The sequence below is a fragment of the Acinetobacter puyangensis genome (genome assembly GCF_900096995.1).
GTDB lineage: Bacteria > Pseudomonadota > Gammaproteobacteria > Pseudomonadales > Moraxellaceae > Acinetobacter > Acinetobacter puyangensis.
In genome coordinates, this window is sequence record NZ_OANT01000008.1 from 1 (window position 1) to 57,671 (window position 57,671).

Below are 57,671 nucleotides of genomic sequence, written 5' to 3' on the forward strand. Positions count from 1 at the left end.
AGACTATAATCTCGCTGTGTTCGTTTAAGTGGTGTAGTCATAACACTCTCCATAATTTAAGAATGAAAAGTGTCAACTTTATTTAGGATGGGACAGTCTGCTGATTAAAGGATGCAAATTTATTTTGTGTCCTTTTTTATTTCTCTACTTGCATTAAGATATATCTTAATATATCTTAAGTGGTATAAAGAAATCAAATAGAGAAAACATAATGAAAGCTAATCATCAACATTCCTTTGTTGAAGATAAAGACAACCAGCATCGTGGCGGACGACGTAGTCGTTTATTTGAGGCAGGTCGAATCAAATTGCTGGTCTTGTATTTGATTCAGCAACAACCTAAACATGGTTATGAAGTAATTAAAGCAATCAGTGATCTGGTTGGCGGTGGTTATACACCCAGTGCAGGTACCATATACCCGACATTAAATACATTGGAAGAAGCGGGACTGATTATCACGCCTGATGCCGAAGCAGAACCCAAGCAATATCAAATTACTGAAGCAGGGCAACTTCATTTGCAGCAACAGCAAGACTTACTCGATAAACTGCTGGAAAAATTGCAAATGAAACGTAGCTTGCAGGAAAATGATCAATATCGGGATATTTACCGCGCAATGGAAAATTTAAAAACAGCATTACGTTTGCAACTTGCCGCAACAGACATTGAGCAAGAGAAAATTTATAGTATTGCTGAAAAAATAGATCAGGTAGCCGTTGCAATTGGCCGTTTATAGATGAGTAAGATGATGATGACGCAAGCTCAACAGCGTTTAAAAAAAGCTGGATTAAAAGTTACACAGACTCGGATTGCGGTGTTGACTTTGCTAGAAAATCAAACAGAAATATTTACAGTAAAGCAAGTTTATCAAAAATTATATAAAAATTTCAATAAATTAAGTCTAGCTACAGTATATCGTGTAATTAAGGATCTGGAAGCGGCGGGCTTAATTGTCCAACAGCAGTTTTATCGGGGTGACGCAAGATATTCGGCAGTAGATGTTGCCGAATCTCAGGTCTTGCAGATTAAATGTGTGATGGAGGACCATTTAAACCAGGCACAGTTTATTGACTCCTTGCAGGATTTATTGCAAACATTCAATATTCATTTGCTTGAGATTGAATTTAATACAGGGAATGATCCGAAATTACAAACACTTGGAATATAGAAGGAAAAGCCATGAAACAACATCAATATCATATTACGGTACAGCATGTGGCGGATGCCAAAGGTCAGCCTTCCACATATCAGGAAGATTTGAGCTTTGATGCGGCAAATCATGATGATATTTTTGCAATTGTGGAAAAATTGAAAAAATTAAATTTATTTGAGGATCCACAAACAGTCACATCTTTTGCGGTGGGATTAAAGCTTTTTAGTGAAGTGATGTTGGAGAATAAAAATCATCCATTATTTAAAGATTTTTCACCGCATTTTGGTCAATTTATGAAAAAACTAAAACAATCTAATGCCGAGGCATCATTTAAAGAGCTGCATAAATAGAAAAAGCGAGCAATAAATTGCTCGCTCAAAGATATCCTGAAATTATTCAACTGTTACTTTTACAGGTGTACTAAAGATACTGTAATTGTAGGTACTATCAATATCATAACGATAACCTGGTAAAACATATGCTGTCCCTTTAGCCTTAAATGTAAGGTTACGACCATTGACTGTATAGCTTGGTGCACCTGCCAAGATCACAAACTGGTTAGCATCGGCATTAGATTTAACGCCGTCCTGCGTTGTTAATTGGGCATTAATATTTAGTGCCTGTCCTACTTTGGCGCTCGCCGTTGCAGCTGTTTTAAGATCAACAACATATTTAGATGCATATTGAGCATAGTTGGTGGTTAAACCATAAGTACCTGCAACATAAAGTTTTTTAAATACAGTTTCATCATTTACTGTCCATGGCCAGAAGGTAATCCCGCGATGTTTTAGCGCTTCCATTAATGCTGATGTGACATTGCCATAAGATGGGTTAAATGTGGAAGTATAGCTTTGGCTCGATTGCATCACTGTCCGTGCATCTTTTAATACATTGCCGGAATTAGGTGCATTTGTCAGAAATCCGGTAGAAACGCCTGATAAAATGGTTTTCATGCGATTAATCTGGTCGGGAATAAAAGAAATTGTGACGATCTGATCATCCACACCATATTCTTCTATTTCTTTTTTCAACTGAGCGACAATTTTTTCATTACTGCTTTTTAATTCAACAAAGTGCATGACATCTTTATTGTTTTTTAGCTCGACAAAAAATTCACCCAACGTTGGAATTTTATAGCCTTTTGGTTTAGTGACCAGTTGTTTGACTTGTGCCAAAGACATTTCTTCGATTTTACCTTGACCCGTTGTGGTTCGGTCAACGGTGTCATCATGCATAATCACCAAATGATTGTCTGTGGTAATGTAAATATCATTTTCTACAGCATCTGCACCTAGACGAACAGATTCTTTTAAACCTTCTAATGTATTTTCATCTTCTAAACTTGGTACACCACGGTGGGCAACAATAAGTGGTTTACGTAAAAGTGTATAACGTGGAAGTTGTCTTAATACACTGTTAAATACATCACTGTTGGATGCCATAATACCATTGGCACCGGAAACAATGATATTGGCTGCATCACTTACTGTCGCAGCAGAGGAATCTACCCATACTGTGACCAGTAATTTCTGAATATAACTCAGATTCTCTTTTGTGGCCAAGCTGGCTGGCAGAATAACAATACGTGCAGCTGCTTGATTGGTTTGCCTAGCAATAGAGAGCAATTCTGCACGGCTATTACCCAGTGTGGTACTACGTAAATCCAAAGCAGTACGAATAGCTGGCAGGAGGCGATGTGCAGTACGTAATAAATCCGGATTGCTGGAGCTTAAAGTGATGTCTTCAAGATCGATTGATTGTGAAATATTTTTAAGCGATGCGAGGGTGGCTTCATCGTTAATTTGTAATACAGGAATGGTGCGATGTGTACTATCCGCCAGATACTCTTTTAAAGTAGTTACTTTTTTACCATTCAAATCATTGAGATTAAGACTTTTATCCAGTTGGTAAAATACTTGGCTGGCATTCGGTAGAGAATCACTGGCGGTCTGAACTTTTTGAATGATGGTTGGTGCTAAAGAAGCATAGGTCCCTGATTCCTGTACATCTGTTGCACTGCTATTGATGTTGGGTAAAGATTCCCACTGTTCGGTCACTTTAATGCTGTTTACTTTCATGACCAGACCGGCAGTAGATAAGCCAATTGCACCCTTGATCTGATCAGAAGGAAGTTCTACATCTTCCATTAACTGCTCATTCAGATATTGTCTGACGCGATTACCATGCACAATCACTGTGGCTTTATATACTTTTTGCGGATCAATGGCTTCGGTAAATGCCTTGCTACTCTGGACATTCCATTTGCTATCTTGTCTTAAGGCGAATTCCGTACCGTTACTGGCGGTTGCATTGGAGCGAATCGCAAACTGATAGTAGGGTTCCGGATTAGATGCTGTGCCGGTAGCGCGATAAACCACACTTCCCCAGCGCCCGCTATTGTTTGGATTTTCAAAGGTAAATTCGACATCAACCCGATAATCAGTATAGTTTTGTGTGGCTTCTGGCAGCATGACAGTGGTCATATTGGTATCATGCTTACGACCATCAATGTACAGATGGCCATCTTGAACGGCCACACTACCTGTATTCGCACTTACTGTTGTCCAGCCAGCCGGCAAGCTATTTTGTTCGGCAAAATTGACTTCATATAAAACTTTGGCTTCAGGTAAAGGTTCGGTCACTGAACCATCATCTGGATTTTCCGGTGTTTCTACTTCCGGTGGCGTGTCGCTATGATCATCGCTGCCACAACCGCTAAGCGAAAATGCCAGTAATATGGAGAGGGCAAGTGCGGATATCTTCATAATTTCTTCATCATTGTCTTGAAAGAGTTAAGAAGACTAGGGGGGAGTTATGACATTATTATTTAAAATTCTTTACAGTTTACTTAAGTTTTATTTAAAAAAATCGACTATTTCACAGAATGAATAAATAAGAAATATCCATAGACATCTCCTTTGAAATTGGTTTTGATAGATATTGGAACATGGAAAACGATTTAAAAGGAATAACATAAATATGCTTACACTTCATCACCTGCAACACTCGCGTTCAATGCGAATCCTTTGGGCACTTGAGGAGCTAGGGTTAGATTATCAACTGAAATATTATCAACGTCTGCCAAATATGTCGGCACCACCTGAGCTTAAACAGATCCATCCGCTGGGTAAAGCACCGATTTTAACCGATGACGACAAAGTGATTGCCGAATCTGCGGTGATTCTGGATTATTTACAAGCCAACTTTGATCCTTTACAGCAATTTAAGCCACTATCTGGTGAAGCACTGAATCAGTATCAGTATTGGATGCATTATGCCGAAGGTTCGCTAATGCCTTATTTGGTGTTTACTTTGGTGCTGGAGCAGCTTGGCGGAAAATCGGTCCCATTACTTGCCCGTCCTTTGACGAAAATGGTCGGACAACAGGTGCAAAACCAGTTTTCCAAGCCCAGATTAAAAGAACATATCGCTTTTTTGGAGCAACATCTGGCGAAACACCTGTATTTCACCGGAGAACAGTTTAGTTTTGCCGATATTCAGATGAGCTTTCCTCTTCAGGCTTTGGTGATGGCACAAAAGGGCAAACCATTACCAAATATTCAGGCATATCTGGCACGCATCGAACAACGTCCGGCATTGCAAACAGCTCGGCAAAAAAGTCCTGATAAAGGGCAGGTGCTTTAGATTGTGCTGACTTATTCCTATACCGATGTTGCCCGAATCGGCTAAGGATATTTTACCAATCAGCAACATTATTATTTCTTTTATAAAACTTGGCATTAATCACCCGAAACTTATGATGAACTGACCCGTCACAGAAATGGTATGCAATATGCATAAACTCATCCATAACATTTGTGAACTGCGAGGCGTATATGGCACATTCAGAATCTGAGATCGGATCAGGCATTGCAACAGAAGAAGATTATTTTGCCAAACGACAATTAAAGCAGGGAGCCGTGGGCTGGGTGCTGCTGGTCGGTTTAGGTGTTGCTTATGTGATTTCCGGAGATTTTGCTGGCTGGAATTTTGGTCTTGCACAGGGTGGCTGGGGCGGCATGTTTATTGCCACCGTGGTCGTGGCATTGATGTATTTATGCATGTGTCTGTCGATGTCGGAAATGGCGACCATGTTACCTACAGCAGGTGGAGGATATAGTTTTGCCCGTGCAGCATTTGGTCCGTTGGGTGGTTATTTAACCGGAACAGCCATTTTAATCGAATATGCGATTGCGCCTGCTGCGATTGCCGTCTTTATCGGTGCATATTGTGAGTCGTTATTTGGTATAGGTGGCTGGTTTATTTATCTGCTGTGCTACCTGATTTTTATGGGATTGCATTTAAAAGGTGCTGGAGAAGCACTAAAAATCATGTTTGTGATTACTGCAATTGCTAGTGTGGCATTGGTGGTATTTATTTTTGCCATGATTCCACATTTTAACAGTAATAATCTTTTTAATATTGCCCCTGGTGGAAATGTGGGAGCAAGTACTTTTCTGCCGTTTGGCTATATTGGTATCTGGGCTGCTGTACCCTATGCCATCTGGTTCTTTCTGGCAGTAGAAGGTGTGCCTTTGGCTGCCGAGGAAGCCAAAGATCCTGCAAAATCCTTACCAAGGGGGTTGATTGGTGCCATGTTAATTCTGGCTGCTTTTGCATTGTTGATCTTGTTTTTAGGTGCCGGTGCTGCCGGTGCCGATGCCTTAAAAGCCTCCGGCGCGCCGCTGGTTGATGCACTGGTCGCAGTGTATGGTCAAAATACATGGTTGGCCAGCTTTGTGAATTTTGTTGGATTGGCGGGTTTGATTGCGAGCTTTTTCTCGATTATTTATGCCTATTCACGGCAAATTTTTGCCTTGTCACGTGCGGGCTATTTACCGAAAAACCTATCTCTCACCAATAAAAATAAAGCACCTTTTCTGGCGATTCTGATTCCGGGCATTATTGGGTTCTTGTTGTCATTAACAGGTGAAGGCGACTTATTAATTTTGATGGCAGTATTTGGTGCCACCATTTCTTATGTATTAATGATGTTGTCTCACATTAAATTACGTTTATCCCGTCCAGATTTGAAACGTCCCTATAAAACACCCGGTGGTATTATTACGTCAAGTATTGCATTGGTACTGGCGGCAATTGCTGTTGTTGCCGGGCTGATGGTTGATCCCAAAGTATGGTTTATGGCGGCAGCAATTTATGTGGCATTTATTGCATACTTTATGTTTTATAGTCGTCATCATTTGGTCAGTGGTACACCAGAAGAGGAGTTTGCCCAACTTATAGCCGCGGAAGAAGAGTTAAACTAGGCAGGATAAGGGAGATCAAGCAATGCGTTATTATCAGGATGTCGGTCAGACACGCTATCATTTTAATGACCTGAAAAGTCTGTTGGCCAAAGCAACACCATTACGTTCGGGAGATGAGCTTGCCGGTATTGCTGCGCTGGATTCAACCGAGCGTGTTGCGGCCCAGATGGCTTTGGCTGATTTACCCCTGACGGTATTTCTAAATGAAGTGGTCATTCCCTATGAAGAGGATGAGGTGACACGCCTGATTATTGATCGGCATGATGCACAAGCTTTTGCGGAAATTGCCCATTTTACGGTGGGTGATTTACGTGATTGGCTGCTGGGTGAAGAAGCAACCACAGAAAAATTACAGCAATTACAGTTTGCATTTACACCGGAGATGGTGGCAGCGGTGAGTAAAATCATGCGTGTGCAGGATTTGATTTTGGTGGCAAAGAAATGTCGGGTCGTCACTAGATTTCGTAACACCATTGGTCTGGAAGGTTGCTTGTCTACCCGTTTACAACCTAATCATCCTACTGATGATCTACTTGGTATTTCGGCCAGTATTGTCGATGGTTTGATGTATGGTAATGGTGATGCTGTGATAGGCATTAATCCAGCAACAGATAATATTCAGAATTTATCCGATTTATTAAAATTATTGGATCAGATTATTCAGGAATATCAGATTCCGACACAATCTTGTGTGTTAACCCATATCAGTTCGGCAATACAGCTGGTGGAGAAAAATGTACCGGTTGATTTGGTCTTTCAGTCGATCGCAGGAACAGAAAAAGCCAATGAAAGTTTTGGTATTAGCTTACAACTCTTGCAAGAAGGTTATGAGGCTGGACTGAGTCTGAATCGGGGCACAGTCGGACAAAATGTCATGTATTTTGAGACTGGGCAAGGCAGTGCGTTATCTAGTAATACGCATTTTAATGTCGATCAACAAACCATTGAAGCACGTGCCTATGCGGTTGCACGGGAATTTAAACCATTACTGGTGAATACCGTTGTAGGCTTTATTGGTCCAGAATATCTTTATAACGGTAAGCAGATTATCCGGGCAGGACTGGAAGACCATTTTTGTGGAAAATTGCTGGGTGTGCCGATGGGCTGTGATATTTGTTATACCAATCATGCAGATGCCGATCAGGATGATATGGATATGTTATTGACTATGCTGGCAACCGCAGGAATTAATTTTATTATGGGAATTCCCGGTTCAGATGATGTGATGTTGAATTATCAGACGACATCTTTTCATGATGCCTTATATATCCGTCAATTACTGGGTTTGCAACCGGCACCGGAATTTTCGGCATGGCTTGCACAGCAGGGGATTTTCCAGCAACAACAGCATCATATTGAATGGGCGAAACAGTTACCACCGAATTTTGCACGTATTCTGGCATCTTAAGACAGGACATTAACGATGAAAAGTCATGAGCATTCTCCGGTGCATCAGGATATCTGGCAAAAACTGAAACAATATACCGATGCCAGAATTGCACTGGGTCGAGCAGGTTGTAGTGTACCGACCAAGCCTTTGCTGAGTTTTCAATATGACCATGCACAGGCAAAAGATGCAGTATTGCAGACTTTAGCTGTCGAACAACTACAACAACAGCTGACACATTTAAATCTGGATGTAGTGAGCGTAGATAGTCAGGCAACCGATAAAGCCCTTTATCTAAAACGTCCGGATCTTGGTCGGGTGTTGAGCGAGCAATCGGCAGAGATGCTGGCCACACTAGGGCAGGATGCGAGCTATGATGTCGTCATTGTGATGGGTGATGGCCTTTCTGCACGCGCAATTGAAGAAAATGCACCAAAATTGGTCGCTGAATTGGTAGATTTATTCAGACAAAAGCACTGGTCCGTTGCACCGCTTGTCATTGCAACGGGAAGTCGGGTTGCGCTGGGTGATCAAGTGGCAGAACGCCTGCATGCCAAAATGCTGGTGATGCTGATTGGTGAACGTCCTGGATTAAGTTCACCGGATAGTCTTGGGATTTATTATACCTGGCAAGCCAGAACGGGTTGTCATGATGCCATGCGTAACTGTATTTCCAATGTGCGATCTGCGGGATTACCAATTTTGGTTGCAGCACAGCGATTATTGGCATTGATGTCACAATCGTTAAAATTACAATTTTCCGGTGTTCACCTTAAAGATCAACATGAAATTCCTATGGTTGAAAATACGCAGGCACAACCGAAGTTATTTTTATTAAAGCAAGAGTCGGTTGATTAAATGAGAGAATAAGGGCTTGTTAACATTTCGTCTATGATTGCGAAAGTGGCCGTTTTTTAGACGATACTAGGCATGAATAGTGAAATTTAGTCATTCTAAATGAACTATTCATAACGATGTAGCGTCAAAAAACGACCCTGTCCCGAAGGGTTGTGGCTAAAATTCCCCCATACGTCGTTATGAAACTTGCTAATGGAACCGCCATTACCTGCGTTTCATGCCTAGTCTGAAGAAATTTTAGCCGACAACGCAATCCATTTATGAAGTGTCAACAAGCCCTAACAAAATAATGCCAAAGTAAGATATGAATTTTGCGCAAATATTTCTAATATAGTCAGATAAATATATTTTGGAAATTTTATGGCTGGGATCGTTCAGTCCTTATTGGATACAGATTTATATAAATTCACCATGTTACAGGTGGTGTTGCATCAATTTCCCCAAGCACATAGTGTTTATTTATTTCGTTGTCGAAATTCCACAGAAGCCGTTTATCCCTTAAGAGAAATCAAGGATGAACTGGATCGAGAAATTAATGATTTATGTCAGTTAAAATTTAAGGAACAAGAGCTGCAATATTTGCGTAACCTGCGTTTTATTAAGAGTGATTTTGTTGATTATCTGGAGCTTTTTCAACTCAAGCGACGTTTTATCGAAACCATTATTGATGACAATGGTGAATTGGTGATTCGGATTGAAGGTCCCATGGTTCAGGCCTTGTTTTTTGAGATTTTTGTGCTGGCGATTGTCAATGAGCTGTATTTTAGGCGTCTGGATGTTGAAGAAGCATTGATGGAAGGCGAGCGACGATTACAGGCCAAAGCCGCATTACTACGAGAATATGCGGAATTACAGGTCAAGGGTGAGCCGCCATTTTTGGTGTCTGACTTTGGTACACGACGTCGTTATAGTTATACATGGCAACGACATGTGGTCGAGACACTGAAATCAGCAGCACCTAATGTATTTCGGGGTACCAGTAATGTCTATCTTGCCATGCAATTGGGGATTACGCCGATTGGTACCATGGCACATGAGTTTTTACAGGCATTTCAGGCACTCGATGTCCGTTTAAGAGATTTTCAGAAAGCCGCACTGGAAGCTTGGGTACAGGAATATCGTGGTGATTTGGGAATTGCTTTAACCGATGTGGTTGGTATGGATGCATTCCTGCGTGATTTCGATTTATATTTTGCCAAGCTATTTGATGGCTTGCGTCATGATAGTGGCGATCCCTATGTCTGGGGGGATAAGGCCTACGCACATTATAAAAAACTAAAAATTGATAGTCGTACCAAAATGCTGACCTTCAGTGACAGTCTGGATTTACCCAAGGCATGGCAACTTTATCAATATTTTAAAGATCGTTTTCAGGTTAGTTTTGGTATTGGCACCAATCTGACCAATGATATGGGACAAACAGCATTAAACATCGTCCTGAAACTGGTTGAATGTAATGGTCAATCGGTGGCCAAAATCTCCGACAGTCCGGGGAAAACCATGACAGATAATGATACCTTTTTGGCTTATTTGCGTCAGGTATTCCAGATTGAAAACGAAGTTGGTGTGTAGTTTGCTTGAATATTGGAGAAATCAAGGCGGTTTGCATCATTTTGAAAAAGGATAGTGCTAATCCTGCAAATGCAGATCTAAATTGATGTGATAACATGCATACACCCACGATCGATGAGATAAAAGGCATTATGAATCCTGTTGCACCTTTAGGTTTATTGGTTGAGCCAGAACAATTTGCGCCATTTTTACATGATGACAATATTGTGATTGTTGATCTCAGCCGGGAATCGGTGTTTGAACAATTACATTTGCCTGGCGCGGTCTCAGTTCGGCCCAAAGAAATTGTTGAACAACATGAATTTGCATCGGGACTGTTACCGGATAATGCAAAATTACAAGCATTGATTGATCGTCTGGGGATCACTGTGAACCATCAGGTCATTGCCTATGATGATGAAGGCGGGGCTTGGGCCGGACGTTTTATCTGGAATTTACATTGTGCAGGTTTTTATCATACCAGTTTGCTTAATGGCGGTATTCATGCATGGTTAGCCGCAGGTCTTGCAACGACAACGGATATTGAGACAATCACGACAGTGGCTGATACATTTCAGGTAGATACAACGGGTCAGGATCAATTCCGCATTAGTTATGATGAATTAGCACAGCGTGTTGAGCAAAAAAATATTCAATTATGGGATTGTCGTACTGAGCAGGAATATACCGGTGTTCGGTTGGCGGCACGACGCGGTGGTCACATTGCCGGTGCAAAATGGTATGAATGGAGTACTGCCATTAATCGTAAAGATCATTTAAAATTACATTCTTTAAATCGTATACAACAGCAATTCGAACAACGAGGCTTTAACCTATCAGAACCTGTCGTGGTGTATTGTCAATCACATCATCGCTCAGGACTTGCTTATATTATCGGACGATTACTCAACTGGGAAATTCGTACCTATGATGGCGCATGGAGTGAATGGGGTAATCGCTTGGATAGTGCTGTCGTCACCGGAGAACAACCCTTTTGAGTACCAATAAATCGCTTTTTAATCAACTCTTCATCCGTACCCAGAAGCTATTGCCACAACATCAATTGAGTCGGTTGGTGGGAAAAGTTGCTGCAAGCGAACAACCTCTGTTAAAAACTGCTGTGATTTACGCTTTCAAACAAAAATATGGTATAGATTTATCCATTGCTGAGGCAGAAGAAATCAGCAAATATTCATCCTTTAATGCGTTCTTTACACGTGCATTAAAACCGGGGATTCGTGTGATTGATGAGGATCCAACCCATATTGTCAGTCCTGCTGATGGGGCAATTTCACAGCTGGGCAAGATTACTGCGGGTGAGATTTTTCAGGCCAAAGGTCAAAGTTTTTCAGTTGATCAATTGATTGCAGATCCGCAATTGGCCAAGCCTTTTCAGGATGGTGAGTTTGTTACAGTCTATTTGTCACCCAAGGATTATCACCGGGTACATATGCCGTTTTCAGGCCGATTGACAGAAACGCTTTATGTGCCAGGCGAGTTGTATTCTGTCAATCAGGTCACAGCAGAAAATATCCCAGGATTATTTGCACGTAATGAACGCATGGTCTGTTTATTTGATACCGAGATCGGGCGCATGGCTGTGGTGCTGGTCGGTGCGATGATTGTGGCAGGGATCGAAACCGTAGTAACAGGTAAAGTCAAGCCGAATGGTCGTATCGAAGTGCAGCAGCATGATGTGCAACTGGCGAAAGGTGATGAACTGGGACGTTTTTATCTGGGGTCAACCGCAATCGTATTGTTTGAAAAAGACAAAGTACAATGGGAACAACAGTTTAAGGCCAATGATACGGTATTGATGGGTAGCCAGATTGGTACACTATCAAAGGCTATTACCGTTGGGGAAGATAGCGTATCAATATGATATGGTGGATTGTAATTATTTTACTGGCAACATGGTTTTGGGGCATTTTTGGGCTATTTTTATCAGTATCTGCGTACGTATGTAGTTTAGCTATATCGCCTAGAAAAAAATAAATATAGCAAAATTCGATTTATGGGCTACATATCATCTCGTCATACTTGCCTTGCGAGATACATCTCTCAACGTATCCAGAGCAAAGTTCTTGAGGCCTAGCTTTTAGAGTTTGATTTAGGATCCGTTCACTCTGGATGCCGGATCAAGCCCTGCATGACACAAATGTAGCTTACTTTTTGAATTTTGCGATAGATGCAGAATTTTTTATAAAGTCAGATATTTAGTTAGAGCGATCAAGGCGTTGTAATGATTTAGATAATATTGCGAATACATGAGGTATAGCAAATTATTCCGTATCAACAAAATTTTCTTCGCTTTCAGGTCGATGCAAGCGATGTTTGGGGAATACTGCTTTAAAGGTTGAACCCAGCTGTTCTTTGGATTCGATTTCCAGATGACCATCATGCTGTGCCAGCACATGTTTGACAATGGCTAGTCCCAGACCTGTGCCCCCAGTTTCACGGCTACGTCCGCTATCTACACGATAGAAGCGTTCAGTTAAGCGGGGTAAATGTGTCGGATTAATGCCAATACCAGTGTCCTGTACCGAAAATACCGCTTCATCGCCACGATCCTGCCAGGCAATGGTGATGGTCCCTTGCGACGGGGTATATTTGATGGCATTGGTAATTAAATTACCAAATGCACTGGCAAGCTCCATATCGGAGCCGATTAAATCATTGTGGCTTTCCAGATTTAGATTAAGCGTATGACCATATTCGGTATTGTAGCCTTGTGCATCATCAAATAATTGATTCATCAATTCGGCCATATCAATGATTTGATTTTTGGCCTGTAGCGATTCATTTTCCAGACGGGACAGCAGTAATAAATCGTTCACTAATGCATTCATACGCCGGGTTTGTTGCTGCATTTGATCGAATGCACGTTTCCAGCGCTGTGGCATCTCTTCATTTTCGGATAAGGTTTCCAGATAGCCGCTGAGTACTGTTAATGGTGTACGTAGTTCGTGCGAGACATTATCAACAAAATCCTTGCGCATTTGTTCGAGTTTATGAATCCGTGTCACATCATAGGCGACCAGTAAGCGGCTTTCATAACCAAAACGGGTGAGTTTGATCTGCGTATAGCGTCCATCATGAAATGAGGATTCCACAACGATGCCATCGGGAAAGTCGTTGACGTGATTAAAATATTGAATGAAATCGGGATGACGAATAATGGTGAGTACTTGCCGTTTATGATCGCCAAATTTGAGGCTTAGTAGTCGTTCTGCCGCAGGATTCCACCATTCTATACAATGTTGTTCATCAATCAGTACGACTGCCTCTTCAAGTGCCATCAGTGAGGATTGTGCACGGTCAATTAAACCGACCATTTCCGCCTGCATCATTCTTTCCCGGCGCTGCGCGCGATACACGTTGAATAATAGTGCGCCCCAAACACCCGATAAATCGGGTGGCGGTTCTTGGGAATGTTGGCTAATCCATTGATTGACAATATAAAGGGAACGGAATTGCAGGGCAAAAAATAAAATCAGCCCTAGTGTAATACAGAGTAAAAAGTGATGGACACCAAGACCGATAAAACCGGCAATGATCAAAATAAGTGCCAGTCTACGAATATCTTCGGAAATATAACTTTTAAGTGAGCTATAACGCTCGGTAGATTGTTCGTCTTTTAAATCGTCGGGTAAAAAAGAAGAATCACTCATGCAACATTTAACCTACCGCAACATCGGTACGTGTAGAAAAGCGGTAGCCTGTACCACGAACGGTTTGTACATAACGGTCAGCAGCAAAAGGTTCCAGAACTTTGCGTAAGCGACGGATATGTACATCAATGGTGCGGTCTTCAATATAGACATTGCCGCCCCAGACCTGATCGAGTAATTGTGCACGGGTATAGGCACGTTCCGGATGCGTCATAAAAAATGCCAAAAGACGATATTCAGTTGGACCCATTTCCAGACCTGTACCTTCGAAACTGACACGCTGGCTGACAGGATCAAGGGTTAAGCCATTTACGTCAATGGCTTTTTCACCCTTTAATGCATTGGAGCGCCGCAATACGGCTTTAATACGTGAAACCAGTTCCCGAGTTGAGAAGGGTTTGGTCATATAGTCATCTGCACCGGCATCTAGTCCTTGAACTTTATGATCTTCTTCACCACGGGCAGTGAGCATAATCACGGGAATTTCTGACAATGTTTCATCACGTTTTAAACGTCGGCATAAATCGATACCGCTGACGCCATTTGGTAACATCCAATCAAGTAAGATTAGTGCAGGGCGCTGATCTACGATCATTTGATGCGCCTGTTTTGCATCACCTGCCTGTTGACATTGAAAGCCAGCCATATCCAGTGAGGTATGGATCATTTCCCGAATGGGTAACTCATCATCGACGATGAGAATATATTCATCTTTCACAGTAAGAACCCTATTTATAGTTTGGCTTTCGCCTTTTTGTTTATGACAGGTCTATTACAAAGGTAGAATATGACAATATTATTGCAGTGTCATAGATTTGTGGCAGATTTTGACAGAATTATGTAATCAAACAATTCTCATTGCCCATTTTTGTGACAGCGGGTTTATTTCTTATTGTTTAAAAAAGATAAAATTCCTCGATAAGCCAGACAACTTGCCGATAGCACTTCTACAAAGGGCTGTTTAAACCCCCCGACTACCCAGCGCATGGCAATTTGTGTAACATAACCATTTAATCCGGTCGCAATGAGCGAGGCTTCGGATTTATTTTTAAGCTGTTCGGGGAAAATCAGAGTAATAATATTAAAAATGGTTTGGTCAAATCGGGTAAAGGATTCATAGATGGTGTCGCCATGTAATTCCTGTACCAGTACAGCATCAATAAATAAAATTCGGGCAATACGCGGATCATCTTTAAGGGTTTTAAGCAAAACGGTTAATCCGGCTTCAATCATTTGTTCATGATCGGGTGCCGCCTGCATCACTGCCTGCACAATATTTTTTTGCAAATCGCTAATCAGTTGTAGATAAACGACTTTAAACAATTCTTCACTACGTTTAAATGACTCATAAAAATAACGTTCAGTCAGTTTAGCCTCATGGCAGATGTCCTTAATGGTGACAGAAAAAAAGCCATGCGTGCCATAGGACTGTAAACCTGCTTCAATAAATTTTTCACGGCGAATTTGTTTACGTTGTTCTAATGTGAGTCCCTTGAATTGGCGTGAAGCAGTTTTGGTCTTGCTTGTACTTACCGTCATCGACACGATTACCTAAAAAATTAAATGTATGTTCAATTATGCAATTATATAAGAATAAACTGCCGATAATGAATAATATATTGACAATATGTATTGTCAAAAATATAGTACAACTGTGAATATGGAAAACAACAATTCCTCATCCAGAATATCGAATGGACAGTTTATTAAAAGGTGGATCAATGAAAAGTTTTAAGCAAAAAGTTGCAGCCATTACAGGTGCAGGTTCCGGTATTGGACAGCAACTTGCGATTGCACTGGCAAAACAGGGCTGTCATCTTTCATTAAGTGATGTAAATGAAAAAGGTCTGGCAGATACAGTAGAGCAGACCAAATCCTATGGCGTGCGTGTCACCAGTAAAAAAGTTGATGTCGCAGATCGTGAACAAGTGAAAACATGGGCCGTAGAAACTGCACAAAACCACGGCAGTATCAATTTAATTTTTAATAATGCAGGTGTTGCACTGGGCGCAACCGTGGAAGGGGAAACCTACGACGAACTGGAATGGATCATGAACATCAATTTCTGGGGAGTGGTCTATGGCACAAAAGAATTTTTACCCTACCTTAAACAAAGCAAGGATGGTCATATTATTAATATTTCCAGTCTATTTGGTCTGATTTCACAACCTACTCAGTCTGCCTACAATGCCAGTAAGTTTGCTGTACGTGGTTTTACCGAGTCCTTACGTCAGGAACTGGATTTGGAGAATTCCGGTGTCAGTGCGACTTGTGTGCATCCTGGTGGTATCCGTACCAATATTGCCAAGGCTGCCAAGATGAGTGATAGCCTAAAGTCTTTGGGTATGGATCCGAGCAAATCAATTCAATCTTTTGACAAATTATTGCGTACTCCGCCAGAAGACGCAGCACAGGTAATCTTAAATGCGGTCAAAGCAAATAAGCCTCGTGTTCTCATTGGGAATGATGCCAAAGTACTTGATGGTTTACAGCGAATTCTACCAACAGGCTATCAGACCCTTTCTCGTTTCGCTGCAAAGTTGACACAGAAGCTCTAATGCTTGCATGTTGTTGACCGGGCAAAAGCCCGGTTTTTTATGACAATGATTTAAATAAAAGTTTTCAATGATCAATCATTCAAGCAGATATTAAGATGCTGGCTGTTTAACAATAATGGAATCAATGCCGCCATTTTGTAGTGTTTGCTGTGCAATACGGGCAGATTCCTGACTGTCATACGGTCCGGAGATCACGCGATACCAGACTTTATTGCCTTCATTGGTCATGATAACTTCGGCCGATAAACCATTGAGTACGATTTCTGCACGGCGGGCATCAGCAAAGTCGGGATCTTCATAACTACGTACCTGCAAAATGTAGCGAGGAGGCACTGGAATTTTGGCAGCTTGAAAACTTTCATCAAAAGGATCATTGACCTGTGAACTGTTGCTGGTTGTTTTCGCTGCTGGTGCTTCCACCACAACCACAGGTTGTTGGTTCTGGTGTTCTGGTACGGCCTGATCGGGAATTGGTGTTACCTGTTGTTGAGGTAAAAGATCATAAAATTTATAATCTTTATTGGTGTCCTGATCCACCTTTGCCACGGGTTGACCGGGTGTAGGGGTTGTTACAGGTCGCCATGGATTCCATAATGACAAGAAGATAGCCACACATAAACCTGCCAAAACAAAAACAATAAGCCATAGCCATGAAGGGATGGCTCTTGATGCTGTTACTGTTTTTGGGCGTTCTGAAACACCTCTAGGCGCTCTGCCAAACACGAGTATTCCTCTTTTCTTTTGACCATTATGGTTTTATATCGTCAATTTGTTCATTACGCTGTATGTCGCAACTGCAAAAGGGCATTTATCGGCCAAAACCTTTATCCGCCATACAGTGATGCAAAACAGTGTGCCTGAGTTTTACATCTATTCACCTTAAACACAGTTTAAGGTCTTGCGGCCATACAAAACATTGTTTTGCTTACATGGCCACCTTAAGCATGGCTTGCGGTCTTGCGACGATGTGTGAAGCAATGCTTTGTTTAACATGTTCCACCTTAAACACAGTTTAAGGTCTTGCGGCCATGCAAAACAATGTTTTGCTTACATGGCCTCAGGAGCGGACACACCAAGCAGGGTCAAACCATTGTGAATCACCTGTTTGACATTGGCTGCTAATAATAAGCGTGCCTGTGTCAGTTCCACTTCATCACTGAATACTTTGTTGTCGTTATACCAACCGTGGAACAATGCTGCAAGTTCTTTTAGGTAATTTCCAACTTGATGCGGTTCATAGGCATTGGCGGCACGAATAATGATTTCCGGATAGGCTGCTAGTTTTGCCAAGAGTTCGGTTTCTGCATCCAACACCAAGCGACCAGCAAACTGACGGGCCTGTGCCGGATCAAATTGATGATTGGCATGGGCTTTTTCCAGCATACGACAAATACGTGCGTGTGCATATTGAATATAGTACACGGCATTATCTTTGCTTTGTGAAACAGCCAGATCCAGATCAAAATCGATATGTTGTTCAGATTTACGCATCACATAATAAAAACGTGCAGCATCGTTGCCAACTTCATGACGTAATTCACGTAAGGTTACAAATTGGCCTGAACGAGAGGACATTTGAATCATCTCTCCGCCACGCCACAAGGAAACAAATTGCACCAGCAATACGGTAAGTTTTGATGAATCGTAGCCCATGGCATCAATAGCCGCTTTTACCCGTGCGATATAGCCATGGTGATCCGAGCCCCAAATGTCAACAATATGGGTATAACCCCGTTGTAATTTGTCGAGGTGATAGGCAATATCGGAGGCAAAATAGGTGGTTTGACCGTTACGACGTTTAACTACACGGTCTTTTTCATCGCCAAATTCTGTTGATTTAAACCAGATATTACCGTCTTGTTCATAGAGGTAACCACGATCTTGCAGCGTGTTTAAAGCTTCATCAATTTTTTGAGTTAATGAAGCTTCGCTAAACCATTGATTAAAGGTCACACCAAATTCGGCAAGGTCATCTTTAATATCATCGAGAATAGCGTTTAAAGCAGCTTGATGGAAAACACGATACCCTTCACCCAGCAATTGCTGTGCATTGGCAATCAAACCATCAATATGTTTTTCCTTATCACCGGATAAAATGACTTTATCACCATTGGCATCCGGTTCGGCAGCATATTGCACATCTTCGGGAACATTATGATAGACATCTGTCACCTTTTTAACGTAGCGATCGGCATCTTGATCAATAATGCTTTGTGCAATGTCTTTGACATAATCGCCCTGATAGGCATTTTTTGGGAAAACCAGTATCTGCCCTTGTAATTCCAGATAGCGTAAATAGGTTGAAGTGGCCAGAATATCCATTTGACGGCCAGCATCGTTGACATAATATTCACGCTCAACAGCAGCGCCTGTGGCTTCAAACAAATTGGCAACTGTCATCCCATAGGCTGCACCACGACCATGACCAACATGTAGGCTTGAGGTTGGATTGGCAGAAACAAATTCAATCTGAATTTTTTGTGCAGCGTTGACCTGACTTTGTCCGTAAAGATGTTGTTGTGTTGCAATTTGATCAAGTACAGCAAAGCGTTGATCCGCATTTAAAAAGAAGTTAATAAAACCTGGTCCTGCGATTTCGGCTTTACTGATTTCCGCAACGTTTGGCAGATTGGTCAGAAATTTTTCGGCAAGCTCACGTGGTTTTAAACCAGCGGCTTTGGCAGCAACCATGGCAATATTGGAAGCAAAGTCACCATGACTACGGTCTTTGGTCCGAGTGAGGACACTGTTATTATTCCAGTCTGGTGGAAGAATACCTTGCGCTTGTAGTGTTTGGACTGTTTGAGAAAGTGCTTGTTGAATTGCCGTGTTCATAACCAATCGGGACATTGCTTAAAAGAAAGCAAATATAGCAAATTATGCTGATCAAGGGGAGTATTAAGGCGGTATTGATGTGAGAGAATGAAATTTTTTCCAGATTCGGGGGATAAGAGGGTGTTGCACAATGAAATAAATCCATCTGGACTGCATATTCTTTTGAAATTTTCTCGTAAAATAAGGCTTAGCGTGGAAGAGGTTGTTTTAGATCATGCGTCATACATCGCCATATATTTTTGCTAAGGTCAAAAAACTGCCATTTAAATATGTCAATTTTGTGTTGCCCTTTATCTTATCGTGTTTGATGAGTGGCATTATTTCATTTGTTAATCTTGCGCACCATCTCGGTTGGGTTGATGGATTATTTCATCTCTGGCTTTCAAGCTGGTTATTTTCATGGTGTATTGCTTTTCCAACAGTATTGATTTTATTGCCCATTGTGCGGCGTATTACCGCCTGTTTTGTGGATGTGTCGATTCATTAAATCTGCTTAATTTACCTTATTGTTGTTAATGCATTGCTTCCCGATGACTTTGGCCTGTGCTGAGGCTAATGTGTTTATTTGTTGATATTTCTTTATTTTTATGTCAGTGCTCATTAGAAGTACATCATGTTCTTTTACCATGATGAACAAACTGGATTGAGGAGTAAGTAGATTTTGAATGAAATAATGATAAAAGTTGGGGCGTGGATTGATCAATATCCGTGGCTGGATATGTTGAGTTCCTTATCTATTTTGATCTTAATTGCATTTATTTCTTATTTTATTACCAAAAAAGTAGTCGTTGCGGGATTAAGACGATTAATTTCAAAATTACCTTTTGCCAATAATGATGTTTTTGCACATCATAGTGTGATTCGACGTATTGCCAATATTGTGCCTGCACTAGTGATTCTTAATGGGATTATCGGTATACCGCATTTATCGGATAAATTTGTCCAAGTGGTTCAAATGGCTGCACAGGCATGGATTTTCCTCACAATTGCCTTGTCGATTGCAGAAATTTTAAATATTTTTAATCTGGTGTATCAGCGTAATCCAAAGTCACACAATAAACCGATCAAGGGTTATTTACAGTTGGTGAAGCTGATTATTTTCATCGTCTGCGGCTTAATGATTCTGGGTACATTTTTAAAGAAAGATGTATTTACCCTGTTGGCAGGCTTTGGCGCAATGGCTGCCGTACTAATGCTGGTGTTTCAGAATACGATTTTGTCGCTGGTTGCCAGTGTACAGATTTCCTCTTATGACATGATCCGTATTGGTGACTGGATTGAAATGCCAAGTCTGGGTGCGGATGGCGATGTCATAGATATGTCCCTACATACAGTGACTGTGCAGAATTTTGATAAAACCTATACCACCATTCCAACCAATCGATTGGTGACGGATACCTTTAAAAACTGGCGGGGTATGGCAGATTCGGGTCGTCGCCGTATCAAGCGTTCGATTTTTATTGATCAAAGTAGTGTACATTTTTTATCTGATCAAGAGCTGAGTAAACTCAAGCATTTTCTCATGCTGGAAAAATATCTTGATGAGAAAAGTCATGAATTGCTGGAATGGAATCAGCAAGTCAAAGAAAGTATCAATCAACGTCGTTTAACCAATCTAGGGACGTTCCGGGCATATATTTTATATTACTTGCGTCATCATCCCGGTATTGCACAGGATCAGAGTATTGTGGTGCGTCAGTTGCAACCTACGGCAGAAGGTTTACCACTGGAAGTCTGGGCATTTACCAATACCACCAACTGGGCGCAATATGAAAATACCCAATCGGATATTTTTGATCATTTGTTGGCAATTATTGGTGAATTTGGTTTGCGGACTTATCAGGCACCCTCAGGTGCAGACTTTAGTCACTGGCTGGAGCGACAAAGTCAGGAATAACAGCAATTAAAGTAATCTACAAACATGACATGCTGTATAGATGGTGTAGCATGTCATGGATTTAAATAAGATGATCAAGCGCGTTTAAATTTTTGTAAAGTGAAGATCAATGCAAACAGGAATGACATCATAATGACAATGCATAAACCTGTCGCCAGATCCAGCCATGCACTTCCCCATAGACCCAAAGAAATACAAACCTCGGCACAGATAAAAGCCCAGAGCACCATTTGTTTAGGTGAGTGAGAAAGTAAACGGGCAGTCAGTGCAGGAATCACCAGTAATGCACCCATTAATAATGAACCAACAGCTTTTAAGGCAAGCACAGTAAATAACGCCAGCACCGCCATAAAAATAAGACGATGTACACCTGCATGAATACCTTCACTTTGCGCAATGTCTTCGGCAATTGCCAGACGCAGTTGAGCGCGCCATGTACGCCAAAGTATTGCAGCACCAATAATGATGGCCAGAACCAATGCAGGTAAATTTTGCCAAGTGACAGTGAGCAGATCGCCAAATAGGTAGCTCATGATTTCCGGGCGCAAGGCGGGTAAATGCTGAATGACCAATAAGCCACTGCATAATAAAGTTGCCGAACACAGTGCCAGCAATGCATCATTGGGTAAGCGTCGATCATGCAAAAACCAGAGCAAAGCGACCAAAAGCGCGGCCAAACAACAGACGCCTAGCCATAGCGGTAAGTGCAATAAGCCTGCCAGCGCCACACCGAGTAAAGTGCCATGTGCCATGGTGTCTGCAAAGAAAGACATGCGACGCCATAACATCAGGCAGCCCAAAGGGGCAGTTAATAAAGGCAAAATACAGCCCATAAACCACGCCGGACCAAGTAAGGCTAACCACTCCATCATGATTTATGGCTCCACTTCGGGATGAATATGTGGATGTGCCAGATGATCACAGGGTTCGGCGTGATCACCATGAGCACAATGGCTATGATGATGTTGATAAGGCACTCGATGTCCAAACATTGCTAGATATTCAGGATGTTTTTGAATGTTTTCCGGGGTGCCGGTACAGCAAATATGATGATTTAGACAGATGACGCGCTGTGTCCCTTGCATGACCCATTGCAGATCATGCGAGACAATTAAAATTGCACAGCCCAGTAGTTCCGGTAAAGTGCGTACATAGGCGTATAATTCTTCTTCTGATTGAATGTCCAGCCCCTGCATCGGTTCATCAAGGACCAGTAATTGGGGCTTTCGCAATAACGCCCGTGCCAGTAAAACCCGTTGTCGTTCACCGCCTGATAGACTTTGTACTGATGAATCCTGAAGTTTAACGATACCGGTATCTTGAAGAATGCGTGTTTTGTATGCCTGCTCACACGGTTCCAGTGCTAGTAAGTCTTTGACTCGAATCGGTAAGCTTGCAGAAGGATTGAATTTTTGTGGTACATAAGCCAAACGCAAATGAGGTTGCAGAATTACTTGGCCGTTTGAAGGTTTTTCGATGCCCAATAAGACTTTAATTAAAGTGGACTTGCCTGCACCATTCGGACCAATCAGGGTCATGATTTCTTTTGGATAAATATCCATGTCGATCTTGGCAAGAATGGATTTTTGCTCAAGTGAAACACTGACTTGTTTTAACTGAACCAAAGGTGCATTTGTCGTTATTGACATTGTTGGCAAATTCCAGAGATTTCAATAATGCTATGTTTGGCTTTGAATTTTCCCTGTGCTGCAATATGTGCCAGTTCATCAAATAGATTGTTTGCTGAAGTTTCCTTAACGGTATGACATTTTTGGCAAATCAAAAATGCAGCCTGATGTCCTTCACGTGGATGGCAACAAGGAATAAAGGCATTGATTGAGGTCAGGCGATGGACTAAGCCCTGTTCTAGTAAAAAATCCAGTGTCCGATAAACTGTCGGCGGTGCGGCAGGTCGTTCACTTTTGCCCTTAAGTTTTGCAAGCAAATCGTAGGCACCAATTGGTGCATTTGCGGCTAGAATCAAGCCTAAAACTTCTTTTCTTAACGGGGTGAGGCGTGCGCCTTCAAGTGCACAGATTTGTTCTGCTTCTTGTAAACGATCACTGATACTGCCATGATCATGAACACCATGTAGATTATCATCATGGGTATTGCCATCATGCTGTGTATGTGAGCATAAAGTCATGATCAAGTGATCCTATTAAAAAATAATCAGCTATTTTAGCATGTAACATGGGTCTGTTGACACTTCATAAATGGATTACGTTGTCAGCTAAAATTTCTTCAGACTAGGCACAAAGCGAAGACAATGGTTATTCCCTTGTCAAGCTTTGTAACGACGTATGGGGGAGTTTTAGTGACAACCCTGAGCAAGAGCAAAGCCCTGCTTTGCTCGCAGCGCAAGGCAGGGCGTTTCCCTTGCGGCGCAGTGCGCCTCATACGTCGTTATGAATAGTTCATTTAGAATAACTAAATCTCACTATTCATGCCTAGTATCACCTAAAAAACGACCACTGGCGTAACCATAGACGAAATGTCAATAGACCCTAATAAATAAATGAGCACAATAGTATTAAAAGTAGCACAATGTTATATTATAACGCTAGTCTTGCTTTGGATTTTAAACTCGTGCGTTATTTTTTTGCTGTGTTACTGATTTTGAGTCTGCCTCAATTGTCATTTGCCAAGGGGTTGGTGGTCTCTACCTATCCATTATTTCTGATTGCTCAGGAAGTTACTGCTGGTATTGAGCAACCTACATTATTGCTGACCCAACATCAAACTGGACATGATGCACAGCTTACCCCAAAAAATCGTCAGGCTATACAAGAAGCGGATTTGATCGTGTGGTTGGGTAAACAGCATGAAGTGCCTTTGCAAAGTACACTGGAAAATAAAAAAAATGCGATATCGATTTTGGACAGTAATGTTGTTAAAACATTGCCGCAACGGGATGTAAAAGGTAATATTCTGGCTTCTGATAGCATTGATACCCATGTTTGGCTTGAACCGAATAATGCAGTCCGTATTGCCTTTTTTATCGCTGCATTAAGATCACAACAGGAACCCCAAGCGAAAGCACAGTATTTCCAGAATGCCAAAGATTTTTCCAAAAAAATGTATGATGCTACCAATATCACCATCAATCGTAGCCAAGAGCGCAATTACTGGGCTTATCATGATGCCTATCAATATCTGGAACGGGCTTTACAACTCAAATTTGCGGGATCGTTGAGCTCGGATCATGATCTTGCGCCTACAGTGACACAAATTAAATATTTAACTACGCATCGTCCGCAGACACAAATGTGTTTATTGGCTGAATATCACGCAGATCAGTCCCTAATCCAGCGCTTAAAACCAGTAAAAATGGTGGCGGTTGATGAGTCCATGGCAGACCAAAAAGATTTTGTTACAGCATGGCTGAAATTGGCGAATTCTATTCAACAATGTTTTCGTTAAGGTTAAGTACAAAGTGTATGTGGTGATGAGATATCTGCATGTTCATTACTACATTAGTCGAAGCAGAACGAGTTTTGGCAAATTTTAACAGTACTTTCTCGGATAAAGATTGCATGTTTAGGGGTGTAACTCTATAATGCCTGCGATTAAAAACAATCATTCGCATATCTTATCCAAGAAAATTTGGAAGCAGATGGGAAATAAATGAGTCGAACTTATCGCTTAGTTGATAGACGATTAGCAAAGGCTTTACTCGTTTTTCAAGTCATCATGATTCCAGTTGCAGCAGTATTGGCTTGGCTAATACAGGATGCGATAGCCGCGAAAAGTGCAGCCTTGGGGGCGTTGGTATATTGGTTGGCAAGCAGTTATTTTGCTTGGCAGGCGTTTAAATCCTCTGGTGCAAGAGCATCCAGACAGATTTTAAGTAATATGTACCTTGGGCTCGTGGGTAAGTTTGTCATTGTGGTTGTTGGGTTGATTTTGATTTTAAGCTGTGTTTCACCCATAAATATGGTGGCAGTGATCGGTGGTTTTTTGCTTGTACAAGCAATGTCCTGGGTCGCACCTTTTTGGCTGGCTAGACACAAAGCTTAAATATGCGTCATGCATAATGTTGAAAGATTTTCACAAAGAGTTGATGTCGTGCAGCATGAGCATCAAATTTCTCTTTAAATAGTAATTTACATTGACCAGGTGTGATTTATGGCTGCTGAAGAACATGCCCTTACTTCGACCGAGTATATTAAGCATCACTTGACCAACATGACTTATGGCAAAATGCCGGATGGTTCATGGAAATTGGCCGAGACTGCTGAAGAAGCTCAACAGATGGGGTTCACTGCAATTCACTTGGATTCAATGGGTTGGTCAATCGGTCTTGGGATCATTTTCTGTTTGTTGTTCTGGATTGTTGCAAAAGCTGCCAACACTGGCGTGCCAACAAAATTCCAGTCTGCAATTGAAATGATTATCGAGTTTGTTGACTCAAGCGTTCGCGATACCTTCCATGGTAAATCACGTTTAATTGCACCACTTGCCTTGACGATTTTCGTCTGGGTATTTTTGATGAACCTCATGGACTTAATTCCAGTTGACTGGATTCCATATGTGGCTCAACAAATCGGTGCAAGTGTGTTTGGTATGGACCCTCATCACGTTTACTTTAAAATCGTACCATCTACAGATCCGAACATTACCTTGGGTATGTCTTTATCTGTGTTTGCACTGATTTTATTCTATAGTTTTCGTGAAAAAGGTGTGGCTGGGTTCATTGGTGAACTCGCGCTGAATCCATTTAATCCGAAAAACCCAGTGCTTAAAGCATTGCTCATTCCAGTAAACTTGATCTTAGAACTGGTTACTTTCTTGGCGCGTCCAATTTCATTGGCATTGCGACTTTTTGGTAACATGTATGCAGGCGAATTGATCTTTATCTTGATCGCTTTATTACCGTTCTGGATCCAATGGGCGTTGTCTGTGCCTTGGGCGATTTTCCATATTCTTGTAATTACATTGCAAGCCTTCATTTTCATGATGTTAACCATCGTGTACTTGAGTATGGCAAGCGAAAAACATTAATGGTAATGCCTGGCAGCATGATGTTGTCGGGCACAATTTTTAGTTTAAATATGGGTATAACCTAACCTTTGAGGAATTTTTCATGGAACTCACTTTAGGTCTAGTTGCAATTGCATCTGCTATCTTGATCGCTTTCGGTGCTTTAGGTACTGCGATTGGTTTTGGTCTGTTGGGCGGTCGTTTTCTAGAAGCTGTTGCTCGTCAACCAGAATTAGCGCCACAACTTCAAACGCGTATGTTCTTAATTGCGGGTCTTCTTGATGCTGTACCTATGATCGGTGTTGGTATTGGCTTGTTCTTCATCTTCGCTAATCCATTTGTAGGTTAATCGGCTTCATTCCTAAAACCATCTTTGAGGAATAGCTAAATGAATATCAACCTCACATTGATTGGCCAAGCGATTGCATTTGCACTCTTTGTTGCATTCTGCATGAAATTCGTTTGGCCGCCACTAATCAATGCGATTAGTGAGCGTCAGCGTAAAATTGCTGATGGCTTAAATGCTGCTGAAAAAGCGAAAGCAGACCTTGCTGATGCGCAAGCGCAAGTTAAGCAAGAAATTGATGCAGCAAAAGCACAAGCGGCGCAATTGATCGAAAATGCCAACCGTCGTGGAGCACAGCTTATTGAAGAAGCACGTGTACAAGCTGCTGCGGAAGGTGAACGTATTCGTCAACAAGCTCAAGAAGCTGTTGGTAATGAGATCAACCAAGCTCGCGAAGCCCTACGTCAACAAGTTGCTGCCTTGGCAGTTGAAGGTGCGGAGAAAATCCTCACTCAGCAAGTTGATCAACAAGCTCATGCTGTCATGCTTGAACAGCTGGCTGCGAAACTTTAAGCGAGGCGAAATATGGCTGAACTCTTGACGTTGGCACGCCCGTACGCCAAAGCAGCATTTGCTTATGCTTCTGAGCAAGGTGCGATTGACTCGTGGTCAAACGTATTAAACCTGCTCAGTGCAACGGTGCAAGATGAAGCATTTTCCGCTTATATCAATCGCCCTGAGTTAACACCTGTAGAAAAAGTGAAAGCTTTTGTACAGGTATTAGGTGCAGACCAAACCACTGTGGCACTTTCAAATTATTTGACTTTGCTTGCAGACAATGACCGTTTGGCGTTGTTACCTGATATCTCAGAAGAGTATGAACTACTCAAAGCACAGAATAATCATACTGTAGACGTTGTGATTGAATCAGCATTTCCTTTAACTGCTGAACAAGAACAAAAACTTGCAGAGCGTTTAACACAACGCTTTAACAGCAAAGTCAATGTTACGGTAGAAGTCAACTCCGACTTAATTGCTGGAGTGGTGATTCGTGCAGGCGATCAAGTGATAGATGATTCTGCGCTGAACAAGCTTGAAAAAATGCGGACTCGTCTTCTTGCGCAATAAAGAAGACTGAACATACAAAGAATTGAGGTAATAGCGCAATGCAACAACTGAATCCATCCGAGATCAGTGCGCTCATTAAACAGCGTATCAGCGATCTGGACACCAGCGCGACCGCAAAAAATGAGGGTACCATCGTTATGGTATCTGACGGTATCGTGCGTATTCACGGTCTGGCAGATGCCATGTATGGTGAAATGATCGAATTTGAAGGCGGCTTATACGGTATGGCACTGAACCTTGAACAGGATTCAGTGGGTGCTGTGGTTTTAGGTAGCTACTTAAATCTTCAAGAAGGTCAAAAAGCAAGCTGTACTGGTCGTGTATTAGAAGTCCCAGTGGGGCCTGAACTTTTAGGTCGTGTTGTCGATGCTTTGGGTAATCCAATCGATGGCAAAGGTCCACTCAATGCAAAATTAACCGACAAGGTTGAAAAAGTTGCACCTGGCGTAATTTGGCGTCAAGGTGTTGATCAACCTGTACAAACTGGTTATAAATCAGTTGATACCATGATCCCTGTTGGTCGTGGTCAACGTGAATTAATCATCGGTGACCGTCAAACTGGTAAAACAGCAATGGCGATCGATGCGATTATTGCACAAAAAAATTCCGGCATTAAATGTGTGTATGTGGCGATTGGTCAGAAACAATCAACCATTGCCAACGTAGTACGTAAGCTGGAAGAAACTGGTGCAATGGCATATACCACCGTTGTTGCAGCCGCTGCTGCTGATCCTGCTGCAATGCAGTATCTGGCACCATATTCTGGCTGTACTATGGGTGAATACTTCCGTGACCGTGGTGAAGATGCGTTAATCATTTATGATGACTTGTCTAAACAAGCTGTTGCTTATCGTCAAATTTCCCTGTTACTTCGTCGTCCACCAGGTCGTGAAGCATATCCAGGTGACGTATTCTATCTTCACTCACGTCTGCTTGAACGTGCTTCTCGTGTATCTGCGGATTATGTTGAGAAGTTCACCAATGGCGAAGTGACTGGTAAAACAGGTTCTTTAACTGCATTGCCAATCATCGAAACCCAAGCGGGTGACGTTTCTGCATTCGTACCGACGAACGTAATTTCCATTACCGATGGTCAGATCTTCTTGGAAACTTCATTATTCAACGCTGGTATCCGTCCTGCTGTAAACGCAGGTATCTCGGTATCTCGTGTGGGTGGTGCTGCACAAACCAAGATCATCAAAAAATTGGCAGGTGGTATCCGTACTGCACTTGCACAATATCGTGAATTGGCTGCATTTGCGCAGTTTGCTTCTGACCTTGATGAAGCAACTCGTAAGCAACTTGAACACGGTCAACGTGTGACTGAGTTGATGAAGCAGAAACAATATGCGCCGTATTCAATTGCTGACCAAGCGGTTTCAGTTTACGCATCTAACGAAGGCTACATGGCTGATGTTCCTGTGAACAAGATTGTAGATTTTGATGCTGCGTTAATTGCATATTTCCGCTCTGAAAAAGCTGCATTAATGCAAAATATCGATGAAACTGGTGATTATAACAAAGACATCGAAGCAGAAATTAAAGCAGGTATTGAGAGCTTCAAAGCGACTCAGGCTTACTAATTTGAAAAAGTAAGTTTGTTTCACGGATCAACCTTCGAAAGCTCGAAAGGGCTTTCGATGATTAGGTTAAGCGTATGGCAAATTTAAAAGAAATTCGAGCCAAAGTAGCAAGTATCAAAAGTACGCAGAAGATTACGCGTGCGATGCAGATGGTTGCTGCTTCAAAAATGCGTCGTGCGCAAGAGCGCATGGCTCAGGGCCGTCCGTATGCCGAAAATATGCACCGTGTAATTGCTCACTTGGTTCAAGCGAATCCTGAATACAAACACCGCTACATGATCGATCGTCCAGTCAAACGTGTGGGTTATATCATCGTTTCGTCAGATCGTGGTCTTGCAGGTGGTTTGAACATTAACTTGTTCAAAAAAGTAATTCAGCATGTCCAGCAGCAACGTGAGCAGTCAATTGAAGTTCAATTTGCTTTAATTGGTCAAAAAGCGGTTTCGTTTTTTAAAAACTACGGCGGTAAAGTGCTAGGGGCAACAACACAGCTTGGTGATACACCGGATGTGGAGCAGTTGACAGGTTCTGTGCAGGTGATGCTGGATGCCTATGATAAAGGCGAGTTAGATCGTATTTATCTGGTATCAAACGGCTTTATTAACGCCATGACACAAAAACCGCAAGTTGAACAACTTGTGCCTTTAGCTCCAGCTAACGAAAGCGAAGATCTCCATCGTCAATATGGTTGGGATTATATTTACGAACCAGAAGCAGAAGAATTGCTGAACGGTTTGTTGGTTCGCTATATCGAGTCTGTGGTTTATCAGGGCGTGATTGAAAATATCGCCTGTGAGCAATCTGCACGTATGGTCGCAATGAAAGCTGCGACAGATAACGCAGGTCAGCTGATTAAAGACCTACAGCTCATTTACAACAAGCTGCGTCAAGCCGCGATTACTCAGGAAATTTCCGAGATCGTTGGTGGTGCCGCTGCCGTTTAACATTATTAGTTTGAATTGAGGAGACAGCAATGAGTAGCGGTCGTATCATTCAGATCATCGGCGCGGTTATCGACGTCGAGTTTGAACGTAATAGCGTTCCAAAGATCTATGACGCTCTCCATGTTGATGGTACTGAAACGACGTTGGAAGTTCAGCAACAACTTGGTGATGGTGTTGTACGTACTATCGCAATGGGTTCTACAGAAGGTCTTAAACGTGGCCTTCCTGTAAGTGATTCTGGTGCACCAATCTCTGTACCCGTTGGTACAGGTACATTGGGTCGTATCATGGATGTTCTTGGACGTCCAATTGATGAAGCAGGTCCGGTTGATAGCAATACAACTTGGGCGATTCACCGTCAAGCACCGTCATATGCAGACCAAGCGGGTTCAACCGAACTGCTTGAAACAGGGATTAAAGTGATCGACTTGCTTTGCCCGTTTGCAAAAGGTGGTAAAGTCGGTTTGTTCGGTGGTGCCGGTGTTGGTAAAACCGTAAATATGATGGAATTGATCAACAACATCGCAAAAGCACACAGTGGTTTATCTGTGTTCGCTGGTGTTGGTGAGCGTACTCGTGAAGGGAACGACTTCTATCATGAAATGAAAGATTCCAACGTACTTGACAAAGTTGCGATGGTTTACGGTCAGATGAATGAGCCACCGGGTAACCGTTTACGTGTTGCCTTGACTGGTTTGACCATGGCCGAATACTTCCGTGACGAAAAAGATGAAAATGGTAAAGGTCGTGACGTATTATTATTCGTCGACAACATCTACCGTTATACATTGGCAGGTACAGAAGTATCAGCATTGTTAGGTCGTATGCCATCTGCGGTAGGTTATCAGCCTACACTTGCTGAAGAAATGGGTGTTCTACAAGAACGTATTACTTCAACCAAGTCTGGTTCGATTACCTCTATCCAAGCGGTATATGTACCAGCCGATGACTTGACTGACCCATCACCAGCAACAACATTCGCCCATTTGGACGCAACAGTTGTATTGAGCCGTGATATCGCGTCAAGTGGTATTTATCCAGCGATTGACCCACTTGATTCGACTTCACGTCAATTGGATCCATTGGTTGTCGGTACTGAGCATTATGACATTGCACGTTCTGTACAGAACATATTGCAACGTTATAAAGAGCTAAAAGACATCATTGCCATTCTGGGTATGGACGAATTGGCTGAAGAAGATAAACTGGTTGTTTACCGTGCACGTAAAATCCAGCGTTTCTTCTCACAACCGTTCCACGTTGCCGAAGTATTTACTGGTGCACCTGGTAAATATGTACCACTTAAAGAAACGATTCGTGGCTTTAAAGGTATCTTGGCTGGTGAATACGATCACCTTCCAGAACAAGCGTTCTACATGGTGGGTAGTATTGACGAAGCGATTGCTAAAGCCGAGAAGCTGTAATTAGCAACTCTAATTAGGAGGCTATCTCATGGCGACTATGCAATGTGATGTCGTAAGTGTTAAAGAGTCGATTTACTCTGGACAAGTTACGATGCTGATCGCAAAAGGTGCAGGCGGTGAACTGGGTATTTTACCCGGTCACGCACCGCTGGTAACCTTGTTACAACCTGGACCGATTCGTGTTCAGCTTGCCAACGGTACAGAAGAAATTGTCTATGTATCTGGTGGTGTGCTAGAAGTACAACCGAATGTTGTGACTGTACTTGCGGATACCGCAATTCGTGCAGACAACTTGGACGAAGCAGCAATTCTTGAAGCACGTAAAAATGCAGAAAGTTTGCTGGCGAACCAGAAAAATGAGGTTGATACTGCGGCTGCACTCGCTTCTCTTTCCGAGATTGCTGGTCAGCTTGAAACCATCCGTAAAATTAAAAATCGTGCATTGTAAATCAATGTCATGATTGAAGAGGCCACCGTAAGGTGGCTTTTTTATGGGCTGTGGTTTTTCAGATTGATTTAGCCTGTAACATCTGAACCAATTCTTCTACATAAGGATCAAGATCGGAATCCTGTTTCCAGATACACATGACCTCAGACATTAAGGTATTCTGTTCCAAACTTAACAATTTCACCTGAGGCGGTAGAATCGACTGAAATTCCAGCGGTACAATGCAAATGCCAAGATTGGCTGCAACCAATTGCAATTGTGAGATTTTTCTCGATTGAATGCTGGCTTTTTTAGGGAAAAAACCTCTGGATAGGCACAAATTGGAAACCAGATAACTTAATCCGCCACGTTCCGCATGCGGTGTCGATACAAACACTTCATCTTTTAAATCCTCGATTTTAATCTTTTGTAATGTGTCAAATTTTGCATGGGCAGTATTGACGGCTAAATATAAGGGTTGACGATAAAGAGATTGTGAATGGATCTGTTGCATATGATGCAAGACAGGTGGCCGAATCATGCCAATATCAATTTGATGATGCAGTAATGCCTGAATTTGTTGTTCCGAAGATAGCGTGTTGAGTTCAATCTGTATCTGATATTTTTTGCTGATGTAATCCAATGCTTGGATTTTCGTCTGATCCATTACTACACTACTCGAATGTGCAATTTTAATTACGCGATGAATTCCTTGGGCAATGTGCTGTGAGGATTGAATAATGTCTTGCATGCCATTGAGATGAATTTTAATGTTTTGATAGAACTGCTGTCCGGCAGGTGTTAGCTGCATATTTTTCCCACGTCGGTCAAAAATATCAAACCTGACGTCCTGTTCCAATAATTTCATCTGCCGGCTCAATGCCGATTGAGCAATATATAATTTTTCTGAAGCAGCAATAAAGCCGTTTTCTTCAACGATCTTGATTAAATACTGCAATTGCTTGAGTGTAGGCATATTGATCTTAAAATTAGATGGATTATGTATTTTTCTATATTAGATGAGATGAATTGTTTTGCCTAGACTGTTGTCATCAGTATAGCTTGGCAGGAATAGGCAATGCATCAGTTAAAAATAACCCTATGGATTTTGCTTGTAGTTGTTTTACTGAGTCTGTTTAATTTTTATGATCAAAAAATGTCAACAGATGCAGAACTTAATCAATATTCCAAAAAAAGTGAGTATTTAAATGATTCGGATTAATAAAATTATAGGCAATATCTACTTTCGTAAACATAGACGAGGTGTCAACAGAACCTAATAAAAATGGAATATTTAAAACGCATGATTCTATTTTTATTGTTTTTAAAATGAATAGGTCTGATAGCATATTCATTCAGATCAATGATCAGGGTTTAATATGGCAAATCGGGAATATTCGCAAGGTACAGCTTCACAGTCGGAGTTAACGACTCAATCCAATGAATTTAAGGCCATTCCATTGCGTAAAGCCGAGATTGGCCATGGCACCATCATTAAACGGGCTTTACCCAGTCGTGAAAAACGTATGATTGGCGCTTGGTGTTTTCTTGATCATGCTGGTCCGGTTGAGTTCCCGGCAGGTGATGGATTAGATATTGGCCCGCACCCGCATATTGGTTTGCAGACTTTTACCTGGATGATTGATGGAACCGTGATGCATATGGATAGTTTGGGCAGTGAACAGCTGATTCGGCCCAAACAGGTGAATTTGATGACAGCTGGCTATGGGATTTCGCATACTGAAGTTGCGCCGATGACCGAAACTCGCATGCATACTGCCCAGTTATGGATTGCCTTACCTGATGATCAACGTAATATGCCGCCACGCTTTGATCATTATCCAGTGTTGCCGACCCTTCAGAAAGATGGTGCCTGTATTACTATACTGGTTGGAGATTATTTAGGGCAAAGTTCTCCGGTCGAAGTCTATAGTGCATTGCTGGCACTGGATATAGAAGCAGTTGATGATGTGGATGTGGTACTTGAACTGAATCCGCAATTTGAATATGGGGTGTTGGTACTGGACCATCAGGCAGTGATCAATGGCCATGAATTGACGCAGGAAAATATGCTGGTGATTGAAACCACCCATGACAATCTACATCTACAAATGCAAAAAGGTAGTCGTATTTTATTGATTGGTGGCGAACCTTTTGACAGTGAGATTTTATTATGGTGGAATCTGGTGGCACGCAGTACCGAAGAAATTAAAACTGCACGGGACCAGTGGATCAATCATGACGCTCGCTTTGGTGATATTCCCAAGTATCTCGGCGATCGTTTAGTTGCACCCGTTATGCCCGAGAAAATGAAAGCATCAAAATAAGGATTAAAGATGGCGATTATTGCAACGACAAATATTTCAAGTTTAGCCGAACCATGGGCGGGTCAATTAAGCAGTGGTCGGCATCAATATTTAACCGATAAACCCGAGCAATTTGGTGGCAAAGATCAAGGACCTGCGCCTTATGATTATTTACTTGCTGCATTGGCTGCCTGCACCATGATTACATTACGGATGTATGCACAACATAAAGGATGGGATTATGGACATTTTAGCATTGAACTCAATTTTCATACCGATCAGACGGGTGAAGAGTGGATTTCAAGGACGCTTGGTTTTGATCGGGATTTAGATGAGATCAGTAAAGCGAAAATTTTAGAGATTTGCCAAAAGACTCCAGTGACAAAAACTTTATTGCGTGGCACACGTATTGATACACAGATTTTGGCATGATGTGAATCTGTCATCATTTTAAATGTTACTGATCAATCATATCCACAAATTTTGCATTTAATACTGTGGCAAGATCTTGTGGGGCAATACCAATGTCTAGTCCACGTTTACCACCACTGACATACATTTTTGCCAAGGTTTGTGCATGGCTGTCAATGATGGTGGTTAAGCGTTTCTTTTGTCCAAGAGGACTAATACCGCCCACCAGATAGCCGGTCAATCGCTCGGCATCATGCAGGTCAGCCATGCTTAATTTTTTACAACCAAAGGCATGCGCAGCTTTTTTCAGATTCAGCTGAAATGCGACAGGCAATACCGCAACATAGTGATTTTTGCCATCGGTCACCAGTAGGGTTTTAAAGGTTTCTTCTGGGCTTAAGCCCAATTTTTCTACTGCTTCCAGACCAAAATTATGATTGTTAGGATCATGCTCATATTCATGGATAGAATAGTCGATTTTCTTTAATTTAAGCAGTTTGCAGGCAGGAGTCATGATAAGAAGAAATAGCCAGAGAATGCTTTATGATAAAACAAATGGCTAGACATAAACTAGCAGTCTGATGGAAAAAATTATTTCTGGCGGGATCAAAAGGATCATTACATAATTGCTAAATTTTATCTTGTGAAATGATTAGGGCAGCATCATTAAAATGTTCTATTATCATAAAGTGAATAACTTTATTAAATTTAAGGATATAACATGGCAACAGATCAACAATTCCCTACACCAGAAAATTTGGGTATCGCAGCGTATAGCAATAATGCAGACGCCATTGGTAATACACCTTTGGTTCGAATCAATCGTATTATCCAAGGACACGCCAATGTCTTTGCAAAAATAGAAAGTCGTAATCCGGCATTTTCGGTGAAATGTCGTGTCGGTGCAGCATTGATTGCCGATGCCGAAAAACGTGGCGTATTAAAGCCGGGCATGCATATTGTTGAACCGACCAGTGGCAATACCGGGATTGCGCTGGCATTTGTTGCAGCGGCAAAAGGTTATCCGATTACCTTGACCATGCCCGCCAGTATGAGTATCGAACGTCGTAAAGTGCTCAAAGCCTTTGGTGCTAATCTGATCCTGACTGAACCTGCCAAAGGCATGAAAGGTGCAGTGGATGAAGCACAGCGTTTGGCAACTGAACATCCTGATACGTATTTCTTGCCACAACAATTTGAAAATCCGGCTAATCCACAAATTCATCAGGATACAACAGGGCCGGAAATCTGGGCAGCAACACAGGGACAGGTTGATATTCTGGTGGCAGGTGTCGGCACAGGCGGCACCATTACTGGGATTTCCCGTTATTTCGAACACAGTAAACAACAGCCGATTTATTCTGTGGCCGTTGAACCCGCTGAGTCGCCGATCATCACTCAGGCCAAACGTGGTGAAGATTTGACACCCGGACCACATAAAATTCAGGGAATCGGGGCAAACTTTATCCCAAAAAATCTGGATTTGGATCTTGTCGATGAAGTGATTGCAGTCAAAGGTGATGATGCCGTTGAATGGGCACGTAAATCTGCCACACAAGAAGGGATTTTAGTCGGCATTTCCAGTGGTGCAGCCTTGGCCGCAGCGGCAATATTGGCAGCACGTCCGGAGAATGCTGGTAAAAATATTGTGGTGATTTTACCAGATAGTGGTGAGCGTTATTTATCGACAGTCCTGTTTGAAGGGATTCTGGAAGATTAATGTCTGTTCTAGGATTTAAGATCTTTATCTAGCCAATGTTTAACCACAGCTTAAAAGGGAGTTCGCTCCCTTTTTTATTTTGCGTAAAGTTTTGTTATAGACTATTTAAAAAGTATAAATGAAATGACATTAATAACAGATAAATTTGCAATCGAGAATTATCATGCGTGTCGATATCTGGTCAGATGTGGTCTGTCCCTTTTGTTATATTGGTAAAAAACGACTGGAACAGGTGGCTGCTGAGGCAGGCGTGACGTTGGATATTCACTGGCACAGTTTTGAGTTGGATCCCAATGCACCAGCGAAACATCAACAATCCAATACAGAACGTCTGGCGCAAAAATATGGTCGTACAGTCACTCAGATGCAAGAGATGGAACGAAGCATTGCCGAACTTGCTGCAACAGAAGGAATTGATTTTCAATGGCAGAAGGCCAATTCAGGTAATAGTTTTAATGCACATCGAATTATTCATTTGGCTCAGAACAAGGGTTTGGGGAATGAGGCAGAAGAAGCTTTTTTCCATGCCTATATGACCGAAGGGCTGGCGATTGGTGAGCGGGAAGTGGTCGTGCACATTGCCGAACGTATTGGTTTGAGCTCTGTAGATGTGATTGAAGTGCTGGACAGCCAGCAATTTTCCGCAGATGTCCGTCAGGATGAAGCACTTGCACAACAGTTAAATATTACAGGTGTACCATTTTTTGTTTTTGATCAAAAAGTTGGATTATCTGGGGTGCAAGACCGGAGCGTATTTTTACAGGCGTTACAGCAGGCATTGCAACAGTCACAGGTTCCCGAAGCAGCATCTTGTGAAGGGGAACAATGCGAAATACCTGCAAAATCCTGATGTATTTAAATCATTAGAATGCAGTTAAATGACACATATTGATTTTGCTTTGCGTTAATTTTGCAAAGCAATTACATATTGTGAAATTTCAACCGTTATAATGATCCGCTATACTTGCAAACATTTAAAAAATCGAGTGAAAATCATGCGTGTACTTGTGGTAATGGATCCCATTGAAAACGTCAATTTAAAAAAAGATTCCACCATGGCGATGCTGTGGGCAGCAAGTCGTCGAGGGCATGCGTTGGGTTATGCCTTACAACAGGATTTATATATTGAGCAGGGTAAGGCATTTGGTTTGATCTCTCCTTTGACGGTGTCTGAGGATTACAACGATTATTATACGCTGGGCGAAAAGCAGAAAGAGTCAATCGCTGCTTATGACGTGGTGTTAATGCGTAAAGACCCACCATTCGACATGAATTTTGTCTATACCACTTATATTCTGGAACAGGCAGAACGCGAGGGTGCATGGATTATTAACAAACCACAATCCTTACGGGACTGTAATGAAAAGTTGTTTGCAACACAGTTCTCCGAATTACAGGTACCGACACTGGTCACCTCTCAACAGGGTTTAATTCGTGAGTTCTTGACACAGCATCAGGATGTGATTGTAAAACCACTTGATGGCATGGGTGGCACAGGAATTTTCCGTTTGACTGTCGATGGTGTAAACATTGGTTCAACGCTTGAGATTTTGACACAAAATGGACAACAGCCAATTATGGCGCAGCGTTATATCCCGGAAATTGTCGATGGTGATAAACGGATTCTGATGATCAATGGTGAACCAGTGCCATATTGTCTGGCACGTATTCCGCAAAATGGTGAAACCCGGGGTAATCTGGCGGCTGGCGGTAAGGGTGAAGCGCGTCCTCTCACCGAAAATGATAAAAAAATTGCAGCAAAAGTTGGTCCATTTTTAAAAGCAAAAGGACTGGTGTTTGTCGGTCTGGATGTGATTGGGGATTTTGTCACTGAGATTAATGTCACCAGCCCAACCTGTATTCGGGAAATTGACCATCAATTTGGGACTTCAATTGCCGATGATTTATTCGATGTGCTTGAACAGGGTCGTGAGTAATTATTTATCATACCCATTCGAAAATTTTTTGAATAAATTGGAAAAAGTAATTCTATGAATAAAGTATTATTGATCGGTGGTGTGTGTCTAGCTCTAAGTTTATCTGCTTGCCAACATGCACCTACCCAACGAGATACTGTCGTCAGTCAGCAGCAAATTCAACAGATTCAACATGATTTTCAAACCCATGCCATTGATGGAGTTATGACCATTTATAATGGGCAAAGCTTTGCAAATTTTGGCAGTGATGTGGATCGTGCCACACAGCAATATATCCCTGCTTCAACCTTTAAAATATTGAATGCCCTGATTGGACTAGAGCATGGCAAAGTGACCAGTTCGGAAGTGTTTAAATGGGATGGGCAAAAACGCAGTTTTCCAGCTTGGGAAAAAGACATGACGCTGGCACAGGCGATGCAGACATCGGCAGTACCGGTTTATCAGGAGTTGGCACGTAGAATTGGTCTACCATTGATGGCCAGCGAAGTCAAAAGAGTCGGTTATGGCAACCAAAATATTGGTACTCAAGTGGATAATTTCTGGCTGGTTGGGCCACTCACCATTAGTCCTGAACAGGAAGCAAAATTTGCTTATCAATTGGCTAACCAACAGCTGGCTTTCTCCAAAAATGTCCAACAGCAAGTCCAGCAGATGATATTGATTGAGGAAAAGCAGGGTTATAAGTTGTATGCCAAAAGTGGTTGGGGCATGGATGTTGAACCAATGGTGGGTTGGTATACAGGCTGGGTCGAACAGCCTAATGGGAAAGTTCAGGCATTTTCGCTGAATATGACGATGCAAAAAGACAGCTCGCCAAAAACCAGACAAACGTTGACAATCTCTACGTTAAAAATCTTAAAGTTACTCCCAGAGAATTTTTAACACATTTTGATTCATAAATTTTAGGTGCAACGATGGTTAAGCAGTTTTTGTTGTCATTCTGGCATAGCTTAAAACTTTTGCCATCGGCTTGGTTGCTATTGGTTCAGTTGCTGATTCTACTGCTTGCACCCTTTACCAACCATAGTGTGGCCAATAGTGCTGTGTCATGGACGCTGTCTGCAATTGCCCTGTTACTGGTGGCAAAAATCATGCGCACGACAACTGTGTATACGACGGTGACGGTGATTAGCATTGCACCGGCATTGTGCCTTTCGATTGCTGTTGCGCTGGGATTTGATAGTAAATGGATGGTGATTAGTGCCAATTTGTTTGAAGCCTTTGCTTATATGTATGCTGCCTATGGTTTATCACGTTATATGTTCCATGACAGATATCTGACCCGTGATGAACTGTTTGCCGCCGCCTCGGTATTTACGCTGATGGTCTGGTCATTTGCATTTTTATATAGTGCATGTCAGGCATGGGATTATCATAGTTTTAATCTGGTACAGGATACGGCACGTTCCTGGTTGGGCTTATTATATTTAAGTTTTAGTGTGCAATCCGGTACAGGTCTGAGTGATATTTATCCACAAGCGGATCTTGCGAGGGTGATTGTATCTCTACAGATGTTTTGTGGGGTCATGTATCTAACTTTGATTGTATCGCGTTTGATTGCCTTGCAATATATAAAACATCTACCTCGATCCAAGGAAGATGATCAATAAGCTTGTCTTAATTTTCCTGCACGATATAAAGATCAGTGCTGTTGTTGCAGAATGATTTCAATTTCTTCCTGTGCAGCAGCTTTGAGCTTTTCCCGCAATTGCTGCAAGGTCTGTTCGATATAATATTCGGCTTCAAGTTCTAGTCGGGTTTTTAAATCGTCCGCTTGTGGAGAACTGCTAAACTTATCCATAGTTTCGCTGCTATTTTGATCGTCATGATTAAATTGCTTGACTTGTGTGACATCAAATTTGGCAATTTGTACGGCGGTTTGATGCATGACTTGTTGCTGTAAATCTTTGGCAAATTGTTGTAAATATTCGGTCTGCTGCTGTTCTTTCAAACGATCTTGCGCTTCAATGGCGGCAATTTCTGCTTGTTGTTGTGCGCGCTTATCCGCCAATGCCTGTTCCAGAGCGGCCTGACGTTGCCGTTTCCGTTCTTCGGCAAGACGCGCTTGTTCGGCCAGAATTTCCTGTTTAAGCTGGCTATAAGCCTGATCAATTCTATGACGATTGCGGTGTTGTAATAGAACTTCTTGATGTTGCCACTTGGCAATCTGTGTATCAGGTTCCAACAATGCACAAATAAATTTTAATTCGTCACAATAGGTCTGGCGTACACTTTCAGGCGTTGCTAACCAACGTTGTTTGAAGTTTTCCCCCACATTTAACGCCACGACCTTGCTCCTTTTAGCCTTAATGAAAAAATTAAATTTTATGTACGTTGGGTTCAATCCCCAGTTTGCGATAGAATTTAAACGATTCTCGTGCAAGTTGTTTATCTTGCTCATTATTACCGACGATTTCAATCAAATGAAGTGCTGAATGTGGTAATTCGGTAATATTCATGGGTTTTCCCGACAAATTGATACAGACCTCAAAAGTTGGATTAGGTGGTGTTAAAGACAGGCAAATCTGTGCATCCTGTTGATCGATACCATGTCCAATAAAACTGCTGGCATCGAATTGCCAGAGTTGCAAATCAAATTCTTCACACGCATGCTGATCGGCAAAATACAGCCAGATGCGATGTTTTTTATAAATTTGCTGACACAAACGGCAAGCCAAGTCGACTTGCCGCTGCGGTTTTTTCTCGATCAGATAAAAACTGATTTTATGCATAAAACCGGCTTATCCTTGTGCGCGATTGGCGAGGAACTGCATTAATAAGGGAACAGGGCGACCAGTTGCACCTTTTTGTGCGCCAGACAGCCATGCCGTGCCGGCAATATCAAGATGTGCCCAGCGATAGTCTTTGGTAAAACGTTGCAGGAAACATGCCGCTGTAATGGCGCCACCAGTTGGTCCACCAATATTTCCCATATCGGCAAAAGGCGAATCCAGCAGTTCCTGATAATCATCGAGTACTGGCATACGCCATACCCGGTCAAAGCTCTGTTCACCAGCACTGATCAGTTCTTGCGCCAGCGCATTATCCGGACTGAATAATCCGCTTAATACTTTGCCGAGTGCGACCACACAGGCACCAGTCAGGGTTGCAATATCGATCACCAGTTCCGGATTAAAGCGTTTGATATAGGTTAAGGTATCGCACAGCACCAAACGGCCTTCGGCATCGGTATTCAGGATTTCTACGGTTTGACCACTTAGCGTGGTGACAATGTCCCCGGGACGTGTGGCATGTGCAGACGGCATATTCTCTGCGCAGGCCAATGCACCAACCACATGAATCGGTAAACGGCTTTCACACAGCGCACGAATTACCCCTAAGACAGTGGCGGCACCACACATATCAAATTTCATTTCATCCATGGTTGCAGCCGGTTTAAGCGAAATACCGCCGGTATCGAAGGTCACCCCTTTACCAACCAGTACTACAGGTTTTTCTTCACGCTGTGCTGCATATTCCAGTATCACAATCCGACCCGGCCGATCTGAACCCTTGCTGACTGCAAGGAATGCATTCATGCCGAGAGCTGCTAAGTCCTGTTCGGCGAGTACCGTCACTTTAAGTAAGTCGGGAAATTCTTTGGCCAGTTCAAGTGCCTGCTCGGCCAGATATTCCGGAAAACAGACGTTACCGGGGGTATTGCCCAAATTACGGGTATAACGTTGTCCTGTGCTAATGGCTTCAATCAGTGCAAGTTTTTCGGCATTCAAACTATTTGCTGCCTGATAAAAACTGATTTGTGTCAGCTTATTGTCGGTTTTTTTAGATTTAAACTGATCAAAACTATAATTGGCCTGCGCCAAGGCCAATGCAAATGTTGCTTGGTACTCTTCCGCTAGTGCAGAAAGATCAATCACGATGCTTTCGGCTTTCTTTTGTACTGCCTTGACAATGGTCTGTGCCAATTTTGTCACTTTGCTGGCACTGAGGTCTGCGGTATCCCCTAATCCTGCCAGATAGAGGACAGTATTATACGGACTTTGTTGTAATGCGGGTTGTAGATCATTGAATTTTGCCTGAAACTGGCTTGCTTTAAGCCATTCATCTATTTGATTAAATTGATATTGATCAAGTTGTTGTGGAATATTTTCTGAATGAATCAAGGTGATGAGTAGAGGAGAGCTGCTTAAATCTGAGCTTTCTGTGAACAGTGAAAATTTCATATCAATCTCTATATTTCGATCGCAGGGAATTGCGTGTTTTAACATAAATATACCGCTTTATTGCGCTTCTGCAAAATAACAATAGTTCTATATTTTGTGCAATCAGGTAAACTAGACAGCATTTGCACAATATGTTGCGGTTTATTTTCAAAATTCTTCGCGCAATTGAGTTATTTTATTTGGGCCTGCGACCCTTTCATCTTATGTTATTGATGGAAGATCGACATGTTCTCCCTTGTCAATTTTAGATCACTCTTGTGAGGACCACTCCTTGATCATCACACGTTATTTAGTCAAACAAGTTGTCACAACCTCATCTGTTGTGGTGGCACTGCTTACCCTAGTGATGATGGGAGGGCGTTTAATTAAATATTTTGGTGTGGCAGCGCAGGGACGTCTGGATGTCAGTGTACTGTTTAGCATCATTGGGTTTCGCTTACCCGAATTTTTAACCCTGATTGTGCCACTGGGCTTTTTTGTGGGATTGATGCTGGTGTTCGGGCGTTTATATGTCGACCATGAAATGGCTGTCCTTAACAGTAGTGGTATTAGTCGTGGTCAGCTTGGGCGTAAATTATTGCCGCTGGCTGTGGTGATTCTGGTGATACAGATGTTGTTGATGATGGTGATTTCACCTTGGGGGAATCGCCAGTTCGATCAATTGACCATGACTCAGGCAGTACGCAGCGGCTTTGATCTGGTTCGTCCCAAAGAGTTTATTTCCAGTGGGCCTTATACCATTTATGCTGGAGATTTATCGGAAGACCGACGCAGTTTAAAAGATATTTTCTTTTATCAAAAAGCTAAAGAAGCAGGCAAGCCCGATGTGATTATTCTTGCTAAAGAGGCACAACGTGTCGTATCTGATACCGAACATGCCAGTGTGGTCGATTTACATCAGGGGCGACGTTATAGTTTTATTCCCGGGCAGGCAAAATATCTACAAGCCGAGTTTGAAACTTATCGTTTACGACTCGAAGCTGAAGATGATCAGGAAATCGAAGCACAACGTTTAGAATCCATGACCATGTCACAGCTTTGGGACAAACGTCAGGGCAATCCGGTGATTATGAGTGAGCTTGGCTGGCGCGTGTTTGGTGCTTTTGTCATTATTCTGGCATTAATGCTGGCTGTGCCCTTATCTGAGGTGAGTCCGAGGCAGGGGCGTTATTATCGCTTATTTCCAGCCATTATGATTTTTGCCAGTTTAATCGTCGCCATGATGGCAATCAAAACTAGAATGACCAAGGGCGAACTGGGAATCTGGGCATATCCTGCGGTACTGCTTATTTATGCGGGCGTGGCATGGTTTTTTGCGCGTAAACAGGAACTGGCCCCCAAGATTAAACAACGTCTGGCAAGAGGGAAAGGTTCAGTATGAGTTCTAATCGAATTTTATCCCGCCATGTGGTGAAAAATACCGGCCTTGCCATGCTTGGTGCAGTCGGTATCTTGTTATTACTGCAAATGTTGTTCGGTTACCTGGCCGAGCTGGGTGATTTAAATGAACACTATAATGCATGGAATGCATTACAATATGTATTCTGGGATGCACCAAGCAAGCTACTGGAGCTGTTGCCTATCGCGGCCCTGATTGGTGCTGTGATTGGTCTGGGTAGTATGGCTTCCAATAGTGAACTGGTGGTGATGCGTTCGGTGGGGGTGAGTTTGTGGCGTATTGTCGGCTGGACCTTAAGACCGGCCTTACTGCTCATCATATTATCTTTTGCACTCAGTCAATGGGTGATTCCTTATACCAATGAACATGCCAAACTGACGAAAAAAGAAAATTATGCCGCCTCACTGGGTACAGTAAGGGGCTATTGGACTCGGGAAGACCAACGTTTTATTTATATTGATTATGCTAATGCACAAGGTCATCTGAATAATATTCAGGTCATGGATTTTGATCAGAATTTTCGGTTAGTGTCGACCATTAATGCCGAGCAGGGACAGTTTGATCAAGGTCAGCTTTGGCGGTTAAAAAATGTCAAGCAGGTGGATATTTTTCCTCAGGGTAATGCACAACAGTCGATTCGTAGCGAAGAACCGTTGCCTTTGGCATTGCAACCGAAATATGTGCATATGGTGACCGTTGATCCGGAAGATCTGGCACCTAGTAACTTATTAAGTCTGATGAGCTATATGCATGAATATAGTCAGGTGCCGAAAAAATATGAATTGGCCTTCTGGAAAAAAGTTGCTTCTCCGCTGAGTTTGATTGCTTTGGTGGTGGTGGCATGTTCGTTTATTTTTGGACCTTTGCGGCAACAATCGATGGGGTTTCGTCTGGTGATTGCATTATTCACCGGACTTGGATTTTACTACATACAGGATTTTCTGGGCTATGCCAGTCTGGTCTATAGCCCTTCTGCGGCGTGGTTTGTATTTGTACCGATTGTATTTTTACTGGGTGTGGGGGCGTATTTGCTGCACCGGGTACGCTAGCGTGTTGAGAATTATTTAATGACTTTATCCCGTAAAATTGGGTAAAATTGCATAACTTTTAAACCGATGATGGACGATTAAGAATGACCGATGTAGCGATGCATAAAATTCCACATGTTTTGGTGATTATGGATGGTGTTGGACATCGTGAGGATGTAAAAGATAATGCTTTCCTTGCGGCAAAAACCCCAAACCTGACAGCAATGCAAAGCAATCATCCGCATAGCTTAATCTCCGGTTCCGGTGAAGATGTTGGTTTACCTGATGGTCAAATGGGCAACTCTGAAGTTGGTCATATGAATCTGGGTGCTGGTCGGGTGCTGTATCAGGATTTTACCCGTATTACCAAAGATATTCGTGATGGCGTATTCTTTGAACACGAAGTGTTGGTCGATGCGGTTGAAAAAGCCAAAAGTGCAAGTGGCGCAGTCCATATTATTGGCTTGCTGTCACATGGTGGTGTGCATTCGCATGAAGATCATATTGCAGCCATGTGTGAACTGGCATTAAAACGTGGCGCCAAAGTCTATTTGCATGCATTCCTTGATGGTCGTGATACGCCACCAAAAAGTGCAGAACCGACCTTAAAACGGTTTGATGTCCTATTTGCACAATATCCAGGACAAGGGCGTATTGCTACCTTAATCGGGCGTTATTTTGCCATGGATCGTGACAATCGCTGGGATCGTGTGGAACAGGCTTATCGCTTATTGACTGAAGGTGAAGCGGCGCGTGTGGTAGACAGTGCGCTAGAAGGTCTGCAACAGGCTTATGCTGCAGAAGAAACCGATGAATTTTTTAAAGCCACACGTATTGGAGACATTGCCAAAGTTCAAGATGGCGATAGCGTGGTGTTTATGAACTTCCGTGCCGATCGTGCGCGTGAATTGACCCGTGCCTTTGTCGAAAAAGACTTTAACGGTTTTGAACGTAAAGTCGTACCGCAGCTCTCCAAATTTGTCATGCTAACGCGTTATCAGGCCACTATTGATGCACCTGTTGCCTATATGCCGCAACGCTTGGTGAATTCTCTGGGAGAATATCTGTCAAATCTGGGTAAAACCCAATTACGTATTGCCGAAACAGAAAAATACGCCCATGTCACCTTCTTCTTTAGTGGTGGGCGAGAAGATGAATATCCGGGTGAAACTCGTATTTTGATTCCTTCCCCGAATGTTGCGACTTATGATCTAAAACCGGAAATGAGTGCTTATGAAGTAACAGATAAACTGGTGGAGGCGATTAATTCCGGTAAATATGACTTATTGGTTGTCAATTATGCCAATGGTGATATGGTTGGGCATACAGGCGTGTTTGATGCCGCAGTAAAAGCCGTAGAAGCCGTGGATACCTGTCTTGGACGGGTGTATGAGGCGGTGATGGCAAATCATGGACATATGCTTGTGACAGCAGATCATGGTAATGTTGAACAGATGCAGGATTATGACAGTGGTCAGGTACATACCCAGCATACGACCGAGCTGGTACCTTTTATTTATGTAGGGCCAACTACGGCGACTATTCTGGAAGGTGGTGTTTTGGCAGATGTTGCACCAACATTATTAAATTTGATGAATATTCCTGTACCTGCGGAGATGCAGGGGCGTAATTTGATTCAATTGCCAAATTAATCATAAGGAACAACCATAGGAAAAATTATGTCGAACAAGCTGTATCTTAGTGGTGGTTTACTGGTTCTAAGCGTCAGCTTGTGTTTTGGCATCGTATATGCAGCTCCGACCGTCATGCAAAAAAGGGCGGCAACAGAAACAAAATCGACAGACATTGAACAAATAGAAACCGGGCAAACAGGATTAGGGCAAAACACTGGGCAGCCCGCACCCCAATATATAACATCTGCAATCTCTGAAGAAGATGAATTAAGCTTGAGTGAAGAAGAACAAACGGCTCAGGAGAACACGGATCAGGTCGAAGATGTGCCGATTGAGCAAATTCGAAACTTTATCGAAACATTCCAGATCATTAAAGACAACTATGTTGATTCACTCAGTAATACTGAACTTTTTGAAAATGCCATGCATGGTCTAGCAGAACGTCTGGATCCGTATTCTCGCTATTTGGATGCCGAGCATTATAAGCAATTATTGGATTTTACCGAAGGACAGATTGCTGAGCCGCAATTGAGCTTGCAGTTCAATGCAGACCAGCAAAACTGGCAATTAAACAAAATTGTTCGAAATTCTGATAATTATCGTCAGGGCTTAAGAGATGGTCAGATTGTTGAACGCATTAACGGGGTCAATATCCAGCCTTTGGATGAACGCAGTGTGCAAAGCATGTTGACCGGCACTTTGGGGAGTACCTTGAGTATCCGGGTGAAAGCAGATGACAAAGTACAAACAGTTGATGTGGTACGTGATCAGCAATTAAATTATGATGTCGAACCATTTTTGACAGATGATCGTATTCTGGTAATCCGCATTAAGGCATTTCAACAGGATACCACGGCACAGGTTCAAGATATTATCAAGGTATATCAGCAACGTACCACGATTCGTGGTCTATTGGTTGATATTCGGGACAATCCGGGCGGTTTGCTCTCTGCTGCGGTCGATCTGGCAGATTTATTTCTAGAACAGGGTTTGATTGTCACCACCAAAGGCCGTATTGATCCACCACAAAAATTTCAGGCACTCCCTAGCCAGAATCCGATTAATTATCCCATTGCTATTTTACAAAACCGTTTCTCTGCTTCGGCTGCTGAGGTATTTTCTGCCGCATTAAAAGAACAAAATCGCGCGCTAATACTGGGGGAAACCAGTTATGGAAAAGGTGCCATTCAGAAATTATTCCCGTTAAAACAGGGTGCATTGCAGTTAACGGTAGCGCTTTATTATACCCCGCAAGGGCATTTGATTGAGGGTAAGGGCATTGAGCCAAACGAAACCCTCAATATCAGTCGATCTTTGACGGATCAGCAGATTTTGAATCAGGCAGTAATTTCTTTTGAGCGCAGCTTGGTGAATCGTAGCAGTAATCCTTAAGGGCTTTATTCTTCGTCACTGTCGAGTTCAAACTTTTTTAGACGATAGCGTAGTGAACGAAAACTCATGCCCAGTTTTTTGGCTGCCAGTGTCCTGTTCCAATGGGTTGAATCTAACGCCTGAATTAATAAGCGTTTTTCGATATTGGCAAGATATTCTTCTAGTCCTTCTTTGGGTAAAGCTGTTTTATCCGATTGGGCTAAAATATCGAGAGTATTGGACTGTGACGGTGGAATATCTTGTTCAGCCTCAGGCTGAGCTGCTTGCTGGGAGGAACACGGTGCAGGATTTTGACAGCGTAAACCTTGAATATGCTCGACTTGAATGATATTTGCCTCGCATAAGGTTACGGCACGTTCCATCACATTACGTAATTCACGCACATTCCCTTCATAATAACCTTGCAATAAATATTCTTTGGCTTTGCTTGAGAGCTGAAAGGCATCCAATTGCCAATCTTGACAAATTTGTTGCAGAAAATGTTCGGCCAAGAGAATGATATCCTCGCCACGCTCACGTAATGGTGGAATTTTCACCTCAATCACATGAATACGAAAGAATAGATCCTGACGGAATTTGCCTTCCTGTACCATTTGTTCAATATCTTTATGGGTTGCACTGAGGATACGAGTATCGACACTCATTTCCTGATCACTGCCAACAGGACGAATTTTCTTTTCCTGTATTGCCCGTAACAGTTTCACTTGCATGGCTAAAGGTAAATCGGCAATTTCATCAAGAAATAATGTTCCACCATTGGCTGCTTGAAACAAGCCGATTTTGTCCTGTTGTGCTCCGGTAAAGCTGCCTTTTTTATGGCCAAAAAATTCGCTTTCCATCAATTCCTGTGGGATCGCACCGCAGTTTACTGGAATAAAAGGCCCTTCATTCCGGTTACTCAGTTGATGAATCAAACGGGCCACGACTTCTTTGCCTGTGCCTGATTCACCAGAGATATACACTGGCGCTTGCGAGCGAGAAAGCTTATGGAGGGTGCGTTTTAGATTTTGAATTACAGCAGAATTTCCCAGTAACATCTGATTTTCAATTTGTAGATCCAGATCGCTAATGGGATTAATGCTGCTTTTTAAGGCATGTTCAAGTAAATTTTTTAATTGTAATTGTTGAATAGGCTTACTGACAAAATCAAAAGCCCCGGCTTTTAATGCGGAAATTGCCACATCCATATTGCCATAAGCACTAATCACCGCGACTGGCAACTGACTATACTGTTGATTAATGTATTGCACCAACTCAATACCATTGCCATCAGGTAAGTTAAGATCAGTCAGGCAGAGTTGAAACTGATGTTGTTTTAATTGTTGCTTGGCAGTTTGTACATTTTCAGCGGTAACACAATCGACCCCCAAACGGCTTAAAGTCATTTGCATCAACAAGCGCAAATCTTCTTCATCATCTACAATTAAGGCGAGTGGTCGGCCATTGGGCTGATTCGTCTGTGTCATAAATTACAGTCCATAAAACACTAATTGTTGTTACTGGCTAGGCATTCTATACGAAAACATGCCCCTTGTGTTTGAGCAACATACTTCAAACGTGCATGATTTGCTTCACAAAATGTTTTGGATAAATATAAACCTAGACCCGTTCCATCCGTGGCAGTACTGTGAAAAGGTTCAAACAGATTATGTTGTTGCTGTTCGGGAACACCACTGCCTTGATCAATAATATTGATAAATACATCATCGCCCGCATGATGTGCCTGAATTTGTATTTTACTCTCGGGCTGTCGTTCATGACCATGCCGAATGGCATTGCGAATAAGATTAATCAGTACCAGACGTAATTGATGAGGATCGAAATATACACACAACTGTTCTGCAATGTCGAGTTGTAAAAATTGCTGAATATCGGATAAATCTTCCTGAATAAAACTTTGCAACCACGCTGATAATGTAATGTCTTCCGGCAAGGTATGATTCTGCCGGGACATATTGAGGGTATCTTCAATGATGCGATTGATACGTAAGCATTGCTTTTGAATCATATCGGTCAGTAATTTTTGCTGTTTGATCTGATCCTCTGCAATCAAATCATTGGCCTGAGAAATGGCCGCCAGTGGGTTACGAATCTCATGAGCGATGCTGGCAGAAAGTTGTCCTAAGGACGCTAGTTTAAGCTGTTGCACATGTTGATTAATGCGTTGCAGACTCTCAAATATCAGCAGGGTAAACTGTTGTTGCTGTGTGGCAATTGGACGATATTGTACCGAAATGCCTGCGGCATTGGGTTCGGAGAAATAATGAAAAATACCCCGAATATTATGCTGAGATTGCTGTTCAAGTTGTTGATATAGGTTTTTTTGAATGTCGTTTAAATTTTTATGTTGTTGTAGAGATTGAATGGTTAGACCCAGTAACAGACGTGCAGCTTCATTTAAGGTAATAATGTCAGCATTGTCATCAATGACCATAAAACCGGTATCCAATTGCTCGATGATACTTTGGTTAATATTTTGAAGTTGGATAATTTCCTTGCGTTGATCAACGGCCAGTGTTTCTACAAAGCGTAAGCGTTTGACCGCAATTTGCCCTAGCGCATAGGTGCTGATAAAAACCATTGCCACCAATGCTGAACTGCCGATAAAAGAAATTTGGGTGCCATCAAAAATACTAAAAAAGAATTGCTGATATACCACTGCAATCACACTTAATAAGGTGAGTGTCAATGCTTTACGTGGTGTAACTAACATCGTCGCTGTCAAGACCACCACCATGTACAATAACACAATGGCAATATTGGGGCCGGAACTTAAAAATAGAATCAATGTAATATGAACGACATCGATAATCAGATAGACGAAAATTTGTTCTTGTCGCTTTTTTTGATAAAACTTAAATGTAAAAAAATTGATAATACATAAGGACAGGTAAATACTGCTGATGGCGATATATAGTAAAGGATTTCGTGCGCCAATAATGAGATTGTCCATGGTTAGCAATAAGATGCCGAACAGACCAATGGAAAGCAATAAACGATAACTGGTATAGGACGAACCTAAACGATAGAGTGTATCTAATCGAGCGTATTGTCTGAATGCCATATTGTACGTTTAATTAAAATTAAGGTTTAATTAAACCATAACGTATTGCAAGATGGGTGAGTTTTACATCGCTATCGACGTTTAACTTTTCAAATATTCGGTAGCGGTAAGTATTTACTGTTTTGACACTGACGAATAATTTATCCGCAATTTCCTGCGCACTAATACAATTCACTACCATCAATGCTACCTGCATTTCACGTTCCGATAAGGCATTGAATGGAGATTGCTGGGTGTCAGAAAGATAAGAGCTTGCCAATTGTTCTGCGATATCTGCACTAAAATATTTGCCACCTTGCATGACTTTTTTGATTGCTCGTACCATTTCGGTCAATGGCGCACCCTTGGTAATATAACCTTTAGCACCAGCTTTTAATAATAACGAGGGATACGGTTCTTCGGCCAGACCACTGACAGCCAGTACATGGGTGTTGGGAACACTTTGCAATAAGCGGCGTGTGGTCTCTACGCCACCGATACCCGGCATATTCACATCAAGGAGAACGACATTGGGTTCTAGCTGTCTGGCCAGTTGTATGGCCTCTTCTCCAGACTCAGCCTGACCAATCACTTCAATTTCATCATGGTCTTCCAGCATGCGACAAATGCCTGTGCGAACCAACTCATGATCGTCAACAACTAAGACAGAGATCACACTTTTCTCCCATTCAAACTATTTTTTTGTTACATTAAGCAAAATTCGCTTGCAATTTCACCACAAATCTAGCAATCCTTATACAGTAATCTCAAACCCAATACATTTCTGCCGATGTTTTAATGCAATTTGCATCAATCAAAACATCTTCGCAGCTCGTGATGACGCAGGAAGCAGAGATATGATGAAAAGCAGTGAGAGTGTAATGCATAAAGACAAACAGCAGTCCAAAAAAATTGTGAGCGGTATTAGCTTGCTTGTGGTCAGTGCCTTGGCATGTAGTATGAGCTTTGCCGATGTCGTTGTTCAACAAAAGACTTCGTCAACTGGTGCGTGGTCGGATGCACAGGTTGGTCAGTTTTTATCGGATGATCAACCCAGCGCACAATTGACAACAGAGATCAAGCGGACAGAAACACAGCAGTTAAATACCACCATTAACAATAACACGCTTACCAGCAAATATCCAACTACGGCGACCAGTGGTTATAGCAGTGCTTATTTACAGCCAAATGTGAATGCACGAGCGGCAATTGTGATGGATGCCCAGACCGGTGAAGTGCTTTTTGGTAAAAATGCCAATACTGCTTTGCCCATTGCTTCTATTACCAAAGTCATGACAGCTGTGGTTACTGCGGATGCACGTCTGGATATGTCTGAACGAGTTACCTTACAACCGATTGACTTTGCCGGCGCAGGGGGCAAAAATTCCAGCTCAACCTTGCGTTCAGGCGATGTGATGAATCGTGCAGAATTGTTACTGGCAGCATTGATGAAGTCTGAAAATCCAGCCGCAGCAGCATTGGCTCGTACATATCCCGGTGGTCGTTCCGCTTTTATCGCAGCGATGAATAGCAAAGCCCGTCAACTGGGTATGAATTCTACTCGTTATGTTGAGTCTACTGGTCTGGATCCGAACAATATTGCTTCGGCACGAGATCTGGCAATTTTAGTGAGTGCAGCATCACAATATGGTTTGATTCGTCAATTCTCAACGACACCAAATTATGATTTCAACCTAGGTTATCGCGTGCTGAAATCAAACAATACCAATGCACTGGTACGTAATGGTGGCTGGAACATTAACCTGTCTAAAACAGGCTATATTAATGAAGCAGGCCGTTGTGTGGTGATGGAAACCACAGTCAACCAGCGTCCGGCAGTGATTGTATTATTGGGTGCGAGTACCACGCAAGCACGTAATAATGATGCTACCAGTTTATTAACTTGGTTAAGTAGCGGAATTAAATCACTTTAATTGATAATCTGTACTGTTCAATTCTCAAGGCGAATAGAACAGATATGATATTAAAAAAGTCTTAAATGATGAGTGAATTTGCAATGAATTCATTTTATTGTAGATTTTTGGGTCTGTTGACATTTCATCCGTGATTTATTGATGAAATGTCAGCAGTCCCTTAATTTATTATAACAATGATTTTGATCGGCTGGCTTCTATAAACTGTTGTTCTAACGGGCTAAACTGATGTTGTTTTCTTGAAATAATATAGCCTTTCATACTGCGATATTGTTCAGGGATTTCAATATATTGCTTTACCTCATACTTGGTTGTTAAGCTACGCGCAATTAAAGCGATACCCAGACCAAGCTGCGACAATGCGATGAGATCTTCCAATTCGGAAATATAGATTTTTTCAGGTAAGGGCAGGGTGAATTGTTGATAAAGATTATCTAAAATTGTCATATAACAACAATCTTTCGACAAACACAAAATTTTATGAGATGCCAGATTCTTAGCCAAATCGTGTTGTAAATTTTGTCCGATCAAAACCAGCTCTTCCTCTCCATGTGCTAAGTAATTAAGATTTTTATTATTTTTCTCACCATAAATATATGCAAAATCTAGCACCCCGTCGATAACTTCTTGTTCTAATGTTTTGGTATTTCCAGTTTTAAAGGTAAATGACAGATCATCATATTGTTGATGAATTTCTTGAACCAGATAAGCAAACTGATTGCCGCGCATGGTTAAATTAATACCAAAACGTAATACATTATTTTGATTGATGATTGCTCGTTCTGTTTCATCCCAAATCACCAGCAATTTTTTATAATGTTGGTAAATGATTTTACCTTTAGGCGTGAGTTCGACACCTCTGGCTTTACGTAGAAATAAGGCATGTTTATAGTGATTTTCAATTTTTTTGATTTTTACTGTCATATTGGATTGCAGGTGTCCCAGATGTTGGGCTGCTGCCGAGATACTGCCCAAATCGGCAGTGACGATAAATGCCTGAATATCACTTAAATCAATATTAATCATGAATACGTACTGACAGACACAAATTTATATCCTATCAAAAAAATAGATGGCTGTATAAATTAATAACATTTTTTTTAATATTAAGAGAGCGATAAACTCGCAGATAAGATCAAACATGATGATATTGGAATGAACTTAAAAGTATTTGCTGCAATCGTTTTGCTTTGTCTAACCTGGGGATATTTGTGGGTGCCAATAAAAATCAGCCTGCACACCTTTCCACCATTTTTCTTTACATCTTTAAGGCTGTTATTGGGTGCGATTTGTTTGTTTATCTTACAGCTTGTATTGAGGAAAAATATTTTTCCAGAGAAAAGTGAATGGCTGAAAATCTTTTGGGTCAGCCTTTTAATTTGTATTGGTTATTATGGCTTGTCCACTTTTGGAATGCAGTATGTGGGTTCTGGCCTCTCTGCAATTTTAGTCTATACCATGCCGATTATAACCAGTGTATTGGCACACTTTATTTTGGCAGAAAAACTTAATCGACAAAAACTGCTGGGTTTAGGCTTTGGGACGTTGGGAATCATTGCTATTTTATGGCCACAATTGCGTCATTTGCAGTTTAATTTGGTTTTGCTTGGAGAATTATTGATTATTCTCGCTGCTTTTTTCTGGGCATGTGCAACTGTATATACAAAAAAGGAATTTGCCAGTTATGACAAGTTAAAATTAACCATGTGGCAATTATTGATGGGCGGTTTGATATTATTGGGATTATCTTTTTTCACAGAAGCTCTTTTTTCTATTCAATGGAATACGTCCATGACAATAATTTATGTCATGTATAGTTCGGTACTTGGAACAGCGCTGGCATTTTTTATGTGGAACTGGATTGTAAGTCAGATAGATGCATCTATTGCTTCGATTTCCATTATGAGTGTGCCACTGTTGGGAATATTCTTTGGTCATATCCAATTACAGGAACCGTTGAGTTTAAATATTTTGATGGGTGCGATATTGATTTGTCTGGGAATTTTAAGTTGTTCGATTAAAAGTAAAAATGTTATGAAAATGAATTAAATCATGCATATAAAGAATCCGGGCCTAAACCCGGATTTCTTATGTGTAAAATTACATGTTTGGATATGAGGAGTGTACTCCGCAAGGATTATCCTACATGTTTGGATATGAGAGACACTGTCTCGCAAGACTATCTAAACATTACATGTTTGGATAGTTAGGACCACCACCACCTTCAGGCGTTACCCAAGTGATGTTTTGTGATGGGTCCTTAATGTCACAGGTTTTACAATGCACACAGTTGGCTGCATTGATCTGGAAGCGTTTGGAACCGTCATCATTTTCCATCACTTCATAGACACCCGCAGGGCAATAACGCTGTGCAGGCTCATCCCATTTCGGTAGATTGACCTCGATTGGAATATCTGGATTGGTCAGTTTTAAATGTGCAGGCTGATTTTCTTCATGCACGGTATTGGAAACAAATACTGAAGATAAGCGGTCAAAAGTGAGCTTGCCATCCGGTTTTGGATAGTTTGGCTTAAAGTGTTCGGCATCTACTGTTTTAATGACAGCAAAGTCTTGTTTCAGGTCATGAAGGGTAAATGGCACTTTAAAGATATTTTGATCAATAAAGTTAAATGCGCCACCAACCCACTGGCCAAACTTATGCATTGCAGCGCCAAAGTTACGTGCGTTATAAAGCTCTTCTTTTAGCCATGAGTTGTTGTATTTCTCGGTATATGTAGTGACTTCTTTGATAAAATAATCATCACCTTCGGTCACACGTGCCACCATTAAATCGCCACCTTTTTCGGTACCGGCCTGAATGGCTTCAAATACTGCTTCGGCACAGAGCATACCTGATTTCATGGCAGTATGAGATCCCTTGATTTTGGAGAAGTTCAGGAAACCTGCATCATCACCAATCAGACAGCCACCCGGAAAGGTCAGTTTTGGTAGCGCATTAAAGCCACCTTTGACTACGGCACGCGCGCCATAGGAAATACGTTTGCCACCTTCAAGGTATTGCTTGATCAATGGATGGGTTTTCCAGCGCTGCATTTCCATGAATGGATACATATGCGGATTTTCATAAGACAAATCCACGATCAGGCCGAGTGTGACCTGATTGTTTTCGGCATGGTATAACCACCAACCACCCGATGAACCTGTTTCAGATAATGGCCAGCCGGCACCATGCATTACCAGGCCGGGTTTGTGCTTGGCTGGGTCAATTTCCCACAACTCCTTAATTCCGATACCATAATGTTGCGGATCGACATCTTGATCCAGATTGTATTTGGCAATCAGGCGTTTACCCAGATGACCGCGGCAACCTTCAGCAAATAGGGTATATTTGGCATGTAATTCATAGCCGGGGGTAAAGTGTGCTGTGGGCTGACCATCTTTACCAATGCCCATATCACCTGTCTGGATGCCTTTTACGGTGCTTCCATCTTCATGATAAAGAATTTCGGCAGCAGCAAAACCCGGGAAAATAGAGACTTCAAGTTCTTCGGCTTTTTGTCCTAACCAGCGTACGACATTACCCAGTGAAATGACATAATTGCCTTCGTTATGCATGGATTTTGGCACCATCCAGTAGGGCATTTTCTGGGATTTTTCATCTGAAAGCAGGAAGTAGGTTTCATCTTGGGTCACTTCAACCGTAACTGGCGCACCTTCTTCTTTCCAGTTTGGAAATAATTCATTGAGTGCACGTGGTTCAAGCACTGCGCCGGAAAGGATATGTGCACCCACTTCAGAGCCTTTTTCCACGACACATACGGAAAGATCTGGTAAATTATTTTCAATCGCTAACTGACGCAAACGAATCGCAGCCGATAGACCAGATGGTCCTGCGCCTACGATCACAACGTCAAACTCCATCGCTTCACGTTCAATGTGTTCCATGTAGGACTCCTCAAATCATTGCCGGTGGCAACCGTAATCTTTAATTCGGTGCTGCCATGAGTATTAGATAGACACAAAGCCAACATCGTGTCACATTTGTTTTGGGATAGTATAGATTCAAAGGGCGATTAAGCCAATTGGCTGAGGCGTTTAATTTTGTCGTCAATCAGGCATAAAGCTTGATTTAGTAAGGATTTACCTTAAAAATGTGACGCTGCGGTCAGGGGAAGATTATGGTATCTGATGCAAATTTGCAAAGTTTGAGTGGTTATTTAACGCAATTAGAAAAGGAACACGCAATCCCACCTTTAGAGAAATGGAATCCAGAATATTGTGGCGAAATGGATTTGGTCATTAAGGCAAATGGTGAATGGTGGCATGAAGGCAGTCCGATTCGCAGACAAAATATGATTGATTTGTTTTCCAGAGTATTGTGGAAAGAAGAAGGACATTATTATTTAAAAACGCCTGTCGAGAAAATCAAGATACAGGTTGAAGATGTACCTTTACTGGTGACACAAGTAGATCAAATCGAAATCGATGGTCAGACTTATCTGCAATTTACCACGCAAACACAGGACGTGATTGTGGCAGATCAGCAGCATCCCGTATTTATACGGCGTTATGTGGATGAGGCTGGAGCAGGTGAGGAACGTCCTTATATCAAGGTACGGTTTGGTCTGGAAGCATTGATTCAACGGCAGGTATTTTATCATCTGGTAAATTATGGTGAGCTTTTTGATGAGCCACATGGCACCTGTCTAAAGTTACATAGTGGAACAACGCAATTTACTTTATATATGGAATAAAAAAATTATCGGTGTA

The 57,671-nt window shown here is 42.0% G+C and carries 56 protein-coding genes; 37 read left to right on the top strand and 19 right to left on the bottom strand.

Going from position 1 to position 57,671, the window contains the following annotated elements; translation table 11 throughout:
* Nucleotides 1-211 precede the first annotated feature (211 nt).
* From CRO21_RS13315 to CRO21_RS13325, 3 genes are read left to right on the top strand one after another with little or no spacing between them, the layout of a single operon-like run.
* Nucleotides 212-736, top strand: coding sequence for a PadR family transcriptional regulator (locus CRO21_RS13315; RefSeq protein WP_097079813.1), 525 nt, complete (start codon nucleotides 212-214; stop codon nucleotides 734-736).
* Nucleotides 737-748: 12 nt separating this feature from the next.
* Complete coding sequence (locus CRO21_RS13320) at nucleotides 749-1,168, top strand: transcriptional repressor (RefSeq protein ID WP_228150453.1); 420 nt, start codon at nucleotides 749-751, stop codon at nucleotides 1,166-1,168.
* A gap of 11 nt (nucleotides 1,169-1,179) precedes the next feature.
* Complete coding sequence (locus CRO21_RS13325; RefSeq protein ID WP_097079814.1) at nucleotides 1,180-1,503, top strand: DUF3861 domain-containing protein; 324 nt, start codon at nucleotides 1,180-1,182, stop codon at nucleotides 1,501-1,503.
* 42 nt (nucleotides 1,504-1,545) lie between these two features.
* Here CRO21_RS13325 and CRO21_RS13330 read toward each other — a convergent pair whose 3' ends face one another.
* The gene (locus tag CRO21_RS13330; RefSeq protein WP_097079815.1) at nucleotides 1,546-3,918 is read right to left on the bottom strand and encodes a glycerophosphodiester phosphodiesterase family protein; all 2,373 of its coding nucleotides are present in this window, start codon (nucleotides 3,916-3,918) and stop codon (nucleotides 1,546-1,548) included.
* A gap of 214 nt (nucleotides 3,919-4,132) precedes the next feature.
* Here CRO21_RS13330 and CRO21_RS13335 point away from each other — a divergent pair, with 214 nt between their 5' ends.
* The 7 genes from CRO21_RS13335 to asd all read left to right on the top strand — a co-directional run bounded on the left by CRO21_RS13335 (nucleotide 4,133) and on the right by asd (nucleotide 12,098).
* Nucleotides 4,133-4,798, top strand: a complete 666-nt coding sequence (locus tag CRO21_RS13335; RefSeq protein WP_097079816.1) for a glutathione S-transferase family protein — start codon at nucleotides 4,133-4,135, stop codon at nucleotides 4,796-4,798.
* A 191-nt stretch (nucleotides 4,799-4,989) separates the two neighbouring features.
* Nucleotides 4,990-6,420 (top strand): ethanolamine permease, encoded by a 1,431-nt coding sequence (gene eat / locus CRO21_RS13340; protein ID WP_097079817.1) that lies wholly within the window; start codon nucleotides 4,990-4,992, stop codon nucleotides 6,418-6,420.
* Nucleotides 6,421-6,442: 22 nt separating this feature from the next.
* Nucleotides 6,443-7,828 carry an ethanolamine ammonia-lyase subunit EutB gene (locus CRO21_RS13345; protein WP_097079818.1) on the top strand — a complete coding sequence of 462 codons (1,386 nt, stop codon included), beginning with the start codon at nucleotides 6,443-6,445 and terminating at the stop codon, nucleotides 7,826-7,828.
* Nucleotides 7,829-7,843: 15 nt separating this feature from the next.
* The gene (gene eutC, locus CRO21_RS13350) at nucleotides 7,844-8,665 is read left to right on the top strand and encodes an ethanolamine ammonia-lyase subunit EutC (RefSeq protein WP_097079819.1); all 822 of its coding nucleotides are present in this window, start codon (nucleotides 7,844-7,846) and stop codon (nucleotides 8,663-8,665) included.
* Nucleotides 8,666-9,025: 360 nt separating this feature from the next.
* Nucleotides 9,026-10,237 (top strand): nicotinate phosphoribosyltransferase, encoded by a 1,212-nt coding sequence (pncB, locus tag CRO21_RS13355; RefSeq protein WP_097079820.1) that lies wholly within the window; start codon nucleotides 9,026-9,028, stop codon nucleotides 10,235-10,237.
* A gap of 131 nt (nucleotides 10,238-10,368) precedes the next feature.
* Complete coding sequence (locus CRO21_RS13360; RefSeq protein ID WP_097079919.1) at nucleotides 10,369-11,214, top strand: sulfurtransferase; 846 nt, start codon at nucleotides 10,369-10,371, stop codon at nucleotides 11,212-11,214.
* Nucleotides 11,211-12,098 carry an archaetidylserine decarboxylase gene (gene asd, locus CRO21_RS13365; protein WP_097079821.1) on the top strand — a complete coding sequence of 296 codons (888 nt, stop codon included), beginning with the start codon at nucleotides 11,211-11,213 and terminating at the stop codon, nucleotides 12,096-12,098. Before CRO21_RS13360 ends, asd begins: the two co-directional genes overlap by 4 nt.
* Nucleotides 12,099-12,498: 400 nt before the next feature.
* Here asd and phoR read toward each other — a convergent pair whose 3' ends face one another.
* The 3 genes from phoR to CRO21_RS13380 all read right to left on the bottom strand — a co-directional run bounded on the left by phoR (nucleotide 12,499) and on the right by CRO21_RS13380 (nucleotide 15,426).
* On the bottom strand, nucleotides 12,499-13,887 hold the full coding sequence (gene phoR / locus CRO21_RS13370; RefSeq protein ID WP_097079822.1) for a phosphate regulon sensor histidine kinase PhoR: 1,389 nt from the start codon (nucleotides 13,885-13,887) through the stop codon (nucleotides 12,499-12,501).
* Nucleotides 13,888-13,894: 7 nt separating this feature from the next.
* Nucleotides 13,895-14,605, bottom strand: a complete 711-nt coding sequence (gene phoB / locus CRO21_RS13375) for a phosphate regulon transcriptional regulator PhoB (RefSeq protein WP_087619815.1) — start codon at nucleotides 14,603-14,605, stop codon at nucleotides 13,895-13,897.
* Nucleotides 14,606-14,769: 164 nt separating this feature from the next.
* Nucleotides 14,770-15,426 carry a TetR/AcrR family transcriptional regulator gene (locus CRO21_RS13380; protein ID WP_097079823.1) on the bottom strand — a complete coding sequence of 219 codons (657 nt, stop codon included), beginning with the start codon at nucleotides 15,424-15,426 and terminating at the stop codon, nucleotides 14,770-14,772.
* A 182-nt stretch (nucleotides 15,427-15,608) separates the two neighbouring features.
* Between CRO21_RS13380 and CRO21_RS13385 the strand changes: the two genes are divergently transcribed.
* Nucleotides 15,609-16,445, top strand: a complete 837-nt coding sequence (locus CRO21_RS13385; protein WP_097079920.1) for an SDR family NAD(P)-dependent oxidoreductase — start codon at nucleotides 15,609-15,611, stop codon at nucleotides 16,443-16,445.
* A 90-nt stretch (nucleotides 16,446-16,535) separates the two neighbouring features.
* Here the strand turns inward: CRO21_RS13385 and CRO21_RS13390 are convergent, their stop codons facing one another.
* Both CRO21_RS13390 and argS read right to left on the bottom strand, forming a co-directional pair.
* Nucleotides 16,536-17,168 (bottom strand): SPOR domain-containing protein, encoded by a 633-nt coding sequence (locus tag CRO21_RS13390; RefSeq protein ID WP_097079824.1) that lies wholly within the window; start codon nucleotides 17,166-17,168, stop codon nucleotides 16,536-16,538.
* 324 nt (nucleotides 17,169-17,492) lie between these two features.
* Nucleotides 17,493-19,280, bottom strand: coding sequence for an arginine--tRNA ligase (argS, locus tag CRO21_RS13395; protein ID WP_097079825.1), 1,788 nt, complete (start codon nucleotides 19,278-19,280; stop codon nucleotides 17,493-17,495).
* 214 nt (nucleotides 19,281-19,494) lie between these two features.
* On the opposite strand from argS, the gene CRO21_RS13400 reads away from it, so the two are divergent.
* Both CRO21_RS13400 and CRO21_RS13405 read left to right on the top strand, forming a co-directional pair.
* Complete coding sequence (locus tag CRO21_RS13400; RefSeq protein ID WP_097079826.1) at nucleotides 19,495-19,767, top strand: DUF2798 domain-containing protein; 273 nt, start codon at nucleotides 19,495-19,497, stop codon at nucleotides 19,765-19,767.
* A 186-nt stretch (nucleotides 19,768-19,953) separates the two neighbouring features.
* Nucleotides 19,954-21,177 (top strand): mechanosensitive ion channel family protein, encoded by a 1,224-nt coding sequence (locus CRO21_RS13405; RefSeq protein ID WP_097079827.1) that lies wholly within the window; start codon nucleotides 19,954-19,956, stop codon nucleotides 21,175-21,177.
* Between the two features lie 74 nt (nucleotides 21,178-21,251).
* Here the strand turns inward: CRO21_RS13405 and CRO21_RS13410 are convergent, their stop codons facing one another.
* From CRO21_RS13410 to CRO21_RS13420, 3 genes are read right to left on the bottom strand one after another with little or no spacing between them, the layout of a single operon-like run.
* A complete protein-coding gene (locus tag CRO21_RS13410; RefSeq protein WP_097079828.1) occupies nucleotides 21,252-22,049 on the bottom strand; it encodes a metal ABC transporter permease in 798 nt (265 codons plus the stop codon).
* 3 nt (nucleotides 22,050-22,052) lie between these two features.
* Nucleotides 22,053-22,826 carry a zinc ABC transporter ATP-binding protein ZnuC gene (gene znuC, locus CRO21_RS13415; protein ID WP_097079829.1) on the bottom strand — a complete coding sequence of 258 codons (774 nt, stop codon included), beginning with the start codon at nucleotides 22,824-22,826 and terminating at the stop codon, nucleotides 22,053-22,055.
* Nucleotides 22,817-23,323 (bottom strand): transcriptional repressor, encoded by a 507-nt coding sequence (locus tag CRO21_RS13420; protein ID WP_097079830.1) that lies wholly within the window; start codon nucleotides 23,321-23,323, stop codon nucleotides 22,817-22,819. Before CRO21_RS13420 ends, znuC begins: the two co-directional genes overlap by 10 nt.
* Nucleotides 23,324-23,766: 443 nt before the next feature.
* Between CRO21_RS13420 and CRO21_RS13425 the strand changes: the two genes are divergently transcribed.
* The 10 genes from CRO21_RS13425 to CRO21_RS13470 all read left to right on the top strand — a co-directional run bounded on the left by CRO21_RS13425 (nucleotide 23,767) and on the right by CRO21_RS13470 (nucleotide 31,973).
* Nucleotides 23,767-24,600 carry a metal ABC transporter solute-binding protein, Zn/Mn family gene (locus CRO21_RS13425; RefSeq protein WP_378234928.1) on the top strand — a complete coding sequence of 278 codons (834 nt, stop codon included), beginning with the start codon at nucleotides 23,767-23,769 and terminating at the stop codon, nucleotides 24,598-24,600.
* Between the two features lie 204 nt (nucleotides 24,601-24,804).
* Entirely contained in the window at nucleotides 24,805-25,197 is a 393-nt protein-coding gene (locus CRO21_RS13430; protein ID WP_097079832.1) for an ATP synthase subunit I, read from the top strand.
* A 108-nt stretch (nucleotides 25,198-25,305) separates the two neighbouring features.
* A complete protein-coding gene (atpB, locus tag CRO21_RS13435) occupies nucleotides 25,306-26,181 on the top strand; it encodes a F0F1 ATP synthase subunit A (protein WP_097079833.1) in 876 nt (291 codons plus the stop codon).
* 82 nt (nucleotides 26,182-26,263) lie between these two features.
* Nucleotides 26,264-26,509: a F0F1 ATP synthase subunit C gene (gene atpE, locus CRO21_RS13440; protein ID WP_000424060.1), complete on the top strand. Its 246-nt coding sequence runs from the start codon at nucleotides 26,264-26,266 to the stop codon at nucleotides 26,507-26,509.
* Between the two features lie 39 nt (nucleotides 26,510-26,548).
* Nucleotides 26,549-27,019, top strand: a complete 471-nt coding sequence (locus CRO21_RS13445) for a F0F1 ATP synthase subunit B (RefSeq protein WP_097079834.1) — start codon at nucleotides 26,549-26,551, stop codon at nucleotides 27,017-27,019.
* 12 nt (nucleotides 27,020-27,031) lie between these two features.
* A complete protein-coding gene (locus tag CRO21_RS13450; protein ID WP_097079835.1) occupies nucleotides 27,032-27,574 on the top strand; it encodes a F0F1 ATP synthase subunit delta in 543 nt (180 codons plus the stop codon).
* 38 nt (nucleotides 27,575-27,612) lie between these two features.
* Nucleotides 27,613-29,157, top strand: coding sequence for a F0F1 ATP synthase subunit alpha (atpA, locus tag CRO21_RS13455; protein WP_097079836.1), 1,545 nt, complete (start codon nucleotides 27,613-27,615; stop codon nucleotides 29,155-29,157).
* Between the two features lie 74 nt (nucleotides 29,158-29,231).
* Complete coding sequence (atpG, locus tag CRO21_RS13460) at nucleotides 29,232-30,101, top strand: F0F1 ATP synthase subunit gamma (RefSeq protein WP_097079837.1); 870 nt, start codon at nucleotides 29,232-29,234, stop codon at nucleotides 30,099-30,101.
* A 29-nt stretch (nucleotides 30,102-30,130) separates the two neighbouring features.
* The gene (atpD, locus tag CRO21_RS13465; RefSeq protein ID WP_097079838.1) at nucleotides 30,131-31,525 is read left to right on the top strand and encodes a F0F1 ATP synthase subunit beta; all 1,395 of its coding nucleotides are present in this window, start codon (nucleotides 30,131-30,133) and stop codon (nucleotides 31,523-31,525) included.
* Nucleotides 31,526-31,553: 28 nt separating this feature from the next.
* Nucleotides 31,554-31,973 carry a F0F1 ATP synthase subunit epsilon gene (locus CRO21_RS13470; RefSeq protein ID WP_097079839.1) on the top strand — a complete coding sequence of 140 codons (420 nt, stop codon included), beginning with the start codon at nucleotides 31,554-31,556 and terminating at the stop codon, nucleotides 31,971-31,973.
* A gap of 58 nt (nucleotides 31,974-32,031) precedes the next feature.
* Here CRO21_RS13470 and CRO21_RS13475 read toward each other — a convergent pair whose 3' ends face one another.
* Nucleotides 32,032-32,928, bottom strand: a complete 897-nt coding sequence (locus CRO21_RS13475; protein ID WP_097079840.1) for a LysR family transcriptional regulator — start codon at nucleotides 32,926-32,928, stop codon at nucleotides 32,032-32,034.
* 403 nt (nucleotides 32,929-33,331) lie between these two features.
* On the opposite strand from CRO21_RS13475, the gene CRO21_RS13480 reads away from it, so the two are divergent.
* Nucleotides 33,332-34,279, top strand: a complete 948-nt coding sequence (locus CRO21_RS13480) for a pirin family protein (RefSeq protein ID WP_097079841.1) — start codon at nucleotides 33,332-33,334, stop codon at nucleotides 34,277-34,279.
* 9 nt (nucleotides 34,280-34,288) lie between these two features.
* Entirely contained in the window at nucleotides 34,289-34,690 is a 402-nt protein-coding gene (locus CRO21_RS13485) for an OsmC family protein (protein WP_097079842.1), read from the top strand.
* Nucleotides 34,691-34,715: 25 nt separating this feature from the next.
* Here the strand turns inward: CRO21_RS13485 and ybaK are convergent, their stop codons facing one another.
* Nucleotides 34,716-35,183 carry a Cys-tRNA(Pro) deacylase gene (ybaK, locus tag CRO21_RS13490; RefSeq protein ID WP_097079843.1) on the bottom strand — a complete coding sequence of 156 codons (468 nt, stop codon included), beginning with the start codon at nucleotides 35,181-35,183 and terminating at the stop codon, nucleotides 34,716-34,718.
* Between the two features lie 207 nt (nucleotides 35,184-35,390).
* On the opposite strand from ybaK, the gene cysK reads away from it, so the two are divergent.
* The 5 genes from cysK (at nucleotide 35,391) to CRO21_RS13515 (ending at nucleotide 39,936) form a co-directional block, all read left to right on the top strand.
* Complete coding sequence (gene cysK, locus CRO21_RS13495) at nucleotides 35,391-36,389, top strand: cysteine synthase A (protein ID WP_097079844.1); 999 nt, start codon at nucleotides 35,391-35,393, stop codon at nucleotides 36,387-36,389.
* Nucleotides 36,390-36,552: 163 nt separating this feature from the next.
* Nucleotides 36,553-37,239 (top strand): DsbA family oxidoreductase, encoded by a 687-nt coding sequence (locus CRO21_RS13500; RefSeq protein WP_097079845.1) that lies wholly within the window; start codon nucleotides 36,553-36,555, stop codon nucleotides 37,237-37,239.
* A gap of 145 nt (nucleotides 37,240-37,384) precedes the next feature.
* Complete coding sequence (gshB, locus tag CRO21_RS13505; protein WP_097079846.1) at nucleotides 37,385-38,326, top strand: glutathione synthase; 942 nt, start codon at nucleotides 37,385-37,387, stop codon at nucleotides 38,324-38,326.
* Nucleotides 38,327-38,380: 54 nt separating this feature from the next.
* Nucleotides 38,381-39,208 carry a class D beta-lactamase gene (blaOXA, locus tag CRO21_RS13510; RefSeq protein WP_097079847.1) on the top strand — a complete coding sequence of 276 codons (828 nt, stop codon included), beginning with the start codon at nucleotides 38,381-38,383 and terminating at the stop codon, nucleotides 39,206-39,208.
* Nucleotides 39,209-39,240: 32 nt separating this feature from the next.
* Nucleotides 39,241-39,936 carry an ion channel gene (locus CRO21_RS13515; protein ID WP_097079848.1) on the top strand — a complete coding sequence of 232 codons (696 nt, stop codon included), beginning with the start codon at nucleotides 39,241-39,243 and terminating at the stop codon, nucleotides 39,934-39,936.
* 32 nt (nucleotides 39,937-39,968) lie between these two features.
* Here the strand turns inward: CRO21_RS13515 and CRO21_RS13520 are convergent, their stop codons facing one another.
* The 3 genes from CRO21_RS13520 to CRO21_RS13530 are packed head-to-tail and all read right to left on the bottom strand — an operon-like array spanning nucleotide 39,969 to nucleotide 42,510.
* Entirely contained in the window at nucleotides 39,969-40,613 is a 645-nt protein-coding gene (locus CRO21_RS13520) for a hypothetical protein (RefSeq protein WP_097079849.1), read from the bottom strand.
* 31 nt (nucleotides 40,614-40,644) lie between these two features.
* Nucleotides 40,645-41,058 carry a DNA polymerase III subunit chi gene (locus CRO21_RS13525; protein ID WP_097079850.1) on the bottom strand — a complete coding sequence of 138 codons (414 nt, stop codon included), beginning with the start codon at nucleotides 41,056-41,058 and terminating at the stop codon, nucleotides 40,645-40,647.
* A gap of 9 nt (nucleotides 41,059-41,067) precedes the next feature.
* Nucleotides 41,068-42,510, bottom strand: a complete 1,443-nt coding sequence (locus tag CRO21_RS13530; protein ID WP_097079851.1) for a leucyl aminopeptidase — start codon at nucleotides 42,508-42,510, stop codon at nucleotides 41,068-41,070.
* Between the two features lie 271 nt (nucleotides 42,511-42,781).
* On the opposite strand from CRO21_RS13530, the gene lptF reads away from it, so the two are divergent.
* The 4 genes from lptF to CRO21_RS13550 all read left to right on the top strand — a co-directional run bounded on the left by lptF (nucleotide 42,782) and on the right by CRO21_RS13550 (nucleotide 47,963).
* A complete protein-coding gene (lptF, locus tag CRO21_RS13535) occupies nucleotides 42,782-43,891 on the top strand; it encodes an LPS export ABC transporter permease LptF (RefSeq protein WP_097079852.1) in 1,110 nt (369 codons plus the stop codon).
* On the top strand, nucleotides 43,888-44,958 hold the full coding sequence (gene lptG / locus CRO21_RS13540) for an LPS export ABC transporter permease LptG (protein ID WP_097079853.1): 1,071 nt from the start codon (nucleotides 43,888-43,890) through the stop codon (nucleotides 44,956-44,958). Before lptF ends, lptG begins: the two co-directional genes overlap by 4 nt.
* Nucleotides 44,959-45,041: 83 nt before the next feature.
* Nucleotides 45,042-46,589: a 2,3-bisphosphoglycerate-independent phosphoglycerate mutase gene (gene gpmI, locus CRO21_RS13545; RefSeq protein ID WP_097079854.1), complete on the top strand. Its 1,548-nt coding sequence runs from the start codon at nucleotides 45,042-45,044 to the stop codon at nucleotides 46,587-46,589.
* A gap of 27 nt (nucleotides 46,590-46,616) precedes the next feature.
* The gene (locus tag CRO21_RS13550) at nucleotides 46,617-47,963 is read left to right on the top strand and encodes a S41 family peptidase (protein WP_097079855.1); all 1,347 of its coding nucleotides are present in this window, start codon (nucleotides 46,617-46,619) and stop codon (nucleotides 47,961-47,963) included.
* 5 nt (nucleotides 47,964-47,968) lie between these two features.
* On the opposite strand, the gene CRO21_RS13555 is transcribed toward CRO21_RS13550, so the two are convergent.
* From CRO21_RS13555 to gacA, 3 genes are read right to left on the bottom strand one after another with little or no spacing between them, the layout of a single operon-like run.
* Nucleotides 47,969-49,429, bottom strand: a complete 1,461-nt coding sequence (locus tag CRO21_RS13555; RefSeq protein ID WP_097079856.1) for a sigma-54-dependent transcriptional regulator — start codon at nucleotides 49,427-49,429, stop codon at nucleotides 47,969-47,971.
* Between the two features lie 20 nt (nucleotides 49,430-49,449).
* Complete coding sequence (locus CRO21_RS13560) at nucleotides 49,450-51,027, bottom strand: sensor histidine kinase (protein WP_097079857.1); 1,578 nt, start codon at nucleotides 51,025-51,027, stop codon at nucleotides 49,450-49,452.
* Nucleotides 51,028-51,046: 19 nt separating this feature from the next.
* Nucleotides 51,047-51,682: a response regulator transcription factor GacA gene (gacA, locus tag CRO21_RS13565; protein WP_097079858.1), complete on the bottom strand. Its 636-nt coding sequence runs from the start codon at nucleotides 51,680-51,682 to the stop codon at nucleotides 51,047-51,049.
* 181 nt (nucleotides 51,683-51,863) lie between these two features.
* On the opposite strand from gacA, the gene CRO21_RS13570 reads away from it, so the two are divergent.
* On the top strand, nucleotides 51,864-52,940 hold the full coding sequence (locus tag CRO21_RS13570; protein WP_378234927.1) for a D-alanyl-D-alanine carboxypeptidase family protein: 1,077 nt from the start codon (nucleotides 51,864-51,866) through the stop codon (nucleotides 52,938-52,940).
* Nucleotides 52,941-53,108: 168 nt separating this feature from the next.
* Here the strand turns inward: CRO21_RS13570 and CRO21_RS13575 are convergent, their stop codons facing one another.
* A complete protein-coding gene (locus tag CRO21_RS13575; RefSeq protein WP_097079859.1) occupies nucleotides 53,109-53,966 on the bottom strand; it encodes a LysR family transcriptional regulator in 858 nt (285 codons plus the stop codon).
* Nucleotides 53,967-54,095: 129 nt separating this feature from the next.
* Between CRO21_RS13575 and CRO21_RS13580 the strand changes: the two genes are divergently transcribed.
* Complete coding sequence (locus tag CRO21_RS13580) at nucleotides 54,096-54,989, top strand: DMT family transporter (protein ID WP_097079860.1); 894 nt, start codon at nucleotides 54,096-54,098, stop codon at nucleotides 54,987-54,989.
* Between the two features lie 141 nt (nucleotides 54,990-55,130).
* On the opposite strand, the gene CRO21_RS13585 is transcribed toward CRO21_RS13580, so the two are convergent.
* Nucleotides 55,131-56,846 carry an electron transfer flavoprotein-ubiquinone oxidoreductase gene (locus CRO21_RS13585; protein WP_097079861.1) on the bottom strand — a complete coding sequence of 572 codons (1,716 nt, stop codon included), beginning with the start codon at nucleotides 56,844-56,846 and terminating at the stop codon, nucleotides 55,131-55,133.
* Nucleotides 56,847-57,079: 233 nt separating this feature from the next.
* Here CRO21_RS13585 and CRO21_RS13590 point away from each other — a divergent pair, with 233 nt between their 5' ends.
* Nucleotides 57,080-57,655, top strand: a complete 576-nt coding sequence (locus tag CRO21_RS13590; RefSeq protein WP_097079862.1) for a DUF1285 domain-containing protein — start codon at nucleotides 57,080-57,082, stop codon at nucleotides 57,653-57,655.
* Nucleotides 57,656-57,671 lie beyond the last annotated feature (16 nt).

What these genes read in the sequence shown, in the direction of transcription:
- CRO21_RS13315 (WP_097079813.1), top strand. Translation starts at nt 212, where the DNA reads ATGAAAGCTAATCATCAACATTCCTTTGTTGAAGATAAAGACAACCAG.
- CRO21_RS13320 (WP_228150453.1), top strand. Translation starts at nt 749, where the DNA reads ATGATGACGCAAGCTCAACAGCGTTTAAAAAAAGCTGGATTAAAAGTT.
- CRO21_RS13325 (WP_097079814.1), top strand. Translation starts at nt 1,180, where the DNA reads ATGAAACAACATCAATATCATATTACGGTACAGCATGTGGCGGATGCC.
- CRO21_RS13330 (WP_097079815.1), bottom strand. Translation starts at nt 3,918, where the DNA reads ATGAAGATATCCGCACTTGCCCTCTCCATATTACTGGCATTTTCGCTT.
- CRO21_RS13335 (WP_097079816.1), top strand. Translation starts at nt 4,133, where the DNA reads ATGCTTACACTTCATCACCTGCAACACTCGCGTTCAATGCGAATCCTT.
- eat (WP_097079817.1), top strand. Translation starts at nt 4,990, where the DNA reads ATGGCACATTCAGAATCTGAGATCGGATCAGGCATTGCAACAGAAGAA.
- CRO21_RS13345 (WP_097079818.1), top strand. Translation starts at nt 6,443, where the DNA reads ATGCGTTATTATCAGGATGTCGGTCAGACACGCTATCATTTTAATGAC.
- eutC (WP_097079819.1), top strand. Translation starts at nt 7,844, where the DNA reads ATGAAAAGTCATGAGCATTCTCCGGTGCATCAGGATATCTGGCAAAAA.
- pncB (WP_097079820.1), top strand. Translation starts at nt 9,026, where the DNA reads ATGGCTGGGATCGTTCAGTCCTTATTGGATACAGATTTATATAAATTC.
- CRO21_RS13360 (WP_097079919.1), top strand. Translation starts at nt 10,369, where the DNA reads ATGAATCCTGTTGCACCTTTAGGTTTATTGGTTGAGCCAGAACAATTT.
- phoR (WP_097079822.1), bottom strand. Translation starts at nt 13,887, where the DNA reads ATGAGTGATTCTTCTTTTTTACCCGACGATTTAAAAGACGAACAATCT.
- CRO21_RS13380 (WP_097079823.1), bottom strand. Translation starts at nt 15,426, where the DNA reads ATGACGGTAAGTACAAGCAAGACCAAAACTGCTTCACGCCAATTCAAG.
- CRO21_RS13385 (WP_097079920.1), top strand. Translation starts at nt 15,609, where the DNA reads ATGAAAAGTTTTAAGCAAAAAGTTGCAGCCATTACAGGTGCAGGTTCC.
- argS (WP_097079825.1), bottom strand. Translation starts at nt 19,280, where the DNA reads ATGAACACGGCAATTCAACAAGCACTTTCTCAAACAGTCCAAACACTA.
- CRO21_RS13400 (WP_097079826.1), top strand. Translation starts at nt 19,495, where the DNA reads ATGCGTCATACATCGCCATATATTTTTGCTAAGGTCAAAAAACTGCCA.
- CRO21_RS13405 (WP_097079827.1), top strand. Translation starts at nt 19,954, where the DNA reads ATGATAAAAGTTGGGGCGTGGATTGATCAATATCCGTGGCTGGATATG.
- CRO21_RS13410 (WP_097079828.1), bottom strand. Translation starts at nt 22,049, where the DNA reads ATGATGGAGTGGTTAGCCTTACTTGGTCCGGCGTGGTTTATGGGCTGT.
- znuC (WP_097079829.1), bottom strand. Translation starts at nt 22,826, where the DNA reads ATGTCAATAACGACAAATGCACCTTTGGTTCAGTTAAAACAAGTCAGT.
- CRO21_RS13420 (WP_097079830.1), bottom strand. Translation starts at nt 23,323, where the DNA reads ATGACTTTATGCTCACATACACAGCATGATGGCAATACCCATGATGAT.
- CRO21_RS13430 (WP_097079832.1), top strand. Translation starts at nt 24,805, where the DNA reads ATGAGTCGAACTTATCGCTTAGTTGATAGACGATTAGCAAAGGCTTTA.
- atpB (WP_097079833.1), top strand. Translation starts at nt 25,306, where the DNA reads ATGGCTGCTGAAGAACATGCCCTTACTTCGACCGAGTATATTAAGCAT.
- atpE (WP_000424060.1), top strand. Translation starts at nt 26,264, where the DNA reads ATGGAACTCACTTTAGGTCTAGTTGCAATTGCATCTGCTATCTTGATC.
- CRO21_RS13445 (WP_097079834.1), top strand. Translation starts at nt 26,549, where the DNA reads ATGAATATCAACCTCACATTGATTGGCCAAGCGATTGCATTTGCACTC.
- CRO21_RS13450 (WP_097079835.1), top strand. Translation starts at nt 27,032, where the DNA reads ATGGCTGAACTCTTGACGTTGGCACGCCCGTACGCCAAAGCAGCATTT.
- atpA (WP_097079836.1), top strand. Translation starts at nt 27,613, where the DNA reads ATGCAACAACTGAATCCATCCGAGATCAGTGCGCTCATTAAACAGCGT.
- atpG (WP_097079837.1), top strand. Translation starts at nt 29,232, where the DNA reads ATGGCAAATTTAAAAGAAATTCGAGCCAAAGTAGCAAGTATCAAAAGT.
- atpD (WP_097079838.1), top strand. Translation starts at nt 30,131, where the DNA reads ATGAGTAGCGGTCGTATCATTCAGATCATCGGCGCGGTTATCGACGTC.
- CRO21_RS13470 (WP_097079839.1), top strand. Translation starts at nt 31,554, where the DNA reads ATGGCGACTATGCAATGTGATGTCGTAAGTGTTAAAGAGTCGATTTAC.
- CRO21_RS13475 (WP_097079840.1), bottom strand. Translation starts at nt 32,928, where the DNA reads ATGCCTACACTCAAGCAATTGCAGTATTTAATCAAGATCGTTGAAGAA.
- CRO21_RS13480 (WP_097079841.1), top strand. Translation starts at nt 33,332, where the DNA reads ATGGCAAATCGGGAATATTCGCAAGGTACAGCTTCACAGTCGGAGTTA.
- CRO21_RS13485 (WP_097079842.1), top strand. Translation starts at nt 34,289, where the DNA reads ATGGCGATTATTGCAACGACAAATATTTCAAGTTTAGCCGAACCATGG.
- ybaK (WP_097079843.1), bottom strand. Translation starts at nt 35,183, where the DNA reads ATGACTCCTGCCTGCAAACTGCTTAAATTAAAGAAAATCGACTATTCT.
- cysK (WP_097079844.1), top strand. Translation starts at nt 35,391, where the DNA reads ATGGCAACAGATCAACAATTCCCTACACCAGAAAATTTGGGTATCGCA.
- CRO21_RS13500 (WP_097079845.1), top strand. Translation starts at nt 36,553, where the DNA reads ATGCGTGTCGATATCTGGTCAGATGTGGTCTGTCCCTTTTGTTATATT.
- gshB (WP_097079846.1), top strand. Translation starts at nt 37,385, where the DNA reads ATGCGTGTACTTGTGGTAATGGATCCCATTGAAAACGTCAATTTAAAA.
- blaOXA (WP_097079847.1), top strand. Translation starts at nt 38,381, where the DNA reads ATGAATAAAGTATTATTGATCGGTGGTGTGTGTCTAGCTCTAAGTTTA.
- CRO21_RS13515 (WP_097079848.1), top strand. Translation starts at nt 39,241, where the DNA reads ATGGTTAAGCAGTTTTTGTTGTCATTCTGGCATAGCTTAAAACTTTTG.
- CRO21_RS13525 (WP_097079850.1), bottom strand. Translation starts at nt 41,058, where the DNA reads ATGCATAAAATCAGTTTTTATCTGATCGAGAAAAAACCGCAGCGGCAA.
- CRO21_RS13530 (WP_097079851.1), bottom strand. Translation starts at nt 42,510, where the DNA reads ATGAAATTTTCACTGTTCACAGAAAGCTCAGATTTAAGCAGCTCTCCT.
- lptG (WP_097079853.1), top strand. Translation starts at nt 43,888, where the DNA reads ATGAGTTCTAATCGAATTTTATCCCGCCATGTGGTGAAAAATACCGGC.
- gpmI (WP_097079854.1), top strand. Translation starts at nt 45,042, where the DNA reads ATGACCGATGTAGCGATGCATAAAATTCCACATGTTTTGGTGATTATG.
- CRO21_RS13550 (WP_097079855.1), top strand. Translation starts at nt 46,617, where the DNA reads ATGTCGAACAAGCTGTATCTTAGTGGTGGTTTACTGGTTCTAAGCGTC.
- CRO21_RS13555 (WP_097079856.1), bottom strand. Translation starts at nt 49,429, where the DNA reads ATGACACAGACGAATCAGCCCAATGGCCGACCACTCGCCTTAATTGTA.
- CRO21_RS13560 (WP_097079857.1), bottom strand. Translation starts at nt 51,027, where the DNA reads ATGGCATTCAGACAATACGCTCGATTAGATACACTCTATCGTTTAGGT.
- CRO21_RS13570 (WP_378234927.1), top strand. Translation starts at nt 51,864, where the DNA reads ATGATGAAAAGCAGTGAGAGTGTAATGCATAAAGACAAACAGCAGTCC.
- CRO21_RS13575 (WP_097079859.1), bottom strand. Translation starts at nt 53,966, where the DNA reads ATGATTAATATTGATTTAAGTGATATTCAGGCATTTATCGTCACTGCC.
- CRO21_RS13580 (WP_097079860.1), top strand. Translation starts at nt 54,096, where the DNA reads ATGAACTTAAAAGTATTTGCTGCAATCGTTTTGCTTTGTCTAACCTGG.
- CRO21_RS13585 (WP_097079861.1), bottom strand. Translation starts at nt 56,846, where the DNA reads ATGGAACACATTGAACGTGAAGCGATGGAGTTTGACGTTGTGATCGTA.
- CRO21_RS13590 (WP_097079862.1), top strand. Translation starts at nt 57,080, where the DNA reads ATGGTATCTGATGCAAATTTGCAAAGTTTGAGTGGTTATTTAACGCAA.